Genomic DNA, 49,556 nt, shown 5'->3' with positions numbered 1-49,556 from the left:
CTTCAGGAGGAGATCAAGACCGACGAGCTTCTCACCAAGCTCGCAGTGGCAGGCGTCAACAAGAAGGCGGCCTGATCGGCGCGGCTTGTCTTTGTGCCCAAGCTCTCGATCCCCATCGCCGGCGGGCAGATCCTGAAAGCGGCCTCGGCTCTTCGAGCCGAGTGAGGATCACGCTCTTTTTGCATCCTCTGAAACAGGAATATTCGCTGGCAAACGGCCGGCCTGGCTCCCAGTCACGACCCAGGCCGAGCCACTCCAATTTTCAGGAACAAAGCCGGACCTATGAGGTTCGAACCGCGCGAGGCCGTTGTGCCCAGCGCCCCCGACTCCGGCTTCGCTGCGGGGCGGTCCGGTCAGCCTGCTCTTCGGAGTCGGTAGCCGGGCCGTCAGAGGGGACGCGTCGTCCGCATGCCAATGCCTTCTAGAGCAAAGCGCGTTCAAGCGTGAACGCTAATTTGCTCTAACTCATTGTTCTGACGCGTCTTTGCGATTCTAGGTGACTCCGTCTAATCGCAAAACGCTATAGGCGGCGCGCTGCCGATCCAACCGAAAGGTGCGAAGCAATGCTCAAGAAACTGATGTGCGCAGCCACCGTCTGCGTGCTGTTCCCCACGATCGCCCTTGCAGCGACAAGTGCGCAAGACTTTGTGAGCAAGGCGGCTGTTTCGAACATGTTCGAAATCGAATCCAGCAAGCTGGCATTGAAAAACGCGAGCAATGCCGATGTGAAAGCGTTCGCGCAGCAGATGATCGACGATCATACCAAGGCAGGTGATGAACTTAAGTCCACGCTTGCGGCCGCCGGCAACATCCAAATGCCACAGGCACTGGACGCCGCCCATAAAACAAGCCTGGACAGCCTGGCGGGCAAGTCCGGCGCGGCTTTCGATGACGCTTATGTCGCCGACCAGAAGAAGGCGCATGACGAAGCCGTCGCCCTGTTCACGGAGTACTCGACCAGCGGTGACAATCCTCAACTGAAGGGCTTTGCGGGCAAGACATTGCCGGTCCTCAAGATGCATCAACAGCACGCTCAGAAGTTGGGCGCCAGCGCCGATACAACTTCTTCTTCGCGCCAGCCCACCAGCGCGGAACCCACTTTGCAGGAAGGGGCCAACAGCTTCACCGAAGGCCAGGCCCGCGATCGGCTCTCGGCCGCTGGCTACGCTTCCATTCAGGGGCTCGCGAAGGATGACAAGGGTATCTGGCGAGGAAACGCGACCAAGAACGGCAAGTCCGTATCGGTCGGCCTGGACTACAAAGGAAATATCGTCGCGCAATAATTCAGAATTAAGTGAATCTATTCACGTAAAATGGAGCGATCGAGATGAAAAGAACGATTAGTGGCTTGTTCGATACACGAGAGCAGGCTTCGATGGCTGTCAAAGAGCTTCGGGCTGCTCGCATTCCGGAGGCCGATATCGGGTTGGTGTCCAACAATGTCGATGGCGTTGACCCGGACGGAGATGCCGCGACGGACGCCACCACGGACGCCGGAGCGGGGGCTGGAGTTGGAGCGGCCGTCGGCGGCATTGGTGGCCTTCTGACAGGTCTTGGCGTGATGGCCATTCCCGGGGTTGGGCCGGTCGTTGCAGCTGGCTGGCTCGCCGCGACGGTCGCGGGCGCGGCTACGGGAGCCGTTGTCGGTGGCGTGGCCGGCGGGCTCGTGGGGGCTCTGACCGATCGGGGCGTCGAGAAGGATGAGGCTCAAGTCTACGCCGAGGGCATACGTAGAGGCGGCAGCCTGGTGACCGCTACGGTTGACGATGACAATGCCGAGACTGCCAGGGCTATTTTGCAGCGCGGTTCCGTGGATGTCCGCACGCGCGAGCAAACTTATCGGAATGAGGGCTGGTCGGGCTTCGTCGAGGACGCGCCCATCTATACGAGCGATCAAGTTCGGGCGGAGCGAGACAGATATTCGCGCTCAGATGGCTTGTAAGAATCCGTTGCCTTCGACGATGTGATGCCGGATGCCACTCCCGTTCGGGAGTGGCACGGCCGTCATCGATCAGAAGTCCATGCCGGCGCCGGGGGGCATGGCAGGAGCTGCTTCTTTCTTCGGCTTTTCGGCCACCATGGCTTCGGTGGTCACGAGCAGGCCGGCAACCGAGGCCGCATCCTGCAGGGCTGTACGGACGACCTTGGCAGGATCGATCACGCCCTGCTCGAAGAGATTGCCGTATTCGCCGGTCTGGGCGTTCCAGCCATGGGCGTATTCGGCGCTTTCCCGCAGCTTGCCGACGACGAGCGAGCCTTCCCAGCCGGCATTTTCGGCGATCTGGCGTATCGGCGCCTCGATTGCGCGGCGAATGATGTCGATGCCGTATTTCTGGTCGGCATTGTCGGCCGTCAGAGCGTCCAGGGCTTTGGATGCCCGCAGCAGGGCTACGCCGCCGCCCGGAAGAATGCCTTCTTCGACTGCAGCGCGCGTCGCGTGCATGGCGTCATCGACCCTGTCCTTGCGCTCCTTGACCTCGACTTCGGTCGCCCCGCCAACGCGGATCACCGCGACCCCGCCCGCGAGCTTCGCCAGCCGCTCCTGCAGCTTCTCGCGATCATAGTCGGAGGTCGTCTCCTCGATCTGCGCCCTGATCTGGGCCACGCGCCCGTCAATGTCGTTCCTGCCGCCCGCACCGTCAACGATGGTGGTGTTTTCCTTCTCGATCACCACCTTCTTGGCCCGGCCGAGCATATCGAGCGTCACGTTCTCCAGCTTGATGCCAAGATCCTCGCTGATCACCGTACCACCGGTAAGGATGGCAATGTCCTCGAGCATGGCCTTGCGCCGGTCGCCGAAGCCCGGTGCCTTGACGGCCGCAACCTTCAGGCCGCCGCGCAGCTTGTTCACCACCAGCGTCGCCAAAGCCTCCCCTTCCACGTCTTCCGCGATGATGGCGAGGGGCTTGCCCGACTGCACGACCGCCTCCAGGATCGGCAGCAAGGCCTGGAGGTTGCCCAGCTTCTTCTCGTGGATGAGGATGTAGGGATCCTCGAGTTCGACGCGCATCTTCTCCTGGTTGGTCACGAAGTACGGCGAAAGGTAGCCGCGGTCGAATTGCATGCCCTCGACGACTTCGAGCTCGGTCTCGGCCGTCTTGGCCTCCTCGACGGTGATCACGCCTTCATTGCCGACCTTCTGCATGGCCTCCGCCAGGAAACGCCCGATCTCGGTGTCGCCATTGGCCGAAATCGTGCCGACCTGGGCGATCTCGTCGTTCTTGGTAATTTTCTGTGCGTTGGCCTTCAGTTCGGTGACGACCGCCTCAACGGCCTTGTCGATGCCGCGCTTGAGGTCCATGGGATTGATACCCGAGGCCACCGCCTTGGCGCCTTCCTTTACGATAGCTTGAGCGAGAACGGTCGCCGTGGTGGTGCCGTCGCCGGCCAAGTCGTTGGTCTTGGAGGCAACCTCGCGCACCATCTGGGCGCCCATGTTCTCGAACTTGTCCGAGAGCTCGATCTCCTTGGCGACGGTGACGCCGTCCTTGGTGATGCGGGGCGCGCCGAACGACTTCTCGATCACGACGTTGCGGCCCTTCGGGCCCAGCGTGACCTTGACGGCATTGGCGAGAATGTCGACGCCGCGCAGCATCTTGTCACGCGCGTCGGTGGAGAATTTGACTTCCTTGGCAGCCATTGGATCTCTCCTGCAATAGGCAGCTATCTAGACTGTAATGGGGATGAAGAAGCCGTCAGGCGGCCTTCTTCACGGCACTGGCGTTTTCGACCACGCCCAGCACGTCGCTTTCTTTCATGATGAGGAGATCTTCACCATTGATCTTGATCTCGGTGCCTGACCATTTGCCGAACAAAATGCGGTCCCCGACCTTCACGTCGAGTTCGACCAGCTTACCGGCCTCATCCCGCGCACCAGGACCGACCGCGACGACCTCACCCTGCTGCGGCTTCTCCTTGGCCGTATCGGGAATGATGATACCGCCCGCCGTCCTTTCGTCGGCTTCGATGCGGCGGACCAGGACGCGATCATGCAATGGACGGAACGTCATATCGTTCTCCTTCAAGGACAAACAATTTTGAGTGTTCCACCGCTCCGATCCTGGGACCGGAGCGGGGCGCGCGACCCAAGCGGCGTCGCGCGCGAAATGAGGTGGTTGAGGGCTTTTTCGATTTCAAGAGCGTCGATGGAAATTTTTAGCAGTCCGGGGCATTGAGTGATAATCCATTGAATGCGTTGATGTTTTTTGTCCTTTTCGTGCATGCCGGTCGAGCCGGGGCTCAGGCGGGACTGTCTGAGGGCGCTCGCATGCATGCCCATTCAAAATCATTCGGTGGCCTCTTGAAATGCCGGAGGCGTGACCTAACTCGTATTTGCCGGGCGCCTCAAGGGGACCGGCATTCCCGCTCTGCGGCCAGGTGCGCGGCGGGAAAACCAAACTTGTATCCATGTTGCTTCAACAGGAGGATGTGGCTATGAGAACCACTCTTGACTTTACACCGCTGTTCCGCTCGAGCATCGGTTTTGACCGGATGCTGAATGCCCTGGAGGCGACGAGCCGTATTGAAACGGCCGGCAATTGGCCGCCCTACGACATCATCAAGACAGGCGACGACGACTACCGCATTGACATGGCGGTAGCGGGCTTTTCTCAAGACGAACTGAGCATTACCCAGGAGCGCAACGTCTTGATGGTGTCCGGTCAGAAGACAGGCGAAGATACAGCGCAATATATGCACCGGGGCATTGCCGGACGCGCCTTTACGCAACGCTTTGAGCTTGCCGACCACATCAAGGTCGTGGGCGCGAACCTCGACAGGGGCCTGCTGACGATCGATCTCAGGCGTGATCTTCCCGAAGAGATGAAACCGCGCCGGATCGAGATCGCGGGGGGCGATGCTCAAGCCAAGACCGGCATGCGGGCGATCGAAAGCGAGAAGCACGCGGCCTGATAGCCGAATGGCCACGCAAGGCAAAGCGCCGGACGGAAAGATCCGGCGCAGCCGAGAGCATTTGTCAACCGATTGAGCATGAAGGAGACAGATGATGAGTGTGCGCGATCTAATTCCTTGGGGGCGCAACAGCGCCGGCCAGCTTCCCAGCTTCTTTCGAGAGGGGGACCGCGATCCCTTCCTGTCGCTGCACCGCGAGATGAATCGGCTGTTCGACGATGCCTTCCGATCGTTCGACACCAGACTGCCGAATGTCGGCAGGATCGGCTCTTCCGGTGCCAACTGGCCTAGCGTCGAAATCTCGGACAATGAAAAGGAGATCACGGTGACCGCCGAGGTGCCGGGGCTGGCGGAGAGGGATATCGAAGTATTCCTCAGCGAGGGGGTGCTGACGGTGAAGGGCGAAAAGCGCTCGGAGACTGAGGACAAGGAAAAGCAATTTTCCGAACGCTTTTATGGTCGCTTCGAGCGTCGTATTCCGGTCGGCTTCGAAGTGGAAGAAGAGAAGATCAGTGCCCGTTTCAAAAATGGCGTGCTGACTGTCACGCTTCCCAAGACCGAAAAGGCGAAAGCCCAGGTTAGGCGGATCGAAGTAAAAAGCTGACCTTCATGGCGGCGGTTGCATGTACATATGCGGCCGCCTCGCCGGGCATATTAGGCAATAAGGTTCCTGAAGCTTGATTCCAATTTGTGATGAGCAAAGTTTCATTTGAAAAACCGGCCCGATTTATGCCTCGGACGAACCTGTTACATCAGGTCTCCAGCGTAGCAGAGGCTTCATATTATCTCTTGCATCGTTGGCCGCCGCAAAGAGGTCCAGCGTATTTCGCCGCGCGCGAGGCATGTTACCTGGCTGCCCTCGGGCGGATGAACCCGGATGAATGCCGCCGAATTTTTGCTCGGGCGTTGGACGAAGCGGGAATGCCGGTTCTGGATGAATCCACTGAAGCCGCCGGCGTCGCGCTGACGGAGGATAGGACATCAACGCCCGTGACCTTTACGAGGTCCGGGGCGTGGGAGAATAAAAACCTTCGCTCGTCCAAGGAACGGCTGCGCAGAGCCCGAGACGCCCACGGTCCGGACCGGGCATCGCTGCGAGACCCGCGGTTTGCGCTTACAAGGTTCGGTCCGACCCATGAGTTTGTTGTTGGGGGGCAAAGCGCCTGACGTGCTCCGAAAGCAAGATAAGGAGGTCGAGATGGTGAATATCGGTGATGTTGTCCGTATCAAGCTCGGTATAGTGACATCGCTGTCGGTGATGTTCGACATCGATGCGACCTTTGAAGTCGTCGCATTGCATTTCGGTCCCGGCAATGATCCGGAAGGAAACGTCGATCTCATGAGGCCCGACGGCAAGATCGAACCATGGTTTCCGGCTTCACGGCTCGAAAAGGCTCCTGTGCGCCGGCCCACCCACTAGCGGGCCGAACGCAGGATCAGGTCGAACGGCGTCGGAATCCGTGTCGTCCCACAGGGCGCCAGCCGTGCGGGATGATATTCCGGGGAGGAGCGCGTGTTTTATTCCATGCCGACCTCGGTTGCTACGAGGCCTTTGGAAAGCCGAGCGCGCGGGCCGGACCGTCCGCTCTTCTTGCGGTGTTCCAGCGGGAAAGCGTGCAAGGTCCGGGCATGCGGAACGACTCCGAGGCCGTTGTAAAAATACCGTCCAAGCCCTTGAAACGGCCTTGGTTTGTACCATTTCTTTGCGCGTCGGGCGCCCGATGGGGCTCGATGCGGACGCCGACTGCGTCTGGCGTCCTGCTTGTAACCATGTTGCTTTGATGAGGATGTGGCTATGAGAACCTACGACTTCACCCCTTTTGCCCGTTCGGCAATTGGCTTTGACCGTCTCTTCGAACTTCTGAACGCAGGTTCGAAGGAAACAGCCGAAGGCTATCCCCCCTACGACATCATACGCACGAGCGAAGACGGTTTCCGCATAAGCTTGGCGGTCGCCGGATTCAAATCCAGCGATATAAGCATTACTGCCCAGCAAAATCTCTTGACCGTCACCGGCCGCAAGGCGGATGCGAAGAACGAGATGGACTACATATATCATGGCATTTCGGCCGCGCCGTTCGAACGCCGCTTCAATCTGGCCGACTATATCGAGGTCGAGAGCGCCAGTTTCGAGAACGGCCTTTTGCAGATCAATCTTATTCGGCGCCTCCCCGAGGCGATGAAGCCCCGCCGCATCGAAATTCGCACCGCAGAAGCTGCCGACCATCATAAACCAGCAAAGGCCGCTTGATTCCAATGGCTTGGGGAGCGCAATCGGCGTTCCCCGAGATCGGAGAGGGTCTTGTCATGGAAAAGCGATCAACACGAAACGAGTTCGATATTTCCCGGCTTCTTCGTCCCGCTCAGGCTTTCGATCACCCAAGGGATGTCGTTGCCGACCCGGATCTGACATTGAATGAGAAGCGGGCGATCCTGGCCTCCTGGGCATCGGATGCCTGCGCGTTGGAGGCAACTCCCAGCCTTCGGGAAATCAGGAGGGGGCGCGTCGTTCCCTTCGATGACATCATGGATGCGTTGCGTGCCCTGGATGGCGACCGGATGAACAGCATGTCGCGCTATGATCGGGCGACACGTCGTCGCCGTGCGACGAATGGGCGGCACTCGACGGATGAGGGCAGTCCATCCCTGCAGTGAAACTCCGGCGTTCCGGCGGGGAGCCGAGTGTTGGCCAATCTGCGAGCCTGCATCGGACATTTCTGGCTCCTTCCGGAATTCGCCATCCAGAACCAGCCATTGCGCCTCGGCGGGATTGGACCGGCCATATCCGCGAGATGTGCCCTGCAGGGATCGCTTGCGGGCGGCAGCCCCAGCGCGCCTGAAATCATGACGCCGCTGCAACGCGATTTCGAAAGCCCTGGCTTGCCAAGGGAGGGCTTTGCCATCCGACAAGATGAAGCCGACCACTCGAAAACAAGCGGGAACATGGGCGGGCGGCGCTAGTTGGGTCACTGGATACAAGGAAGGGGACATCATGACCAAGCTCCCGCCCACTCCTCCGGAGAACCAGAGCCACAAGGGCACCGGTGATCCCAAGACGCCGGTCCGAGACCAGGCGCCCCATGGCAAGCAGCGGCCCGAAAATCCTCAGCAGCAGGGCCAGCAAGCCAATATCAAGCAAAACACGAAAAATCAGGGTTATCAGCAGGACCGGTGAGACAGGAGACGGATATGTCTACCTCGGCCAAGACACCGAGAAGCATTCGCCATGGCGGCCCCGGTGCTTCCCATGAAAATGCAAAGGACCGTCCGCAGGTCGAAAAACCTGCCGCAGATACGGGGCAGCGCCGGCGCAGTGCCGTATCCGGCGGAGGCGGCGAAAGAGACAGTCATCACACCCATGATCCCGAGAAGAAGGGTGGTGGCACTCACCCCGCCCGCTGAGAGGTCGACGATGGCCAAGAATGTAAGCAAGCGCCAGCCCTTGCAGGGCAGAAAGACCCATGAGCAACAGCTTCGAACTCTGGAGCGAAAGCCGGACGTCCCCGATCGCCGTCAGGAGGAAGCGTCGCTGAGCCGGCCGGCGGATAGCATTCTTCCTCTCCCCAAGCGGGAGGCGCGTCAGGCGGAATTTCCGGTGAGCCGCGGCGGCCTCAATCAGGAGAGCCGGGACCATAACAAACACAACCGTCCGGGGCAGGAGGGGCATCGGCCTCAACGGCATTCGCCCGCCGAACAAAAGGACCGCGACGGCCAATAGCCTCTCGCGGGCCGCATTGGAATGAGAGGGCAAACCGCAAGGAGAATTGCTGTGGCGCATGCGAGCAAGAAACATATGGGCTCTGGTACCGCTGGCAAGGGCGCCGGAACCGGCGGGACGTCCGATCTTGCGAAAGACAAGATCGAGGAAAACATGGTTCTGTCCAATCGCGACAAGTCTCAGCACTCCAAGGACAGAGGCATGGACAGCAAGAGGAACCAGACGGACCAATTGCAGGACCATGCAGCCAACCGGCTGTCCGAAGAGAAAAAGCCGAGACAGAAATCCTGAGCCTCCGGCGACCCAGTCAGGAGAAGGGTCTCTGGCGCATGCTGCCCCTGATGCTTAGTGCGGTTCATTTAAGAAAGAAGCGCTCCGGATTGTCATAGCCGCGCTCGACCCGGCTATCCGGAAACCGCCCGCGCAATACGGAGATCCAGGTTGGCTTGCCGGGTCAAGCCCGGCAATGACAAAGGTCGGGCCGACCTGAAGACGCTAAGTGAACTGCATTGCCCCTTGATGCTGCCCCTCTTGGCGGGGCCAGTCACACTATGGTTCTCCGATCGTCCTCTACACCCCGGAAGGATAGGTCTCGGGCAGTTCGCCATTCCATTCGGAACTGCGCTCCAGCGGCTCGACCGCGCGGGTCTCGTCGAAATGCAGCACGGCATCGAATTGTGCCGAGAGATCGGCTCGGAAATAATGGCTGGCCCGTTCGGTCTCAGGCCGATAGATCACGCCTATCGCCCGCTCGAGCAGCCGCCGGGGCAGGCTTGCGCCGTTCCCCCGCAGATCGAGCTGGAAGCGATCGAAAGAAACACCGTGCAGCAAGGCCTCGTAGCTGTCTGCCAGGCCCGGCCGGACACTCTTGCGCTCGGCTGGTCCACCCCAGTCGGAGGCAGCCGTCACGGTGCCGCGATAGGTCGTGAAGCCCACGAGAAAGGCTTTATGCCCGTGCTTTTCGCGAATGAGCTGTCCCAGATTGATCTCGCCATGGCTGCTTCTATCCGTCGCCCGGGCATCTCCCAGATGCGAGTTGTGAGCCCAGACGACGATTTTGGGGAACTGCACCCGCCGGGTGAGATGAGCGGCCAGGGCCTCGAACGTTTCGGCCATGTGGCGATCCCGCAAATTCCAGGTCGACTCGGGAGCAAGAAACATGGCGCGATAATAGGCTTCGGCGTTCTTGACCAGATGGGCATTTTGCTGCGCCGCAAAAAGTTCGTCGTCGAGCAGACCGGCCTGGACCTCGGCGGGCGCGGGGCGTCGCTTCAGCATGTCGACCAATTGCGCCAAGACGTCCTCCTGACAGGATTTTTCGATCGCGGTGCCGGCGACGAAACCATAGACTTGCGGGTCGGGGCCGAAATGGTCGAAACAGGAATAACGGTGCCGTGCGACCTCGGCCGCGGCCGGATCGACCTGATCCAGGTAATGCAGTACCGCCTTCATGGAATCATGCAGGGCGTAGAGGTCGAGACCGTAGAAGCCTGCCTTGGGCTTCGTCCCTTCCGATGTCCGGTTATGCCGACGCAGCCACTCGATGAAGTCGACGACAACCTTATTGCGCCACATCCAGGTCGGAAAGCGACGAAAGTCGGCGAGCGCCTCCTCCGCGTCGAGATCGCAGCCCGGCCCTTGAACGTAGCGGTTGACCCGGTAAGCGTCAGGCCAATCGGCCTCGACGGCCACGCCGACAAAGCCCTTCTCTTCGATCAGGCGCTGCGTAATCCGTGCACGTTCTTCATAGAACTCGTGCGTGCCGTGCGAGGCTTCGCCGAGAAGGACGAAGGGAGCCTCGTCTATCTGCTCGAGAAGGTGATCATAATCCTGCGGTCCGCCGGACAACTGCAGGATATGCTTGTTTAATGCGCCCACGACCGCGTCGGCCGGATCATCCCCGGATGAGGTTCGCGCTCCCGCCCTGGCAAGAAGATCTCGAACTTCCTCATCGCTGGTCTGGGAGAAATCACCGTACCAACTCCCGACGCTGACGAATGGCTGCGGCGTCGTTGCGCAAAGAACCTCGTCGGCCTCGTCCCTCATCGCTTCGCAGGTTTCCGGGCTGCCGACAGGTACGGCTGCGACGATATGAGCGGGCCGGCTTTGCCGCAGCGCCTTTATGGCCGCGCGCATCGTCGAGCCGGTGGCAAGCCCGTCATCGACCAGGATGACATTTCGGCCGCGCAGCCGCAAAGGTGAGCGGCCGCCGCGATAGAGCCGCTCGCGGCGGTCGAGCTCTCTTTGCTCCTTGGCTGCGACCTCATCGATGACAGATGCCGGCACGGCAAGTCTGGTGACGATCTCGTCATTCAAAACGCGTACATTCGCGGGGGCGATCGCACCCATGGCAAGCTCTTCATAGCCGGGCACGCCGAGTTTGCGCACAACGAAGACGTCGAGCGGCGCCTTCAAAGTTTTGGCGACCTGATAGGCAACCGGCACGCCGCCTCGAGGCAGCGCAAGGACCGTGACATCCTTGCGCCCCGCATGATGTCGGAGCTTTCCGGCCAGGGCACGCCCTGCCTGCCCACGATCTGAAAAGGTGGTGGCCATCATCTCAAATCCAATGCTGCTGAGCTTTATCCGCCGCCTGCCGCGAGGCGCTCACTCAGGGATGACGGGCCTTCGAGTATCCCTTTTCCGGCTGCGGCCGAGGCGCGGAAGCTCTCCTTGCTATCCGGTCTGACTATGTGCGCCACCGGCACGGGAGATGCCGCAAAGGGCCTCGCCGGCGGCTCCATCGCCGGTCGTGACGGCGACATCGCCCAGCGAAAGGATACCCAACCAGCTGTTTATTGTGATCGACGACCGGCAGGCGCCGTACCTGAATGTCGCCCATATTGCGGGTCACTTCCTCGATTTCCTGATCGGCGAAACAGTATTTTACGTCCTTGGTCATCACCTCTCGGACGCTCGTATCAGGCCCCTTGCCGTGGGCTACGGCACGCACCGCAATGTCTCGATCGGTGATCATCCCAACCAGCCGGTTGTTCTCACCGACGGGCAAAACGCCGGCATCGAGTTTGGCCATCAGCTGGGCGGCTTGGGCGATTGTTTCGCCGGCATTAGCCACGCGCACATCGCGCGTCATTGCATCGCTTACCTGCATGGCAGCCTCCTTTGCTGGATTCGAAAGCGGCGGCACGACCGATCAGGTTCCCTCATGGTCGCCTTTCCATAGAACCGCCCCTTCCCAACGAGCCAATGCTGCAACTGTTCCGCGTGGAGGTCCTTCCCTGAACGGAGCCTCGCGAGAGCCGGCGCCATCGCTCCCGTCGCCTTCGATCCGCATCTCGGCGTCTTAATGCACCCGACAGGGGGAACGCGGGGTGTGATCATTCGTTTGGTGGCACGGAAAACAGGGCCCCGCTCCCATGCAGTCAAATCAGCCGCGCCCTGCAGTGCTTGTGATCGAGGACGAAGTTTTCGCGCGTATTGTGATTGCCGATTTTCTCGCGGACCGGCATCTCGAGGTGCTCGAGGCCGAAAATGCGGACAAGGCCCTCCAGATCCTGGAACAGAGACAGGATGTGAAGGTGATTTTTACGGACATAAATATGCCCGGGAAACTGAATGGTATCGAGCTTGCTCGAATAGTGCGCACCCGTTGGCCTCGGGTTCACGTTCTCGTGACGACCGGAGCTCCTCAGAAAGAGAGAATTCCTGCCGGGAGTCATTTCGTGTCCAAGCCCTATGATCAGGCTCAACTGGCGGATCGGATCCATTTACTTGCCAAAGCGGACTGAATCCTCCACGGGCAATATGCGAGATTCGCGCTGGCCGGCGTAGCTCCTTATATACTATCCGCCGATGCCGAAACGCAGTGCCAGGGCCGAAGGTGCCATACGGCATTCTCATGCCCCAAACACCCGGGATGACGGCGGCGCCGACGCGACCCTGTTGTTTTCTCTCGAATTGACATCACCTTCGTTCGTAGCGGCGCAAAAGCGTCGGCCGACTCGAAGGCGGAGACGGAGCAGATCACAAGCTCCCGATTATCCGAAAACCATCCTTGAGCGTTCCGGCAGGACGATGAACGCCAACCCAGGAGGACGACTGCAATGGCCAACAGCACACGAATTCAGCCAGCATTCCTGTTCGATCTCGACGGCACGCTTGTCGACAGCGTTTATCAGCACGTGCTGGCTTGGAAGGAGGCCCTCGATGCCGAGGGTATCAAGCTCTCTGTCTGGCGCATTCATCGCAAGATCGGCATGAGCGGGGGTCTATTCACCAACCAGCTCCTGCGTGAGACCGGACTGGATATCAGTGAAGAGCGAGTCGAACGCTTGCGTAAAAATCATGCGGCCGCCTACCGTCGCTATGGCAGCAGCATCCATCCGCTGCCAGGCGCCCGTGAACTGCTCGATTGGTTGACACAGGCCGGCATTCCCTGGGCCATCGCCACCAGCGGACGCATGGAGACCGCGGCTGTCAATCTCGCAGCGCTCGGCGTCGATCCTGATCGTTCCCCGGTGGTGACGCGGGATCAGGTCAAATACGCCAAGCCTGACCCCGACCTCTTTCTGGCGGCGGCTGAGCGGCTGGGAGTGGCGATCGAAACCGCCATTGTGGTTGGGGACAGCATCTGGGACATGCTGGCTGCAGTGCGCTGCAAGGCGCTGGGTGTCGGGCTGCTCAGTGGCGGCTACGGGACCGATGAACTTCAGGATGCGGGAGCAATCCGCGTCTACGATGATCCGCTCGATCTTCTGCAGCATATCGATGAAGTAGGGGGGCGGCGATAACGGGCAGCCAAGTGATCACCGCCCTCCTGTTCCGGCTCCGGAACAGGGACGAGCCTTGCTGGTTCGGTCGCCACAACGGTAGCAGGAGATGGTCATGGCCGGAACCGTCGGCGACTTCATCGTGGATCGCCTGTATGCGTGGGGCGTGCGCCGGATTTTCGGCTATCCCGGCGATGGCATCAACGGCGTGTTTGGCGCTCTGAATCGCTCCGATGGCAAGATCGAGTTCATCCAGGCAAGGCACGAGGAAATGGCGGCCTTCATGGCTGCAGCCCATGCCAAATTTACGGGCGAACTCGGCGTGTGCATCGCGACCTCCGGCCCGGGTGCCTCGCATTTGCTGACCGGATTGTATGATGCCAACCTCGACCATGTCCCGGTTCTCGCCCTTGTCGGCCAGCAATCTCGTGACGCCTTGGGCGGGCATTATCAGCAGGAACTGGATCTGACGAGCATGTTCAAGGACGTGGCCGGTGCCTTCGTTCAGCAGGCTTCGTCCGTTCCGCAGGTCCGCCATCTGATGGATCGCGCCATCCGCATTGCGCTCGGCGAGCGCAAGGTGACGGCCGTGATCATTCCCAACGACCTGCAGCGTCTTGAATACGAGGATCCTCCTCGCAAGCACGGCACGCTGCATTCAGGCGTAGGATATGCCGGCCCGAGGGTGATGCCGGAGGACGAAGATCTGCAAAAGGCGGCCGATGTTCTCAACGCCGGCTCGAAAGTAGCGATCCTTGTCGGAGCCGGGGCTCTCGGGGCGGAAGAGGAAGTCTCGGCCATCGCCGGGCTTTTGCAGGCGGGCATTGCCAAGGCTCTCCTGGGCAAGGCTGTCGTTCCCGACGATCAGCCTCATGTCACGGGCGCGATCGGCCTGTTGGGGACCGGACCGAGCTACCGCATGATGAACAGCTGCGACACCCTCCTCGTTATCGGCTCCGGCTTTCCCTATGCCGAGTTCCTTCCCGAGGAGGGACAGGCGAGGGGGGTACAGATCGACATCTCGCCTGCGATGCTTTCGCTGCGCTATCCCATGGAGGTCAACCTCGTCGGAGATGCCAGGCACACGCTCCGGGCGCTGTTGCCGTTGATCCAGGAAAAGGCCGACGCGGACTGGCGGCGTTCCATCGAAGAGGACGTGGCGGAGTGGTGGAATATACTGGAGGAGAGGGCCATGCGGCCTGCCAATCCGGTCAATCCGCAACGGGTGGTGTGGGAATTGTCCTCACGCCTGCCCGAGCGGGCTATCATCACGAGCGATTCAGGCTCATGCGCCAATTGGTTTGCGCGCGATCTGAAACTGAGATCCGGCATGATGGCTTCTCTCTCGGGCGGATTGGCCTCGATGGGTGCGGCGGTTCCCTATGCGATCGCCGCAAAGCTCGCTCATCCGGACCGGCCTATCATTGCCCTGGTCGGCGATGGCGCAATGCAGATGAACAATATGGGGGAGTTGATCACCATTGCCAAATATTGGCGGACATGGGCGAATCCCTGCCTGGTCACCTGCGTTTTCAACAATCAGGATCTGAATCAGGTAACCTGGGAGCAGCGCGTGATGGAGGGCGATCCAAAATTCGACGCCTCCCAACAAATTCCTGACGTGCCCTATCACCGTTTCGCAGAGCTGATCGGACTTAAAGGTCTATTGGTCGACAGGCCCGAGGATCTCGGACAGGCTTGGCAGGCGGCCCTTTCGAGCGACAGGCCCACTGTTTTGGAAGTCAAGACCGATCCCGAAGTATTCCCGCTGCCGCCACATATTACATTTGAGCAGGCGGTGCATTTTTCCGAGATGCTGCTCAAGGGTGATCCGCGAAGCGGCAATATTCTAACCAATACGGCGAGGCAATTATATTCAACTCTACTCGGTGGGCGCCACAAGCGCAGTTGACGCCTAAATCAACGCCTGGGGAAGTCCAGCCCGCCCATACAATCAGGCCGATGAACATTCGACATGGCAGACGAGGACTTTGCCATGCCCCCTGCTTCGCGTCGAGCCTGGCCCATAGACGAACCGCGCCGCCGCCAAGCGACCGAAAAAACCATCCGCAGGCTCAGCGGTACTGGCTTGGCTGCGATTTATGACGGCGAAGTGACAAAGAGTGGCAGGGATGCCCTAGAGATCGTTCGCGACTGGGGCATGAATTTCAAGGCGCATCGATCGGCCGGACTAGCGAGAGTGTCGGCTTAAATCTGGATGCGTGGTATAGTTTTAGGATTTCGTGCCAAAGACATTGGCGGCTCAAATAGCTACTATCAGTTCGATCGATTATCTGCTTGCAAGGCTATCCTCAGCCCAAATTTTTGCGCGGTGTTGTTGATGAAAGCGCACGGATATGCACTTCAGGAATAATTCCCGACAGCCAACACCATGCTGCTGCCAGGGCCCCTGTCGAAGGAGCCCTTCTACAGGAAAGAAATGCATTCGGCACTCGACCAGATCCGAATCCATCGATCTTAAGCTTTGTGCTAGTCCTGGTATTGTTCGAGATAGATCTATTATTTCGATGCATGTGTTGCGTATTATGAAATCTATTTTAGAAGAAAGTAAAAGTAACTATAAGTTAAATTAATTCTATAGAAGTTGACCTGATTTAATATATAGACCAAATTTTGACGAAATGGAGGGGTGTATATAGATATTTATTCGGAATTTTTATACTATACTAGCTGATATACTGAGCGCGATTTGGAGAATGATATGTTGAATGCATCAACAGTACCAGGCTCCCACGGAGATACGCTGGGGTGCTAGAGGAACCTGTCGAGGTCACGGCTTCCGAACCGCTTTTTGGTTCGTCAAGCGTTTGGTTCATTCTCGGCTGTCTGAGGACGCCCGTATGGGTGTTCGACATCGACGATAGCTGCGTTCTCTGGGCCAATGCGGCCGCCATCGACGTATGGCAGGCTGCGACCCTGCGTGAACTTCGGGCGCGGGACATGAAGAGCGACATGTCGGCCTCGGTGGCCAAGCGCCTGCGCCAATATCAAGAGGATTTCGAGCGGACGAACATTTCCTTTACGGAGCTTTGGACAATCTATCCGGGCGGCCGTCCAACGACGTTGCATGTTCGGTATAGCGGCGTGAGATTGCGTAACGGACGCATGGCGATGCTGTGCGAAGCTCTAGGGGAGCCTTCGGAGACACCGGAGACTTTGCGTAGTGCCGAAGCTCTGCTGCACACGCAGATGATGATTTCTTTATATACCGAAGACGGATTGCTGCTCTATGAGAATCCGGCTGCACGCCATACGCGAGAGCCCAACGACCGATCATTGTCGGCGCGCTATGCAGACCAGAATGACTTTGTGCAGTTGAGCAAAACTCTGTCCCGCGAGGGTGAATCTCGGAGGATCGTACGCATACGTACGACCCACGGCGTCCGTTGGCACGAGGTGACGGCGCGCAGGTGCCGGGACGCCGTTACCGGATCACCTGCTTGTCTGGTGAGCGAGGTCGATCTCACCGATCTCAAGGAAACCGAGGAGAGGGCACGATTCCTCGCCTATCACGACGTGCTAACCGGCCTGCCCAATCGGACCTCGGCCATGAGGGATTTCCCCATGCGACTGGAGGCTGCTCTCCTGGCTGCCGAGCGCGTCGCGATAATGTTCCTCGACCTGGATTACTTCAAGACGATCAACGATTCTCTCGGGCATTCGGTGGGTGATGAAGTCCTGATCGAGGTGGCCGATCGGCTCAAAAAGGTCGTCGGCCGCAGCGGGGCTGTGGCGCGCCTGGGAGGAGACGAATTCTTGATCATGGCGCGAAGCGGCAAGCGTTCCGATCGATTTGAACGAACTGCACAAGCCCTTCTGTCGGCTTTCGCCAAGCCGCTGAAGATATCCGGGCGAACATTGACGATCTCTCCGAGCATCGGCATCAGCGTCTTCCCGGACGATGGAAGCAGCATCGACGCGCTGATGCGTCACTCGGATCTTGCCTTGTACAAAGCCAAGGAAGATGGACGCAATTGCTTTCGCTACTTCACCAAATCCCTCCAGGAGAGGGCGCAGGTCAGGATCGACTTGGAATCGGACATTCGGCGCGCGCTGCACAACCAGGAGTTCGAACTGTTCTTTCAGCCGCGTGTTTCGACGAAGACGCTGCAGATCGTCGGTGCGGAGGCCCTCATTCGTTGGCGGCATCCCCGCAGGGGGTTGATCATGCCCTCCGAGTTCATCCCTCTGTGCGAGGAGACGAACATGATCAACCAGCTTGGCGACTGGGTATTGGAGGTAGCGATCGAACGCCAGGTGTCCTGGCGGCGCAAGGGATATCCCTTGTCCATTTCGGCGAATTTGTCTCCTCGCCAGTTGCGCAGCCGTGACGTGATTGCCAAGCTTGCGGCGGTGATGGAGCGCACGGGCTGCGCGCCGGGCGATATCGAACTTGAAATTACCGAATCCACCATCATGGAGAGCGGCCAAGGCCCCGACGGCATCATTTCTCAACTGAAGAATCTGGGCGTGAGGCTGGCCATCGACGACTTTGGGACCGGCTACTCGAATCTGGCCTATCTGCAAAATTTCCCGATAAGCTGCCTTAAAATAGACCGGTCGTTCATTGCCGAGCTCACCCGCAACGACGCCATTGCTGAATTCATTATTTCCATGTGCAGGCTGATGGATATTCATGTCGTAGCCGAAGGCGTCGAGACTTTGGAGCAATTGAATTGGCTGAGAGCGAGAGGTTGCCAGGAGTTTCAGGGGCACTACTTTGGAAGCGCGGTGCCGGCGGCCGAGTTCGAGCGGCTACTCGAGCTGCAGCATGCGCTGCCGAAGGAGACGGCAATCCCAGTGGCTGATTGTCAGCCGGTGAAAGCCGGGCGCTCCTAGGGAGGGTGCCAATCCGTTCAGCGTCGGTCGTTTCGACCCGAATGACCAGCGCCGGCAAGCCGGCAGCCCGATAGCACGAGCGGCGGTACCATCCTGCTGAAAACTCCCGCTTCCCGGCGAAAGCGGGAGCGAACACGCCAGGACTCCGAGCGCCGGACCGTTGCGGCAATTTGTATGAGTCTCGGCCGCTATCCGCAGTCCTTTCGTTCCATCTTGTGCCGGCCACCCCGCGACTTGAATTTGACTAGCCGCCAGCGGGGCACGGCTGAATGGAAGAGTGCAGTGCGGCGAACAGATCATTGCAGTCATTACACGGCAATTTGGCCGTCGCCACGGCCAAACTACAGCCGGTTGCCTGTCGCGCTTGCAACGCGCGACATGGATATAGCTGCCAATTTGATTTGTCCTGATTGAATTAAACTCGGGAGTTCAAAGAAGAAGAACTTCTTACCTGCCGAGTCGAGAGGTGCACGAACGGTGCCGTGATTTCAGAAATTCTTACAAATTTAAATTAAGTGATAATATTAAAAATGTGGAAATCTCGAATTAGGGCCACATTGGTATTTTTTTACTTCCATTGGAGTCGTGTCATGCAAATAAACCCGCTGCATACTGCTGGTGCCGACGACCCGTACATGCTGCTGTCATTCAAGGAAGCCGCCAGTGAAATCCGAAATACGGACGGAACGGTTATCTTCCAATTTCCCCGTATCATAAGCCCTCGGAATTGGAGCCAGGTCGCGATTGACATCGTCGCCAGGCGATATCTGCGCAAGGGAGATGTGCCGGCCTGCTTGCGCACGGTGCCCGAGGACGGCGTTCCATCTTGGCTCTGGCGATCGATGCCGGATGAAGAGGCGTTGCGGCTTCTGCCGGAAAGTGAGCGGTATGGGAGCGAAACGGATCTGCGCAAGGTCTTCGATCGAATAGCGGGTGCGACGACCTATTGGGGATGGAAATATCATTATTTCACGACCGAAACGGATGCCCGTTCTTTTTTCGACGAATATCGATTTCTGCTGGCTTCCCAAAAGATAGCGCCCAACACACCCCAATGGTTCAATACAGGCCTGCATTGGGCCTATGGCATAGAGGGCTCTTCCCAGGGCCATTTCTTCTATGACGAGGACGCGCAGCAGGTCATCTCGTCGGCAAATGCCTATGAGCGGCCCCAAACGCATTCCTGCTTCATTCAATCCGTGGCGGACGATCTCGTGAGCGAGGGAGGCATCCTGCAGCACATTGCCGATGAAGCGCGCATCGCAAAGCTCGGATCGGGAACGGGGGCGAACTATTCCGACATCCGTGGTGCGGACGAAGATTTGGCCGCGGGGGGCAAGGCTTGCGGGCTGATAGCCGTCTTGCGCGCCAGCGATCGTGCGGCGGGCCTGGTCACCGCCAACGGATCGACGCGCCAATCCTCAAAGATGGTGATTGTCGACATCGACCACCCCGACATCGAGGAATTCATCAACTGGAAGGTGAAGGAGGAGCAAAAGGTGGCTTTCCTCGTGGCCGGATCGAGATCGTCGGCCAGGCATCTGAATGCCATCGTCAAGGCTTGTCGAGATGGGGAGGGCGCTGCCAATTGCGATCCTCTGCGCAACACCGAACTCAACAGGCAGATCCATCTCGCCCGTGAAGCTCAGATCCCGGAAAACTATATAGACAGGGTCATCGAACTCGTGCGGCAGGGGTGCCCGCCGGACGATCTTCCGATCTACGATACGGATTGGAACGGTGAAGCCTATTTCACTGTGGCTGGGCAGAACGCCAACAACGCGGTGCGCGTCTCAAACGAGTTCCTCCGCTCGATCGAGCAGGGATCGTCGTGGACGCTGCGGGCACGCAAAGATCGCCAGGCCATGAAGTCGGTCCCGGCCCGTAAATTGTGGGAGCAGATCGCCTATTCGGCCTGGGCGGCAGGCGATCCGGGCGTGCACTTCTCGACGACCATCGACGAGTGGCACACCTGCCCGGTGGCGGGGCCTATCCGGGGATCGAATTCCTGCTCCGAATTCCTGTTCCTGGATGACACCGGAACGACCCTTGCTGCGATCAATCTGATGCAGTTTCGCGGGGCCGATGGACGACTGGATCTCGATGGCTTCGAGCATACATGCCGCTTGGCGACGCTGATGCTCGAGATTACCGTAGCCATGGCCCAATATCCCTCCCGCAACATCGCCTTGCGCACTTATCAGTATAGACCGATCGGGCTTGGTTTCGCCAATCTCGGTGGACTGCTCATGGCATCGGCCATTCCCTATGACTCCGACGAAGGCAGGGCCCTTGGCGGAGCGATGACGGCGATTATGGCGGGTGTGTGCTATGCCACTTCCGCGCAGATCGCCGCGGAAAAGGGGGCATTTGCCGGCTTCGCAGCCAATCGCGATCCGATGTTGCGGGTTATACGCAATCATCGGCGCGCAGCTCACGGCCAGACGGGCGACTATGAGGGCTTGTCCATCCCGCCCGTGCCCTTGAATCACGCTACGCTGGTGCGGAAGGTTCCGGATGGGGGCCGTCTGCTCGAACATGCCATCAGGGCTTGGGACCGGGCCTTGGCGCTGGGAGAGCAGTTCGGCTACCGCAATGCCCAGGCGACGGTACTTGCGCCGACCGGCACGACAGGGCTGGTCATGGATTGCGATACGAACGGCATCGAGCCTGACTTCGCTCTGGTCAAGTTGAAGAAACTCACCGGTGGCGGCTATCTCAAAATCATCAATCGGGCGGTCCCCGTGGCGCTGCGATCGCTGGGTTATGATGAAACTCAGATCTGCGATATCGAGGCCTATGCAACGGGGCGCCAATCGCTGGAGGGCGCGCCGGATATCAATCGCCTCACGCTGAAGGCAAAGGGGTTCACCGACGAGCGGCTCGATGCCGTCGAAAGGGCTTTGGCCGGCGCTTTCGATATTCGCTCTGCGTTCACACTGTGGACGATCGGGCGGGATTTTCTGCTCCAGACGTTGAAGATCCCCGCCGCCCGCCTCGCGGACCCGGCTTTCGACCTGCTGACCTATCTGGACTATGACGAGGCTGCGATAGAGCGGGCCAATATTCATGTTTGCGGCACCATGACACTGGAGGGGGCACCCCACCTCAAGCCGGAACATTTGCCGGTGTTCGATTGCGCCAACCAATGCGGGCGTTATGGCAAGCGCCATCTTTCGGTCGACGGTCATCTGCGGATGATGGCCGCTGCACAGCCGTTCATCTCCGGAGCGATATCGAAGACGGTCAATATGCCCCGCACGGCGACAGTCGAGGACTGCAAGACCGCTCTGGTCAAATCCTGGCATCTGTCCTTGAAGGCAAACGCGCTCTACAGGGACGGCTCCAAATTGTCGCAGCCCCTCAACGCTCAGACTTCCTCGGTCCGCCGAGACGAAAGGCCAGCCGAGGAGACATCCGACCGCCATCCTTCAATCCAACTCACGGCCGCGAACGCTCACCTGTTGTCTCCAGCGGGCGTCCCCTCGACCCTTCAGGCAGGATGGCAGCCGCAGTTTCCCAAAAAGCTGTCGGATTTTCCGGTCGTGGAACTGCACAAGCCGACGACATTCAAGGAAAAAGCGCCACATCATTCGCTGAACGTGACCTGGGATACGAGCCGGCTCCAAATCTCGCTGCCTCTAACGGGACCGTCGCAAATGGCCTCGTTCATCAACCGACAAACATCTGGAGCCAAGGGTGCCTAGGTTGATGCACCGGCTGGAACCGCGCCTTCGTCCGGCAAGGCGTCCGCGATTGCCCAGTCACGCAGCTTTCGCAGCTTGTGCCGGGGCGATCGCTATTCGGCGCGTATGACTCAGGCAGCGGGCCTCTGGCGTGCAAATCCAGCGGCCCGCTTCGATGCCGACCGACGGACTGGCCCCCCCCGGGGGGCCGGTCCGGCCCGAGATCGTGTCGTCCACGAAGCTCCTGCGTGCATCGAAAAGACAATAGAGGGCGCGCGACGAAAGTCGGCTGAGCGCAACCGCGTCCCGATTGAATTGCGCATGCTTCGAGACCACTCGACAACGAGGTCAAACCTCGCTCGACTTTACGGGGATTGATCGAGTGCGTGTGGAGGTGCCTGGCCCTGGAAGAGATAGTTCTGGCGGTAGACGAGCAAGTACCACCCGGCAATCAGGACGATTGCCAGGACGAAGATTGTCACCAGCCAATTCCGGGGAGCCATGAGCCAAACTTTCGCAAGACGAGGGCCGGGTACTCCTAACTTCCGGAGGCAGAGAATGTTCGAGAGCGGGTGACGCAGTCGCTGCGGGCATTATCGCCCTGTCTTGAGGGATCTCGTGCCGAATATGGTCGCCCATGACAGCCGCTGCTTGCGCAGAAGCATGATGGCATCGATCACCACTACGATCACGAGGACGAGCCCGATCATCGAACTTTGCCATTCGGAGGGGACTTCGAAGAGATTGAAGGCATTCGTCATCAGGCTGATGAAGCCCACACCCAGCATGGCCCCGATCAGCGAGCCCTTCCCGCCGGCGATGCTGCCCCCACCCACGAGGCAGGCGATGATGATGTTCATCTCCAGTCCGACGCCGAGATAGCGATTGGCCATGCCGATGCGCGCGGTGACCAACACGCCGGCCAGCGACGCCATCAAGCCGGAAAAGACGAAGACGCCGATGCGCAGGCGGTTGGCGTTGATGCCGATCATGGCGGCCGCTTCGGGATTGCCGCCAAGAAAATAGAGCCGGCGCCCGAGCACGGTGCGGCGCAGGATGAACTCGCCGGCAATGACCAGGGCCAGCGCGAAGATGAACATGCCATAGATCCCGAAGACCTGGCCGTTGCCGAGCAAAGTGAAGGCAGCCGGAAATTCGGTGAAACCGCCGAGACCGGTGCCGATCAGCATGACCTCGACCAGCCCGCGGACCATATACATCATGCCAAGCGTGGCGATGAGGTGGTTGATCCGGAAGACCGCGACGAGGATGCCGTTGGCGAGTCCGATTACGCTGCCGACTGCCAGTCCGCAGACGATTGCTCCGGCCATGCCGTAGCCGGCCGACAGCACATAGGCGGTGACGATGCCGGACAGACCCATGATTGCGCCGACAGACAGATCGAACAGGCCGGTGACGAAAAGCACCATCATGCCGATGGCGATGATCATGTTCGGTGCCAGGCTGGTCTGCAGCGAGTCGAGATTGTTGGCGTTGAGGAAGGCTGGTGCGCCGAAAGCCAATAGGAACACGAGTGCGGCCACGACGCCGAGCGTGACCGCCTCCTGCTCCAGTCGCCAGCGCTTCAGGAAGGGCATCGTCTTGGGGGTGGCGGAACCGGCTGCCATGGCTGTTTCCTTCAGACGCGACGACGGTTGAGGAGCGTGTCGATCGCGACAGTGGCGATCAGCAAGGCTCCCACGACGAATTGCTGGAAGACGGGTTCGATGTCGTACATCGCCATGCCGTTGATGATCACCGCGAGCAGGACAAGGCCGAGCACCGATGCGGCGGCATTGCCGCGTCCGCCATAGAGGCTGGCGCCGCCGAGGACGGCGGCGGTGATCATGCTGAATTCGAGTCCGACCCCCATGTTGGAGTCGGCATGGGTGATGCGCGAGGCGGTGTAGATGCCGGCGATACCGGCCATCAGGCTCGATGCCACGAAGGCGAGTACCTTGATGCGACCCGTGCGGATGCCGTAGATCGTGGCCGATTGCAGGTTTTCGCCGATGTAGCACATCTGCCGGAACAGCACGCTGCGCCATTGAAAGAGCAGGGTGGCGATCACCAGGACGACCATGGCGATGATGGTGATATTGACGCCGAGAAAGGCCTGCCTGGCCAGGCTGCGAAATTCACGCGGGAAGATGTTGCCGCGCAACGTCGTGGTCATCACGCCGACGATGCCGCGCACGATCAGCATGGTGCCGATGGTCAGCATCAGTGAATTGATGTGGAAACGCACGACCAGGACACCGTTGAGAAACCCGACCATCACGGCAGCGCCCAGGGCGAGCGCGATGGCGAGCGGCAGCGAGAGGCCCTGGAGCAGGAGATAACCCGAAAGGACGCCGGAAAGGGCGTAGACCGCGCCAACGGAAAGATCGATCTCGCGCAGCACCATGACATAGGTAAAGGCAAGGACAACAAAGGCCTCGATCGAGACGGCGAAGGCGAGCGAATAGAGATTGCTCGCGGTCAGGAAATTCTCCCGCGTGACGGCGAGAAAGGCGCAGAGCGCGATGGTGATCACCAGGAGAGGGATGGTTCCGAGGCGGGCGCGTCGGCGGGCAGGGGCCGCGGGCGCGGCGGCGGTAAGCGGAGCTGTGTCTTGCTGGCTCATCCGATCCTCACTTGTTGCCGGCGGCCAGGGCCATGACCTGCTCCTGCGTCATCGCGGCGCCGGTGAGCCATCCCGCGACTTTGCGGGCGCGCATCACCAGGATGCGGTCTGCGAGAAGCAGGATCTCGGGCAGTTCGGATGAGAAGACCAGCAGGCTGCGCCCTTCGTCGGCGAGACCCGTCAGCGCCCGATACACATCCACCTTGGCGCCGACATCGATGCCGCGTGTGGGCTCGTTGACGATCATGACGGTGGGATCGCAGGAGAGGCACGCACTCAGCATCACCTTCTGCTGATTACCGCCGGAGAGTTCGCGAGGCGGCACGTTGGTGCCGGCGACGCGGATGGAGAAACGTTTGATTGCTTCGCCGGCTTTTGCCATCAGGCTTTTTTCATTCAGAAAGCCGAGACGCGCGAACCGACGCAGTACCGGTGCCGAAACATTGTCGGCAACGCTGCGCTGCATGAAGAGCCCGGCATCCTTGCGGTTGGCGTTGAGATAGGAGACTCCCGCTGCCATCATGCGGCGCGGTTCCGGCGAAGCGACGGCCTTGCCGGAAATTTCCATCTGTCCTGCTTCGAGGGGGTCGAGGCCGAAGAGGGAGCGTGAAAGCTCGGCCGTGCCGGAGCCTTCGAGCCCGTAAACGCCGACGATCTCGCCGCGGCGCAGCGACAGGGAGACGTCCTCGAAACCGTCCTGCCGCCTTGCCCCCTCGACCTTGAAGACGACAGGTTCTTCGTTTGCCCTGGCCGGGCGGTCGCGATGATGCACTTGCGCCAGCTTGCGGCCCACCATACGGCCGACGAGATCGCTTTCCTGCAGCCCCTGATTGTCGAGGGTCTCCACCACGGTACCGTCGCGCAGGACGGTGATGCGGTCGGAAATGCGCATGACGTCGCCGAGCCGGTGGGAGACGAACAGGATCGTCTGTCCCTTGGCCCGGAGCCTGGCGAGCAGTTTCAGGAGGATGTCGGAATCATGGGCGTTGAGGCCGGAGGTCGGCTCGTCGAGGATGATGATCTTGCGCTCGACGTTCACGGCCCGCAGGATCTCGATGATCTGGCGCTGGCTCGGAGTGAGCTCGAGCACGCGGGTGCGCGGATCGAGGTCGAGCTCGAACATCGCCAGGAGTTCGGCCGTGCGCCGGTTCATTCCGGCAACATCAACGAGCCCGCCGCGCAGCGGCGGACAATCGACGAAGACGTTCTCGGCCACCGTCATGTTCTCGAAGACGGCGAGTTCCTGGTGCACCATGGCAATGCCGTGCCTGGAGGCATTCGAGGGCAGGAACTCGGTGACGGTCTCGCCGTCGATGACCACCGTGCCGGTCGTCGGGACGACGTCGCCCTTGATGATCTTGAGCGTGGTGCTCTTGCCGGCCCCGTTCTCGCCGAGGAGCGTGTGGATCTCGCCGCGCCGCACGGAGAAGCTGATGCCGCCGAGGGCCTTCACCGCGCCGAACGACTTGGTGACATCCTTCAGCGAAAGGACGATGTCGGCCATGGCTGGCATTCCTGTCTGGATGATCCGAAGCGGTCTTCGCGAAGGATCCCGCCGGCAGAGGCGGCCTCTGCAGGCGAGGGAGCGAGATTGGCGAAGGGCGGCCTATTTGAACTTCGGCATGTTGGCGGCCAGGAAGTACTGGATGTTGTCCTTATCGATCACCTGCGTTCCCATGTAGATATATTGCGGGAAGGGGATGACGCCGGCTGCCTTGTTGTCGCTGGAGATTGGCACGGTGGCGAGGCCGACCTTCTCGTCGTTGTAGGCTTCGAGCAACTGGATCGCCATATAGGCCTGCAACGCCGTCTTATTGACGATGGTGGCATCGATGTCGCCGCTCTGGACGCATTCCAGCACCGGCGCCTCGCGATCGTGCACGATGACGGCGAGGGGCTTGATGTCCTTGTCGAGCTCCTCGGCCGCCAGGCAGATACCGGTCCCGGACGAGGAATCCAGCCCGATGACGCCGGTCATGTCCTTATAGGTGTTGAACATGGTCTTGGCGGCGTCGATCGCGGTCTCCGTCGTCGCCTTGTCGTCGACGCGTCCGAGCAGTTCCCATTGCGAATTGGCTTTGAGGTAGTCCATCAGGCCCTTGAACTTGGCGTCCGTGTTGGAGGCGCCCCAATTGCCGGAGACCACCAGCTTGCCGGTTTTGCCGGCCCGCTTGATCAGTTCCTTGGCCGTGTCCACGCCCGCCTCGTAATTGTCGAGGCCGACGAAGGTCAGTGCGCCGCTGTCGGGCGTTACCGCCTCGATCACCACCACGGGGATGCCCTGGCTCATGGCGCGCTTGATCGCCGGCACGGCGCCCGGCTCCCACAGCGTGGTCACGATGCCGTCCGGCTTCTTGGCAATGGCTTGCTCCACCGCCTCAGCATGGGCCACGGGATCCCAGCTCTGCGGGCCGAGCGTGACGATGTTCACGCCGAATTTCTTGGCGGCGTAGTCCATGCCAAGTAGAGAATCGAGAAGATAGGGGTGCCCCTGCAGCTGGGAGGCGTAGTAATATGTCCTCTTCTGTTCCTGAGCGGCGCTCTGGCCACTGAAAGTGGCGGCTGACAAGGCAAAGGCTGCCACGGCCAGGCAGGAATATAGTCTTTTCACGAGCTTTCTCCCTCACAAGTTCTTGTCGCTTCCCACTTCGCGGGGAAGTTCGATTGGCCGAAACGCTAGCATCGGCACCGTCGGGTGTCTAGATAGAAATTTCCTTGCAGATCATACAGAAAGAAAGTTACTTTCTCGAATGAGGGCCCGGAATGATGCTAAGCAGAGCGCCCGACGAACGGTTTTTGGGAGTGGCTCGTGCAAGGACCGCAAACAGAGATTACGCGACGCATCAACGCCCTGCGCGGCGGGCTCAATCCGACCCTAAGGCGCATCGCCGATTTCGTGCTCGACAAAACGGCCGATGCCAAGGCCATGAGCATCAAGGAGCTGGCTGAAGAAGCCGGCGTCTCCCAGTCCTCGGTGAGCCGTTTCGTGCGCCTGGTCGGCGCTGACTCCTACCAGGAATTCCGCATCATGCTGGCTGAAGGGCTGACGCGCAAAGCCGCGCGGGGCAGGGCGGCCGAGCACGAGGTCTATGAGGGCATCGCGCCGGGGGACGATGCCGCGGCGATCATCGCCAAGGTCTCGCGCCGCCAGGCCGAGATCATCACCGGTGCCACGATGACGCTGGATCCCGCCGAATTGCGGAAGGCCGCGCTTCTGGTTTCGGCGCATCACACCATCGTGTTCTTCGCAGTCGGTTCCTCGCTCCTTGCCGCCGAGAATGGCGTCATGCGCTTCCTGCGCATCGGCAAGGCCTGCATCTTCAACCGCGATGCCAATATCCAGATGTTCTCGGTGGCCGGTCTCGCCGGACGTGCCGTCGCCATCGGCATCAGCGACAGCGGCCGCACCAAGACGACGGTGGAGGCGCTGCGCGAGGCGAAGGCTCTGGGCATGCCCACCATCGCCATCACCTCCGCCGGCGCCTCGCCTCTCGCCAAGCAGGCGGATGCCGTGCTGACCTTGCCAGGCGCCGCACCCGAACCGACGGGAGGCGAAGGCATGTATGAATCGATGGTCTCCAAGATGGCGCAGCTCACCGCCATGGACGCGCTCTATGCGCTGGTGGCCCTCCAGGATCACGAAAACGCCCTCGAGCGCCTCGATTACACCGACGGCGTCATCGCGAGAAGCCGATTGAAATAAGCGAGTATCCTATGCGCCGTACCGCCTTTTCCCAGAATGCCGTGCCTTCCGGACTGCCGGCCCTCAACCGGAGCTGGCCCTTTGCCGGCGGCGGCATCCGCGATATCGGCGTGGGCGGGCGCTATGTCGAGGAGCGGCAGGAGCCGGCCGGGCCGGACGAGGTGGTCGCCCGCATTGACGCCGTCTGCATCTGCTCGTCGGACATCAAGATCATCCGCATGGGCAAGGCTCATCCGCTGTTCGCCGAACGGAATCTTGCCGACAGTCCTGCCGTGCTTGGCCACGAGATGGCGCTGACGATCGTCGACGCCGGAGCCAATTGGCGCGATCGCTTCCGCCCCGGGGACAGGCTCGGCCTGCAGCCGGCTATCATGGTCGAGGGCAAGCGCCGCACCGTCGGCATGGATCTGCCCGGGGCCTTTGCCGACCATATTCGCCTGGATGCGCGCGTGCTGGCAGGCGAGGGACCTTATGTCTTTCCGGTGCCGGCCGATGTCAGCGCCGCAACCATTGCCATGCTGGAGCCCTATGCCTGCGTGGAGGCAGCCTATCGTCCCAATTGCCGCACGAGTCTGAAACCCGGCGGCCGTCTACTGGTGGTGGAGACCGGGCCGGGGACACGCTTCGATCTGCCGGCGCCGGCAGGCGAGGTTGTCCTGGTCGGTGCCGGCGAGGCCGCGCGTGCCTGGGTGGAGGGTGCGGCGACGGTCGCGAGCCATGCGAGCCTGGAGGCTTTCACGGCATCGGAAGCCTGGCAGGCGAGCTATGACGACATCATCCTTGCCGGCCCGCTCGATGCGGGGGCGACGGCCCAGGTGGCGGGCCGTCTCGCCAAGGGTGGCCTGATGGTCCTGGTCGGTGCAGAACTTGCGCGCGAGAATGTCATCCTCGATGCAGCGCGTATCCATTATCATGAGCTCTCCTTTCTCGGTGCGCCGGGTCCCTCGCTGTCCGAAGCTTTCCTGCCGGCGCGCACGCGCTTCGAGCTGCGGGCAGGCGGTACCACTCTGGTGCTGGGTGCGGGCGGCGCCATGGGCCGCATTCACACCCACCGTGCCCTGGAGCTGAAGGACGGGCCGGCGACCATCATCGCCACCTCGCGCAAGGGCGCGCGCCTGAAGGCGCTGGAGGATGATTTCGCGCCACTTGCCCGTCAGCATGGCAAGACGCTGGTGGTGATCGACGACGGCGAGGTCGAAGCCTGCGTCGGCCGCCTGGCCCCCGAAGGCTGCGACGACGTGGTGGTGGTTGCGCCGGAGGTCGCGGTGATCGAGCGCGGCGCCCGGCTGATGCGACCGGACGGCATGCTCGTTCTGTTTGCTGGCATGCCCTTTGGCCAGTCCTGCGCCTTGCCGCTCGGCCTGGTCTCCAGCGGCAATGCGCGCATCACCGGCTCCACCGGCTGCACGGTCGCCGATCAGCTCGCCGTCCTCGATCGCGTGGTCGAAGGCTCGCTCGAACTCTCGGGAAATCTTGAAGCGGTGGCAGGGCTCGGCGCCTTGCCGGATGCGCTGGAGGCGGTCAATGCCGGCAAGGTCTCGGGCAAGATCGCCATCTATCCCGCCTTGCTCGATCTGCCGGTGACGCCGGTGCGCGACCTGCGACAGGACGGCCAGCCGGTCCGCTGGTCGCTGGAAGACGAGCGGCGCCTTCTCCATGGCGCGGCTTCTTACGCCTCGCAGGAGTGACCCGACACGAGCATCCGTCGGCCCGCAACGGGCCCGAGGCACGAAGAATGGCGGGATGAACCCGCCGACGCCAATTCAGGGAGGAACGCCATGGCAAAGGCCGTGATCGGTATCGATATCGGTACGACCGGCACCAAGACCGGCATCTATGACGAGACCGGCAGGCTGCTCGGCTCGGCTTTCGAGGAGTCGGTGCTGATCTATCCCAAGGCCGGCTGGGTCGAACAGCGGCCCGACGATATCGAAGGGTCGGTCCATCGAACCATCCGCGCGGCGATGGAAACGGGCGGCGTGAACCCTTCCGATGTCGCGGCGATCGCCCTCGACGGCCAGATGGGCGGCGTGTGCACGATCGATGCCGACTGGAACGCCCCCACGCACTACGATTCCTGGCTCGACAATCGCTGCGCCGCCTATCTGCCCCGGCTCAAGGAACGCGGCATGGAGATCCTGAAGGCTTCCGGCTGCACGCCCTCCTACAATCACGGGCCCAAGATCCTCTACTGGAAGCACGAATTTCCCGAGATCTGGTCGCGCGTGCGCGCCTTCGTCCAGCCGGCCGCCTATGTTGCCGGCCGCCTTGCGGGGCTCAAGGGGGAAGATGCCTTCATCGACCGTACCTATCTCAACTTCTCCACCTTTGCAGACACGGCCCGTTGCCGCTGGAACGAGGACCTGCTCGCCGACTTCGGCCTGGATACCGGCAAGCTTCCGCGCATCGTCGAACCCTGGGAGATTGTCGGCAGGCTGACGCATGCGGCCGCCGAGGCCACCGGTCTCCGGCAGGGAACGCCGATTGCCGCCGGATGCGGCGACCAGGCAGCCAATGTCCTGGGCGGCGGCATCGTCGACCCCGGCATGATCTACGACGCCGCCGGCACGGCTTCTGTCTTCTCGATCGTGCTCGACACCTTCGCGACCGATACCGCCTATCAGGCGCTGATGACCTGTCCGCATGTGGTGCCAGGCCTCTACTATGCCATGGCTTACGTCGCCGGCGGCGGTCTCAACCTGCGCTGGTTCCGTGATGCGGTCTGTCATGCCGAGAAGGCCGGTTGGGAAAGGGAGGGGCGCAATCCCTATGACGAGCTTGGGCGCCTTGCCGAGGCCGCGCCGCCGGGCGCGGACAAGCTGATCTTCCTGCCGCATCTGGGCGGGCGCAACACACCCAACAACACCGACATGCGGGGAGCCTTCATCGGCCTGACCTGGCGCCACGAGAAATCCCACATGGTTCGGGCGATCATGGAGAGCATCGGGTATGAATATCTCCTCTATCTGCGCTCGGTGAAGACACTCGCTCCCGATCTCGTCCCAACCCGTATCACGGGCATCGGCGGCGGAGCCCGCAGCCAGACTTTCCGCCAAATCAAGGCGGACATATTGGGACTCGACTATGGCCAGCTCGACCGCGACGAGTTCGGCACGCTCGGCAGTGCCATCGTTGCCGGAAAAGCGGTGGGCCTGTTCGAGGACATCGCGGCAACGGCGCGCAGCTTCGTGAAGACGGTGGGCGAGCCTGTGGAAGCCGACGGCGCGAACACGGCCTTCTATCGCGATTATGCCGCCTATTACGCGGACATGCTGGAGGAGTCGGCAGGTTTCTTCGCCAGGCTCTCGGCCCTGGGCAGACCCCTTCCCGCATGAGCCGGAAGCGAAATGCCGGCGGCCGGGAAGAAGGATCGAAAAACGGCCGGGGAGGGAGGTCGCCTGCGGTTCGCTCGCGAGCATGTCGAACTCAAATGTCTTCGTTCAGGAAGGACTGGAGGCGGGGCACAATGAAATCAAGGAATACGCGCACACGCTGAGGAAGGCGGGCGCCACCGAGAAAGACAGCGTGAATCTCTTCCTCATCGCCCGCAACCGTGTCGGCAAGCACCTCGACGAGGTTGCCCGAAGCGAGATCGGCTCGTGCGTGGTAATTGCCCAGCCGCGCAAGTCCGACACCGGCAAGTGCCATACGCCGAACGGTTTCGCCATTATTGGCGAGCAAGGAGCCGTTGACGGCACGATCGACGATGCGTCCGCTCTCCTTGAGCGGCCAAACCGGCGCGGCCCGGCGGAAATTGAAGCCGAGGCAATTGTGCCGCGCCAGATCCTCGGCGGTTCTCGGCGTTCCATTCCGCTCGAGATAGGCCGGGGAGGCGACGATCTTGCGGCGGGCGACACCGATGCGGCGGGCCATCATGCCAGAGTCAGGAAGCCGCCCGACACGAAACGCGACATCGGTGCGGTCGAGATAGAGATCGACGATCTCGTCGGAGAGGGAGAGGTCGACCACGATATTCGGATAGGCCTGCCAGAAGGCGGGCAATTGCGGTTCGACGGCAAGCACGCCGAAGGCGACCGAGGTATTCACGCGCACGGTGCCGCCCGTGCTCGACGCCCCTTGAGACAGCTCGCGCTCGACCTCGTCGAGTTCGCCGAGCAGCGCCAGGCTGCGTTCATAGTATATCTGCCCTTCCGCGGTAAGCGAGAGCCGCCGGGTCGAGCGCTCGAGCAGCCGCACGCCGAGCCGGGCCTCGATCCGTGCCACGAGCTTGCTGACGGTTGAGGGCGTCATGCGCAGGAGCCGCGCCGCTTCCGAGAAATTGCCTGCCTCGACGACGCGCAGGAACACCTGCATCTCACCGGCGCGATTATCCATGCGGCGACCCCGTCTATGATTTCGTTTCACAGATAATGTGGCACGTCGACGGATTATCAAGCCGTCTGGTGTGCCTTATCTCACTGCCATGTCAAAGAATTCAGCTCTCGATCTGGTCCGCAAGCCAGGTTGCCTCACGCTCGGCATTGAGTTGCCGCTCGACAACGACTGGTCATCAGCCGGCGAAGCTCGGCGAGTGGCGGCGGGACGTCCGCGCGGCGTTCCCGATCTTTCCGCCCAGACGCATCTCGTCCGCCGGGCCGATGCGCTCGGCTTCGCGGCTGTATGGATGCGCGATGTGCCGGTGTTCGATGCCGTCAACATGGGCGATGCGGGTTCGGTCTACGATGTCTTCACGCTGCTTGGTTATTTCGCCGGCGTGACGCGCAACGTGGCGCTCGGCACGGCAGCCGTGGTGCTGCCGATTCGCCACCCGCTCATGACGGCGAAAGCAGCGGCGTCGGTGGATGCGCTTTCGGGGGGCGGCTGATCCTGGGTGTCGCCTCCGGCGACCGGCCGGTGGAATATCCGTTGCTCGGCCTCGATTTCGAGGCGCGCGGCGAAACCTTCCGAGAAGCGGTCAGCTATCTCAGGGCGGCCTGGCAGCCCGGCGGACTGCCGGTGAACGGTGAGCGCATATCCAACCTCGACCTCCTGCCACGCCCAGCCCAGCAGACCATTCCCATGGTGGTGGCCGGACAGGCGCGCCAGGACGATGAGTGGCTCGCCGCCACTATGGACGGGCGCTTCGTCTATCCCGGCAGCATCGAGAAGATCGCGGCGCAGGCTGCACGCTGGCGCCAGGCCACATCCGGTCATGGCGCCTTCATCAGCGCCTTCCATCTCGACCTTCTGGAGGATGCCGATGCCCCGGCGGAGCCGATCCGTTTCGGTGCGCGCGTGGGCCGCAAGGGCCTCATCGCGCATCTCGATGCGCTGGCCACCGCCGGCGTCGATCACATCGCCATCAATCTGCGGCAGTCGGCGCGTTCGCCGGCCGAGATCATCGAAGAACTGGCGTCGGATGTCATGCCGGCGCTCGTCACCAAATCCGAGGCGCAAGCCGCCTGAACAACAAGGATTGACATCATGGATATCGTGAAGGCGCATGGAGCGCAGATCCCGGCGCTTGGCTTCGGCGTGTTCCGCATGTCGGACGCCGAGGTCGAGGCGGTCGTGCCCGCTGCGCTCGAGGCGGGCTTCCGTCATTTCGACACCGCGCAAATCTACGGCAATGAGGCGGCTTTGGGTCATGCGTTCGCCGCCGCGGGCGCGCGCCGGGACGATCTGTTCCTCACCACCAAGGTATGGGTCGACAATTACAGCCAGGACAAGTTCGCCGCTTCGGTAGACGAGAGCCTCGACAAGCTGAAGGTCGACCAGGTCGATCTGCTTTTGCTGCACTGGCCGGGCAACAAGGTGGCGATCGCAGACCAGGTGGCGATGCTGAACGCGGTCCAGGCCGCCGGCAAGACGCGCTTCATTGGCGTCAGCAACCAGAACGTTGCTCAGATGAAGGAATCGATCGCGCTGAGCAAGGCGCCGATCGTCACCAATCAGGTCGAGGCCCATCCCTATCTCGACCAGACGGCCGTTGCGGTTGCGGCCAAGGCGGCTGGCGTCGCCATCACCGCCTATTTCGGCATGGCCGACGGTGCGGTGCCGCGCGATCCAGTGCTGCAGACGATCGGTGCCCGCTACGGCAAGAGCGCCGCGCAGGTCGGGCTGCGCTGGCTGATCCAGCAAGGCCACATCGCGCTGTCCAAGACCGCCAGGCCGGAGCGCGTCGCCGAGAATTTTGGGGTCTTCGATTTTGCGCTGAGCGACGCGGACATGGCGGCGATTGCCAAACTCGCGCGGCCAGACGGCCGGCTGGTAAGCCCGCCCGGCCTTGCTCCGGCCTGGGACTGAGGAGGACTGTGCGATGAACGGATCTGTCTCCCATGCTCGGCCCGGTGACGATGCCGGGCGGTTCAACTGGCCGCTGCTGGCGCTGGCCGTCGGCGCCTTCGGTATCGGCACCACGGAGTTCACCCCGATGGGGCTGCTTCCCGTCATCGCGCAGGGAGTGGACGTGTCCATCCCCTCAGCCGGCCTCCTGATCAGCGCCTACGCCATCGGTGTCATGGTCGGCGCACCCGTGATGACGCTTCTGTTCAGCCGCTTCGGCAAGCGCACGGCGCTGATGCTGCTGATGGCGATCTTCACGGTCGGCAATCTGCTCTCGGCCCTGGCGCCAGGCTACACGACGCTGCTGCTGGCCCGCCTCGTCACCAGCCTCAACCATGGCGCCTTCTTCGGCCTCGGCTCCATCGTGGCGGCAAGCGTGGTGCCGAGGGAGAAGCAGGCGAGTGCAGTCGCCACCATGTTCATGGGGCTCACCATCGCGAATATCGGCGGCGTTCCCGCGGCCACCTGGATCGGTCAGCAGATCGGCTGGCGGATGGCCTTCGCGGGCACGGCCGTTCTCGGCGTCATCGCGATCGCCTCGCTCTGGCTGGCGTTGCCGAGAGGAGAAACGGGCAAGGTCCCTGATCTGCGGCGCGAACTCGGCGTGCTGACGCACCCGACGGTGCTGCTCGCCATGGCGACGACGGTAATGGGCGCCGGCGCGATGTTTACGCTCTACACCTATGTTGCCCCGGTTCTCGCGGACCTGACGGGAGCCTCCGACACCTTCGTGACGATAGGCCTGGTGCTGATCGGTGTCGGCTTCACCATCGGCAACGGTCTTGGCGGCCGGCTTGCCGACTGGTCGCTCGACGGCGCGACGAAGATCTTTCTGGCAGCATTGGCCGTGATCATGATGGCGCTGCCCCTGGTCCTCGCCAGTCATGTCGGTGCGGCGATCGGCCTGCTCCTGTGGGGCGCTGCGACCTTCGCCATCGTGCCGCCCGTCCAGATGCGCGTGATGCAGGCGGCAGCGCAGGCGCCCGGCCTCGCATCGTCGATCAATGTGGGCGCCTTCAATCTCGGCAACGCGCTGGGCGCCGCCGTCGGCGGCGGCGTCATCAGCCTCGGCCTCGGCTACGCCGCTGTGCCGGTGGCGGGCGGTGTGCTGGCTGCCGCGGGCCTGCTGCTCGTCATGCTCGGCCGGACACGCGCCTCGCTGCAGTCGTGTGAAGCCTGACATCCCAGGGAAAACACATATGAGCACCAGATCATTCCGTATGGGCGGACAATGCGTCGAGGTCGACGACGGCGACCTCGTTGCGACCAATGCCTACGCACTGGACGGGCGCTCACTGACCGACGAAATCACCAAGGGCGCGCTCGCGGGCAGCACCGCGACGGTCGCGGGCGGCTCGTTCGCCTTCTTCACGACGCCGGGTCTGCCCCGCTTCATCCAGACATCGTTGCAGCGCAGGCCTCGGCGAGGCGGAAGCGCTGCGTCGCGACCGCCTAACCAGTGGTTTGGGGGCTTTACAAGGGGAGCTTGCCCCAGGATCGTTTTATCTGCAGGTGTAGCCGCCATCGATTGGAAGCGAGACGCCGGTGATCATCGATGCCGCATCGCTCAGCAGGAACACGATGGGAGCGGCAATCTCGTCCTCCGTTGCCCAGCGGCCCAGCGGCATGTTCTTCAGGAAGGGCTCGGCGACGTGGGGCTGGCTCCAATGTCCGGATGATATCGGCGTCATGACCACGGTCGGATTCACACTGTTGACGCGAATATTGTATTTGCCGAGCTCGAGCGCCGAGACCCGCGTGATGTTGTCGAGCGCGGCCTTGGACGACCCATAGGAGATGTGACCGTCGAGAGCCACCAGGGCCGCCTGGCTGGAGACATTGACGATCGCGCCGCCTTTGCCAAGCCGGACCATCGACTGGGTGGCATATTTGGTGACGATCAGAGCCCCGCGGGCGTTGATGCTGATCACCTTGTCGAAAATGGCGATGTCGGTGTCCATCGGGGTGGCGATCTCCCCGCCAAAGCCGCCGCAATTGACGACCCCCCATAGATCGAGCCCTTCCAGCGCGCCGCGGATCTCCTCTTCCGATGCAAGATCGAACGCCAGGGTGCGGCAGCCTGTTTCCTTGGCGATCGCATCCAGCGCAGTTTGCGAACGGCCGCTCGCGATGACCTTGGCATTGGCCTTGACGAGATGGCGCACGGTGGCCCCCCCGATCCCGCCGCTACCGCCCGTGACCAGAATGGTGCGCCCGTTAAAGTCCGTCATTCACATGTCTCCTTCTGCAGATCTTTTTCGTGTCGAGTGCCTTCGCGCTGCGTCGATGGCGGCGCGAAACAGCTTGGTCAGTGCACGTGCGAGACGCGCAGGCCGGCTGCGTTGAACACGTGGCAGGACGCTATGGGGAAGGACACGGCGATCCTGTCGCCCGCATGGGCGCGACGGCCCGCATTGTCGCGGATGACCAAGGCTTCGTCATTGCAACGCAGGTGAATGAACGTGTCGCTGCCCAGCATTTCGACCATATGGGCCTGGCCGACATAGTCGGTGGGGCCTCCCTCGAGGGAGTAGGACACATGCTCCGGCCTGATTCCCAAGGTTACCCGGTCGCCGGGCTTCAAGCCTGCGGTCGAGGGGGCGACCACATGGGCCCCGATCTCCAGCGCAATCGATGTCTGTCCGTCGGCAAGGGCTTCGACTCTGCCTTTCAGCAGGTTCATGGCGGGCGAGCCGATGAAACCGGCAACGAAGAGATTGGCAGGCCGCTCATAGAGTTCCAGCGGCGGGCCGACCTGTTCGATGCGGCCGGCATTCATCACCACGATGCGGTCGGCCAGCGTCATGGCTTCGACCTGGTCATGGGTGACGTAGATCATGGTCGATGCGAGTTCGGCCTTGAGGCGGGCGATTTCGAGCCGCATGCCGACACGCAAAGCCGCATCGAGGTTGGACAGGGGTTCATCCAGAAGGAAGAGCTTGGGCTTGCGGGTAATAGCGCGCCCTATTGCCACGCGCTGGCGCTGGCCGCCTGACAGTTCGCGCGGCCTGCGGCGAAGATAGGTGGACAGGCGCAGTTTGTCCGCTACCTTCCCGACCCGCTCCGCGATCTCGCTACGCGGTGTGCGGGCAATTTCCAGCCCGAAGCCGATGTTGCGCCTGACATCCATGTGCGGGTAGAGCGCATAGGATTGGAAGACCATCGCCACGCCGCGCTCCGTCGGCTCGGCCGTACTCATATCGGCGCCATCGATGAGGATCCGGCCCGATGAAATCGGCTCGAGGCCGGCGATGATCCGCAGCAGCGTGGACTTCCCGCAACCCGAAGGGCCGACGAGCACGCAAAATTCCCCGTCGGGGATGGTCAGCGAGAGCTCCGGTATGACCGAATAACTTCCGAACCGCTTTGTAATGTTGTCGATCGATAGCGTGGCCATGTCTCAGCCTTTCACCGCACCAGCCAGCAGGCCCCGAACGAAGGCTCTCTGCACCAGCACGTAGAGGAAGATCAGGGGGAGCGCGATCAAGGTGAGGATCGCGAACAAGGCGCCCGGATTGGCCATGTAGAGTCCTGAATACTGCATCGGAACAATGGTGAGCGTTTTCATCTCGGCCTTGGTCAAGACGATCAGCGCCAGGAAGAACTCGTTCCAGGTCACGATGAACTGCCAGATCGTCACGAAGACCAGGGCGGGGCGCACCAATGGCAATGCGACGTGCCAATAGGTCTGCCAGGGGGTGCACCCATCGACGCGTGCTGCTTCGAAGAGCTCCTGCGGCGAGTCCTCCATGAAGGCCTTGAGGATCACCATGGCAAAGGGCACGCCAAGCGCGGCATAGGGCATGATCAAGCCGATATAGGTGTTGATCCAGCCGAAATTCTTCAGAAGGATTGCAAGCGGCAGCACCAGCGAGGCGAGCGGCACCATCAGCGTGGTCAAAAGGGCCGTATAGATGAAAAGAGTCCCCCTCAGGCGCAGCACGGCACAGGCGAAGGCAAAGAGCGAGGAAACCGCCACGACGATCGCCACGGTCGCGACCGTGACGATAAGGCTGTTCAGGAAGATCCTGCTGAGAGGATTGTCCCGGATCACGGTCACGAAATTGTCGAAGGTGACGGGCCAGGTGACGAGAGAAGCGTCGAAGGCCTGGGCCGGGGTCCGCAAACCGATGGAGAGCATGTAGATCTGCGGAACCATCCAGAGCGCAAGCACGATGAACAGCACGAGGTGGATGGTAAGGGAGCGGATCTGGCTTCGCGTGAGGCTGGTCACGGTCGATCCTTCGATGCAGGCGTGAGGCGGGTGCCGAGGAGGACGATCTGGACCAGCGAAAGCGCCAAGGCGAGGAGCAGGACGATAACCGAGAGAGCCGCCCCGCCTCCGCTGTCGTTGAGGACGAAGCTCTGCTTGAAAATGTAGGTACCGAATACTTCGCTGGCATGGTTGGGGCCGCCGCCCGTCATCAGATGGACGATCGGGAAGGTTTGCAGCGTGCCGATGATGCCGAGCAACAACAGCGACTTGGTCGCCGGAGCCAGCATCGGTATCACGACATTCACGGCAAGGCGCCAGCCGGTGGCGCCGTCGATACGGGCGGCATCGAGGACTTCGCTCGGCATGTTCGCGATGCCCGCGATGTACATCAGCATCGAAAAGCCGGTCCACTGCCAGATATTCACGATGATGAGGGCGTATATCGCCGTCTTGGCGTCACCAATGGGCGAAGTCGACATCACGATGCCGACATGCTTCAGATATTCCTGGGCAATGCCGTAATAGGGCGCGTAGATCTGGACCCAGACCAGGCTGACGACGGAAACCGAGGTCACCACGGGCAGGAAGAACATCGTGCGGAAAAAGCCGCGCAAACGATGCGTATGCCGTTCGATGAAATAGGCGAGCAAGCCGCCGATCAGCATCTGTACCGGGATGGTGATCAAGGCCCAAAGCGCCATGTTGCGGACCACGACCCAAAATGTCGGGTCGCGGAATACGGCGATGTAGTTTGCCGACAGGCTCAGCGAAGCTGCGCCGGTTGCGTCCTTGACATAAACGCTTTGGCCCAGAACCCAGAGGATCGGATAGGCGATGAAGACCACGAACAACGCCACCGCCGGGATCACGAAACTGTAGAGGCGCAATAGTCTCGCCGAAGCCGAAGGCTTCGTCGTCGCGATCATATATTCCGCCATCCCGGTTCTCGCTGCCATGTCTTCCTCTCCGGGGAGGACCGGGAGCGCCGCACCCAGCCCCAGGCTTTTCGTTTGCAGGGTTACTTGCCGAGAGCCTTGTCGGTCGCAGCCTGCACGGAGGCCAATGCCGCCTCTGGCTGGACGCTGCCATCCGCGACGCCCGCAAGGGCGTTATCCAACGCCTCGGCAACGGCAGGCGAGGCAAAACGCTGGTTCTCGGCCTTCGGCAGATCGGCCATGAACCGGGCCGACATTTGCTTGACGTGATCGGTGATGTCGCCCTTGGGTTCATGCCCCTCGAAGGCCGGAAGATCGTTGAGGTCGTTCAACGCCTCCTGCAGGCCGACCCCATTGGTCAGCTCTGAGAGGAAGGTCCAGGCCTCCGGGTTCTTCGCGCCGTTCTTCGTCAGGCCATAGCCGATGTCGATGCCGCCGATCGGCGGGCTCGCGGCTCCGCCGTCCTTGGCAGGGGGAAGATAGAAAAAGTCGAAGCCATCCATGTTCTGGACATATTCGGAAAGCGGCGGTGGAAATTTGCTTTCCTGCATCCACCACGAGCCCAGCGCCATCATCCCGACGCGGCCCTGCGCGAACAGCTGGGCACCCGTGGGATAGGCATGCGCGCCAAGGGCGCCCTGCTGGAAGATCCCATCGTCGAACAGGCCTTTCCAGGCCTTCATCGCCGAGACCAGTTCAGGGGCCGACCAGGGGACCTGGCCGGCCTGAGCCTTGTCGACGATGCCCGGTGAAAATTGATTGGCGAGCATCAGGAACACGTTCTCGTTCTGCCAGCCGTCGGCGGCGCCCTGGAACATCGGGATGTAGCCGCCATCGGTAAGGGCCTTGGAAGCTGCCTTCAGGTCGGCATATGTCTTGGGAACGGAGATCTTGAGTTTTTCGAAGAGTTTTCTGTTGTACCAAATGCAGAGAACCTGAGATTCCTGCGGCACGATATAGTTGTTGTTGTCTCCGGCCGGGTTGCCCATCTGCATTTGCTTGCGATTGACGGCAAACACCTTGTCCTTCCAGTCCTTGCCCCATGTCTTCGCGGCGAGCTCGTCGATCGGGACCAAGCTGTCTCGGTATTGTTGCGTCAGCGAGCCCGGCTGCAGGCCGATGACGTCAGGCAGGCTGTTCGAGGCCGCTGCTGCCTTCAGTGCCGTTATGTATTCTGGCGAATAATTATAGTAGGTGTAGGTTACCTTGACGCCCGGATGCGCCTTCTCGAAGGCATCGATGGACTTTTGCATGGTGCTCTGGATGAACCAGGACCACACCGTGACTTCCTTTTGCTGCGCAAATGCCGACATAGTCGACAAGGCAAACACAAGCATGCTTGTACCAAGAAATGCTCTGCGTCGCATAACGTTCCCTCCTCCTGGTTTTTTTATGTTTGGACGTGCGCACGTTGCCGAAACTGCGCGAGATCTCCCTCGCTATATGCGGGTTGAAACAAGGCCGCGACGACCTTGTGGTCGAGAGACCGGCATACTGCCGACGATGTTTCGCCAAGACGGCGGCCCATGGAGCCAGTCGAAGCCGACGTCGCCTGCGCTCGCACTGAGATCGCGGTCTTCGTCGCAGGGAAGAACGATTTCTGAGCGCCCGTAGCAGCCGGGGGCGGTGTTTGCCGGTTTCTGATCGCGTCTGGCTGACACCGGGTGGTCCTCGTTAAGGCCGCTGCTTTGGCTCCCTCGTCATAAAAGCAAAATTCCAAATTCTGTCAATCTCTATCTAATTAGCGCAGCGAAATTGAGGGAGTTGCCACGCCAAAGCTTTCGACGCGCCGCCGCATCTTCGTTTTTGGGGGATTGATGCCGAAATTGAATAAGTTGAAAGGCGATCTTGTTCCTTCAGGGCCGGCTCGGCTTGGATGCCGTCTCCAGTGTCGAATCCTTGTTTCTGACCGTTTCTGCAAAATTTTGAACAAAAGAGAAGAAAATGTGCGCGGCCGATGATACAGAATCCATCATTCCTGGCGGAAGGGTGGCGTGGTTGCCGCCGCCACGGTTGATTGGTTGACCGATAATGGTAGAAATTGAAGGAACAAGCGCCATCATCCTGTCTTGCTCGATCATGGATTGCGGGGGGGACGATCTGGTAGTGGCAGCTGGCAGTGCGCAGACCCGCGCGCTTGCCGGAAAGCTGCGGCGGCAACCAAGGTAGAACCATGGAAACAACGACCAAACGGGTAGACATGGTTCCTGCAAAGCGCAGGGCGATCATTCTGGAGCATCTGCGCGCGAATGGCGCAGCCAGCGTCCAGGAACTGGCGGATGCAACAGGCGGGTCTCAATCCACTGCGCGGCGCGACCTCGAATACCTGATGGAGAAGGGCTATCTGGAGAGAACCCATGGCGGCGCTCATCTGGTTCAGCCCGCGCGGGCGACCTTCGAGCGAGAGAATTCGCTTAACGCCCAGCTGCAACGCGCCGAGAAGCTGGCAATCGGGCGGGAGGCCGCGTCTCGATTAAGTGCTGGGCACAGCGTCATTTTGGACAGTTCCTCGACAGTGATGGAGGCTGTGCGGGCTGCTGCCGAGCGGGACCTTCCTCTTACGATCGTGACGAATAGCCTCGAAATCGCGGATTTCGCCGCGGACATCAGGTCCTGGCGGACAATCATGCCTGGTGGAAGCATTCGCGCCGGCTATAGGCATCTTGCTGGAGAACCCGGCGAGAGCTTTATTCGCACGCTGCACGCCGATCTTTGTCTCATGGGGGCATCGGCCGTTACCGGCACCCTCTTGACCGAGGCGTCACTGGAGGTGGCCTCGCTGAAGCGGGCCATGATCGCATCGGCGGGACGCAAGATCCTGCTGGTGGACAGCTCCAAATTCAGGTCGCCGAGCTTCTGCACCCTCTGCGAAGTTTCGGAGATCGACGAGATCATCACCGACGACGCGGTGGCCGACGAAGCCCTGGCGCCTCTGCGTGCAGCCGAGAGGCCTGTGACGCTGGTACCGGTGCAACGCTCGGAAGGCAGGCCCTTTCGTCACACCGATGGGCGGGGGAGCGAAGCGGTTGGGTCGCAAACGCTTCGGTAGAGAGGGCGTGGGAGAAGCTTCCTTCTATTTTCCGGAAAATCGCCTCGCGTTCAGGGGAGGATGGTCCCTTACCTGCGGTTTGAACCCGAGCGGTGGAAAGCCGCCACGTAGTCCGTGTCTGCCCTGCAAGCTCTATGACCCGCCGGTATCGGATCCCGAATGCGAAATCTGGCCTCGTCACGCGACGGGCCAGATCTCCTGGAGCTTTTCGCCAGCCAGAATTCGCCGACGAGCCTCGGCCTCGTTTCGCCCCAGTGCGTCGGCAGCGTCGGCCACCTCGCGTAGACGTTCCCTGGGGATGGCCACGACCCCGTCGATGTCGCCGAAGATCACGTCGCCGGGCCTGACGGTGACGCGTCCGATCCTCACGGGGACTTGGGACTGTTTCGGCTCCTTCTTTCCGGTGACACCGACGGGGCTGGCCGCCGTGCCGAACAGGGGGTAGCCGAGTGCTCTCACCTGGGCGAGATCGCGGACCGTGCCGTTGACGATCGTGGCGGCGGCGCCGTGAGCCTTGGCTCCCGAACTCATCAGTTCCCCTGAGCAGGAGCCCCCGGCGCAGGACGCCTCGCAGACCAGGATGCCCCCTTCCGGAACATTGTCGATGGCCTTGTGATAAACGTCCTGCGGCTCGCCCTTGCGGTGGGAGGGCTCGAACTGCACCGTCACCGCGGGACCGCACACCACTTCGCCCGCCTGCAGACTGCCAAGCAGGGAAATGCCTTCGAGGTGGCCCCACAGGCCTAGATGTTCCATCGAATCGTGCACGTCGCCGGAGTACCACTTGCGCAGGCGGGCGATCGAATCCCAGTCGGTGTCAGAATAGTCGAAGTCAGGCATCGTTTTCTTCTTTGCGGTTGGCGTTTTCTATGGCGACGCGGAGATAAGCGGCGCTGTTGTCGATCTGGGCGCGCAGCAGCGCCGTGGCGCCGGCTTCGTCGCGGTTGCAGATCATGGTGTAAATGTCTTCGTGTTCCGCATAGGCCGCCTCCAGCGACTTGGTCGGCACACGGCTGGAAACCGCGATGGCATCCGTGATGAGGCCGTAGAGATTGTCGTAGAACAGCGACAGGATCTTGTTTCCGGCCGAATGGACGAGAGCGAGGTGAAAGGCCGCGTCCTGCACCGTGAAGCCGGTGAAATCGCCTGCATCACGGGCGCGGCGCATGCCGTCGAGTGCCGCCGTCACTTCCTCGTTCACGGGAGTTTCCCGGGCCGTCAGGATGCCCAGCACCTCCGTCTCGATCATGCGGCGCGCGACCATCAACTGCAGGAGATAGTCGGGATCGCTGGACAGAAGCTGGCGGACGGTGACGGCCAGCGTTCCCATGAATTCGCCGACGTCGGCCCGCACCACGCTGGTGCGTCCGCCATGCCGGCGCCGCACCAGGCCCTTGGTCTCGAGGATCTGCATCGCTTCGCGCACCGAACGCGTCGATACGCCGAATTCGCGGGCGATGTCGCCTTCCGAGGGAAGATGTTCGCCGATCGGCAGTTCGCCGGAGAGGATCTGCGCCTCGAAGGCAGCGGCGACCGAAGAGTGCAGCTTGTCGCGACTTTTATTGTTGTTCGTGGACATCCAGGCCTTCTTCATTGGGCGAGATATCGCTCGCACGTCAAGCGGGGAGCGATCCGGCGCTTATCCGTCTGCGGCCTCAGGCAACAGCGGCTGCGGCGATCGAGAAGCGCAGGCTTCGTCGCCTGGCCGAAATTGATTCTGCGTCCTGCAAACCTGCCTCCCTGTCCGGCTGCGCTACATGCCGGTGCGCCGCCTTGCCGCGGGCGGCTTTCTGGAAGCCGCGCGCTTAAGTTGATTGACAATAACTCATGACATAAGTCATATGTCAAGAGTGGACGGCCCAAGCAGCCGCCCCGAAAACAACCGCGCCGGGTCTGCGATCCCGGACGCCGGAGAGCGAGCAGCCAGCATTTGGACCAAACAGTCCGGAAAGCGCGCCGCGAAGAGAGGGAGGAAGGATCGATGATTGGACGGCTCTTGCGCCGCGCCGTGGCCACGCTTGGATTGGCGTGCCTGCTCACGGCTCCGGCTGCATTTTCCCACGCACAGACCACGGCCGATCTCGTGAAGAAAGGCAAGGTCACCATCGGTGTGCTGACGGGCATCCCGCCCTACGACACCGTCGATTCCTCGGGAAATACCGACGGGTTCCTGGTGGACCTTGCCCGCGAGGTCGCCAAGAATCTCGGGACCACGCTCGAAATCGTTCCCGTCAACAACGCTTCCCGCGCTGCCGCACTGGAATCGGGGCGGGTCGACCTGCTGATCGCCCATATGACGGCCACCCCCGAACGGGCCAAGACATTCCTTATGACCAATCCCTATGGTGCCTACGAAATGCGTTTCGTGGCGGCCAAGGACATGCCCCTCAAGTCACTCGACGACCTCAAGGGCAAACGTATCTCCGTGCCCAAGGGCAGCACGCAGGATGCCGCCGTCAGCGGTTACAACATCGAAGGCGCCGAGGTGGTGCGCTTCGACGACGACGCACTCGCCATGCAGGCCCTGATCTCCGGGCAGGTCGACGCGACCGCTGCGGTGGCGACCGTCGCCAACGACGTGATCGCCAAGCGAAACCTCACCAATCTCGAGGTCAAGGCGGAGGTGCCGATCTTCACGCTCTACTGGTCCATGGCCGTGCGCAAGGATGCCGGCGAACTGCATCAGTGGCTGAACAACTTCATCTACTACGAAGAGATCACCGGCCGTCTCAACGGGCTGCACAAGAAATGGGTCGGCGTCCCCATCCCCGGCGGCAAGTTGCCGACCTTCTGACCTTCTCCGGGATGCATCCAGGCGTGCCGGGGGATTGACCCGGCACCGCCAGGGAGAGCCTGCAATGGCCTATGAGATGAATTTCGCGCCGGTGTTCGCCCGGGCGCCCGATCTCGTGCACGGAACGATCAACACGATCGTCTTGTCGGCGGAATCGATCGCCATCGGGCTTGCCATCGGACTTGGCGTTGCGCTGACGCGGGTGAATGGGCCGCGGTGGGGCGCTGCCGCCGCTGCCACCTATGTCGAAGCCTTCCGCAACACGCCGTTGCTGGTCCAGCTCTTCCTGCTGTTCTTCGGCATGCCCTATGTCGGCTTTCGCCTCAGTGCCGATCATGCCGCCATCGTGGCGATCTCGCTCAATCTCGGCGCCTATTCGGCGGAAATCTTCCGCGCCGGCCTTCTCGCAATCCCCCGCACGCAGATCGAGGCCGGCTTCGCCCTTGGCCTCTCGCGCCTGCAGGTGATGCGCTACATCATCATCATACCGGCCCTTCGAGTGATCTACCCGGCTCTCACCGGCCAGCTCACTCTCACGCTGCTTGGCACGTCGATCGCCTCCTCGATATCCGCGACAGAACTTACGCTCGCCGGCTCGAAGATCGAATCCCAATCCTTCCGCAGCCTCGAGACCTTCCTGGTGGTCGCGGCAATCTACATCTGCATCACCTTCTGCTTTCGCCTGGTCTACTGGCTGATCGGCTTGTGGCTCTTCCGGCGTCGCGATCCGCAGACGGGCCTCGCCGGCGCGGTGCTCAAGCTCGAGACGAGGGAGGGCGGCGCATGATCCAGACCTTCGGATGGCCCAGCGTCGTCTTCCTCCTCCATGGCCTGACATGGACGGCCGGCCTGTCGGTCCTGACCTTTGTATGTGGCGGCGTCTTCGGCCTCGTCTTTGCTCTCGGCCGCGCACTCGGGCCGCGGTGGCTCAAGGCGATCGTCGCCGTCTATATCCAGCTCGTACAGGCAACCCCGCTCCTGATCGTGGTATTCCTCGTCTTTTACGGGCTGAGCTTCCTCGGTCTCTATTTTCCGCCCTTCGCGGCGGCGGCCATCTCGCTTACCATGTATGCCACGGCCTATCTCGCAGATATCTGGCGCGGCTGCATCGAGGCCATTCCACGCACCCAGTGGGAGGCAGCCGACTCGCTGGCGCTGACGCCGGTGCAGAAGCTTCGCTACGTCATCCTGCCCCAGGCGATGCGCATCGCGCTCGGGCCGACGGCCGGCTTCATGGTGCAGGTCGTCAAGAACACCTCGGTGACGGCCCTGATCGGCTTCGTGGAACTGACCCGGGCAGGCCAGCTCCTCAACAACATGACCTTCCAGCCCTTCCACGTCTTCCTGACCGTGGCGGTCATGTATTTCGCCGTCTGCTACCCGCTGTCCTGGTGGAGCGAAGCCTTGAAGGAGAGGAAGCATGCTGGCGCTACGCATTGAGAATCTTCGCAAGTCCTATGGCGCCCTGACCGTCCTGAAAGGCATCGACCTTACCGTGGCCAATGGCGACGTGGTCGCCGTCATTGGCCGCTCCGGCTCCGGCAAGAGCACGATGCTGCGGTGCATCAACGGGCTCGAACAGTTCCAGGAGGGCGCCATCGAGGTCGCCGGCCACAAGGTCGATCGCTCCGGCGCCAATCTGCGCGCGCTGCGGCGGGAGGTCGGCATGGTCTTCCAGAGCTACAACCTCTTTCCGCATCTCAATGTCGCCGAGAACATCACACTGGCCCCCCGGGTGGTGAAAGGCCTGCCGCGCGAACAGTGTGCCGCGCTGGTGCACGAGGTCCTCGCCCGCGTCGGCCTCGCCGACAAGGCCGGCGCCTATCCGGACCAGCTGTCCGGCGGCCAGCAGCAGCGTGTCGCCATCGCCCGCTCGCTCGCGATGAAACCCAAGGTGATGCTGTTCGACGAGGTGACTTCGGCACTCGACCCCGAACTCACCGGCGAAGTGCTCAAGACCATCTCCGAACTCGCCAGGGCCGGCATGACCATGCTGCTGGTGACCCATGAGATGGGCTTTGCCCGCCGCGTCGCGAACCGCACCGTCTTCATGCATCAGGGCACCGTCTGGGAAGAGGGACGGTCGGAAGACATCTTCGCCAATCCACGCACACCCGAGCTCCGCGGCTTCATCGCTCCGGACCTCAAGTGATTTCCAGCCTTTGCAAATCAGGAGAAGACCTTTGGCACCGCCCGAAAATACCGATCTAGCCGCCAAGATGAAGCGCGGGGAGCCCGTGTTCGGCGCCACCATGTATACCGGTTCGACCACGGCCGTCGAAGTCGCCGCCAATTGGGGGCTCGATTTCGCCTTCATCGATGCCGAGCACACGCCGGTCAATGTGGACGGTCAGATGGAAAAGCTCGTGCTCGCCGCGCTGCTTTCCGGCATCGCGCCGCTGGTGCGCGTGCGTGGCACCAATGAATGGGACATCCGCAAGTCGCTGGAGTTCGGCGCCACCGGCGTGATCGTGCCGCAGGTGAACAACGCCGACCAGGCATGCGCCATCGTGAAGGCGGCCAAGTTCCCGCCGATCGGGCGGCGCGGAGGCGATGCGTCATGCCGCGCCGCCGGCTTCGCCGGGCCGGGCTTCCAATGGTCGAAATATATGGAGCACGAGAACGCGACGCGCCTCGTGATACCGATGGCCGAGAGCTACGAGTTCTTCGACAACATGGATGAGATCCTCGAGGTCGAGGGCATCGACGTCATCAATTTCGGGCCGGCCGACTACTCCATCTCCCGCCAGATCTCGATCGATTATTCCATGTCGCATCCGGAGGTGGAGGAAAAACTCGCGGAACTGGTCGAGAGATGCCATGCCCGCGGCATCAAGGTCATGGCACCCTGCATTCCGCCCGTCGCCGAGAATGTGATCGCCCTCCGGAAGAAGGGCGTCGATATGATCATCATGGGCAACGACGTGATGTTCCTCAATGCAGGCTGCCGCGGCGCCCGCGAGGCGATCGACACTGCCGCCAAGACGGCCTGAAGCCACAGACATCCGGAGTATGAGATCATGAGCGATCCTTTCAGCGTGGACGGCCGTGTCGTTGTCGTCACCGGCGGCCTTGGCCAGCTCGGCACCCAATTCAGCAGATCCCTGGCGCAAGCCGGCGCCAGGGTGGCGATTTTCAGCCGCCGCCCCTTCGCGAGTGACAAGCTGGCGGAAAAGTTTCCCGGCTTGACCGACCGTATCCGCGTCTACGAGGCGAGTGTCCGCGACAAGGCGGCTCTTCAGGAAGCGACAGACCGGCTGATCGCCGATTGGGGAGTGCCGCATGTCCTCGTCAACAATGCCGGCATCGACTCTAAGCCGGATGGCTCCGCCGAGCAGAACGCGCCTTTCGAGGACTATCCGCAGAAATACTGGGACGAGATCATCGATACCAATCTCACCGGCGTGATGCTGACGAGCCAGGTCGTCGGCAGCCGCATGGCAGGCGAACGCCGCGGCTCGATCATCAATGTGGGCTCGATCTACGGTATCGTCTCGCCCAACCAGGCTCTCTACGCCTATCGTGAGAAGCGGGACGGCGTGCCCTTCGTCAAGGCGGTGTCCTATGCTGCCTCGAAATCGGGCCTGGTCAATCTCACACGCTACCTCGCCACCTACTGGGCGCCTAAAAAGGTGCGCGTCAACCTGATCTCCTTCGGCGGCGTCAAGACCGCGAGCTTCGACAAGGAATTCATCGATGCCTTCCTCGAACGTGTACCGATGGGACGCCAGGCCGAGATCGACGAATATAATGGCGTCATCCGCTTCCTCGCCTCGGACGCCTCGTCCTACATGACAGGGTCCAACGTCGTGGTCGACGGCGGCTTCACCGCCTGGTGAGCGCGGCCGGGCTGAAGAACAGGAGTGGCCTCACCACAGGAGCGATGCTTCTTCCAGCACGCGCAGGAGATATTTGCCGTAAGCGCTGTTTTCGACCTTTCTGGCGAGATGGCGCAGTTGATCGGCGTCGATCCAGCCGCTGGAAAAGGCGATCTCCTCCGGGCAGGCCAGCCGCACGCCCTGGCGGTGCTCGAGCACGCGCAC

Annotated in this window: 46 protein-coding genes and 2 pseudogenes; 31 read left to right on the top strand and 17 right to left on the bottom strand. The window is 61.5% G+C overall.

From position 1 onward, the window contains the following. Positions 1-563: 563 nt before the first annotated feature. Both J8I29_RS29040 and J8I29_RS29035 read left to right on the top strand, forming a co-directional pair. Positions 564-1,283 carry a DUF4142 domain-containing protein gene (locus J8I29_RS29040; protein WP_245197484.1) on the top strand — a complete coding sequence of 240 codons (720 nt, stop codon included), beginning with the start codon at positions 564-566 and terminating at the stop codon, positions 1,281-1,283. A gap of 92 nt (positions 1,284-1,375) precedes the next feature. Next, positions 1,376-1,942: a hypothetical protein gene (locus J8I29_RS29035; protein WP_245197483.1), complete on the top strand. Its 567-nt coding sequence runs from the start codon at positions 1,376-1,378 to the stop codon at positions 1,940-1,942. A gap of 69 nt (positions 1,943-2,011) precedes the next feature. Here the strand turns inward: J8I29_RS29035 and groL are convergent, their stop codons facing one another. Beyond that, entirely contained in the window at positions 2,012-3,640 is a 1,629-nt protein-coding gene (gene groL / locus J8I29_RS29030; RefSeq protein WP_105860058.1) for a chaperonin GroEL, read from the bottom strand. A gap of 55 nt (positions 3,641-3,695) precedes the next feature. Then, on the bottom strand, positions 3,696-4,010 hold the full coding sequence (gene groES, locus J8I29_RS29025; protein WP_105860059.1) for a co-chaperone GroES: 315 nt from the start codon (positions 4,008-4,010) through the stop codon (positions 3,696-3,698). A 424-nt stretch (positions 4,011-4,434) separates the two neighbouring features. On the opposite strand from groES, the gene J8I29_RS29020 reads away from it, so the two are divergent. From J8I29_RS29020 to J8I29_RS28975, 10 genes are all read left to right on the top strand, one after another. Then, positions 4,435-4,911, top strand: a complete 477-nt coding sequence (locus tag J8I29_RS29020; RefSeq protein ID WP_105860621.1) for an Hsp20 family protein — start codon at positions 4,435-4,437, stop codon at positions 4,909-4,911. Between the two features lie 94 nt (positions 4,912-5,005). After that, positions 5,006-5,515 carry an Hsp20/alpha crystallin family protein gene (locus J8I29_RS29015; protein WP_105860622.1) on the top strand — a complete coding sequence of 170 codons (510 nt, stop codon included), beginning with the start codon at positions 5,006-5,008 and terminating at the stop codon, positions 5,513-5,515. Between the two features lie 594 nt (positions 5,516-6,109). After that, complete coding sequence (locus J8I29_RS29005; protein WP_209434320.1) at positions 6,110-6,331, top strand: hypothetical protein; 222 nt, start codon at positions 6,110-6,112, stop codon at positions 6,329-6,331. A 375-nt stretch (positions 6,332-6,706) separates the two neighbouring features. After that, positions 6,707-7,162: an Hsp20 family protein gene (locus J8I29_RS29000; protein WP_209434319.1), complete on the top strand. Its 456-nt coding sequence runs from the start codon at positions 6,707-6,709 to the stop codon at positions 7,160-7,162. Between the two features lie 56 nt (positions 7,163-7,218). Further along, positions 7,219-7,566, top strand: a complete 348-nt coding sequence (locus J8I29_RS28995) for a hypothetical protein (protein WP_209434318.1) — start codon at positions 7,219-7,221, stop codon at positions 7,564-7,566. 30 nt (positions 7,567-7,596) lie between these two features. Continuing rightward, on the top strand, positions 7,597-7,872 hold the full coding sequence (locus J8I29_RS28990) for a hypothetical protein (protein WP_209434317.1): 276 nt from the start codon (positions 7,597-7,599) through the stop codon (positions 7,870-7,872). 31 nt (positions 7,873-7,903) lie between these two features. After that, positions 7,904-8,086, top strand: a complete 183-nt coding sequence (locus J8I29_RS28985) for a hypothetical protein (protein ID WP_209434316.1) — start codon at positions 7,904-7,906, stop codon at positions 8,084-8,086. A 14-nt stretch (positions 8,087-8,100) separates the two neighbouring features. Continuing rightward, on the top strand, positions 8,101-8,313 hold the full coding sequence (locus J8I29_RS30215) for a hypothetical protein (RefSeq protein ID WP_245197482.1): 213 nt from the start codon (positions 8,101-8,103) through the stop codon (positions 8,311-8,313). Between the two features lie 10 nt (positions 8,314-8,323). Then, positions 8,324-8,629 (top strand): hypothetical protein, encoded by a 306-nt coding sequence (locus J8I29_RS28980; RefSeq protein WP_245197481.1) that lies wholly within the window; start codon positions 8,324-8,326, stop codon positions 8,627-8,629. Positions 8,630-8,680: 51 nt separating this feature from the next. After that, complete coding sequence (locus J8I29_RS28975; RefSeq protein WP_181160943.1) at positions 8,681-8,920, top strand: hypothetical protein; 240 nt, start codon at positions 8,681-8,683, stop codon at positions 8,918-8,920. 279 nt (positions 8,921-9,199) lie between these two features. Here the strand turns inward: J8I29_RS28975 and J8I29_RS28970 are convergent, their stop codons facing one another. Then, positions 9,200-11,188, bottom strand: coding sequence for an erythromycin esterase family protein (locus J8I29_RS28970; RefSeq protein WP_209434315.1), 1,989 nt, complete (start codon positions 11,186-11,188; stop codon positions 9,200-9,202). A 117-nt stretch (positions 11,189-11,305) separates the two neighbouring features. After that, positions 11,306-11,741, bottom strand: a pseudogene (locus J8I29_RS28965) (CBS domain-containing protein). A gap of 265 nt (positions 11,742-12,006) precedes the next feature. On the opposite strand from J8I29_RS28965, the gene J8I29_RS28960 reads away from it, so the two are divergent. The 5 genes and pseudogenes from J8I29_RS28960 to J8I29_RS28940 form a co-directional block, all read left to right on the top strand. Further along, positions 12,007-12,378: a response regulator gene (locus tag J8I29_RS28960; protein WP_209434314.1), complete on the top strand. Its 372-nt coding sequence runs from the start codon at positions 12,007-12,009 to the stop codon at positions 12,376-12,378. Positions 12,379-12,693: 315 nt separating this feature from the next. Continuing rightward, complete coding sequence (locus J8I29_RS28955) at positions 12,694-13,380, top strand: HAD family hydrolase (protein WP_105860069.1); 687 nt, start codon at positions 12,694-12,696, stop codon at positions 13,378-13,380. Between the two features lie 94 nt (positions 13,381-13,474). Continuing rightward, positions 13,475-15,271 (top strand): thiamine pyrophosphate-requiring protein, encoded by a 1,797-nt coding sequence (locus J8I29_RS28950; RefSeq protein ID WP_209434313.1) that lies wholly within the window; start codon positions 13,475-13,477, stop codon positions 15,269-15,271. A gap of 953 nt (positions 15,272-16,224) precedes the next feature. Continuing rightward, on the top strand, positions 16,225-18,219 hold the full coding sequence (locus tag J8I29_RS30210; protein ID WP_209434312.1) for an EAL domain-containing protein: 1,995 nt from the start codon (positions 16,225-16,227) through the stop codon (positions 18,217-18,219). 590 nt (positions 18,220-18,809) lie between these two features. Next, positions 18,810-21,590: pseudogene (locus tag J8I29_RS28940) on the top strand (vitamin B12-dependent ribonucleotide reductase); the annotation flags it as partial. A 908-nt stretch (positions 21,591-22,498) separates the two neighbouring features. Here the strand turns inward: J8I29_RS28940 and J8I29_RS28935 are convergent. The 4 genes from J8I29_RS28935 to J8I29_RS28920 form a co-directional block, all read right to left on the bottom strand. Beyond that, entirely contained in the window at positions 22,499-23,533 is a 1,035-nt protein-coding gene (locus tag J8I29_RS28935) for an ABC transporter permease (RefSeq protein ID WP_209434310.1), read from the bottom strand. A gap of 11 nt (positions 23,534-23,544) precedes the next feature. Beyond that, positions 23,545-24,531, bottom strand: a complete 987-nt coding sequence (locus J8I29_RS28930; RefSeq protein ID WP_209434309.1) for an ABC transporter permease — start codon at positions 24,529-24,531, stop codon at positions 23,545-23,547. Between the two features lie 7 nt (positions 24,532-24,538). Next, complete coding sequence (locus tag J8I29_RS28925) at positions 24,539-26,035, bottom strand: sugar ABC transporter ATP-binding protein (RefSeq protein ID WP_209434308.1); 1,497 nt, start codon at positions 26,033-26,035, stop codon at positions 24,539-24,541. A 102-nt stretch (positions 26,036-26,137) separates the two neighbouring features. After that, positions 26,138-27,142 (bottom strand): substrate-binding domain-containing protein, encoded by a 1,005-nt coding sequence (locus J8I29_RS28920; protein WP_146126797.1) that lies wholly within the window; start codon positions 27,140-27,142, stop codon positions 26,138-26,140. A gap of 198 nt (positions 27,143-27,340) precedes the next feature. Here J8I29_RS28920 and J8I29_RS30500 point away from each other — a divergent pair, with 198 nt between their 5' ends. The 3 genes from J8I29_RS30500 to J8I29_RS28905 all read left to right on the top strand — a co-directional run bounded on the left by J8I29_RS30500 (position 27,341) and on the right by J8I29_RS28905 (position 31,569). Beyond that, positions 27,341-28,234, top strand: a complete 894-nt coding sequence (locus J8I29_RS30500) for a MurR/RpiR family transcriptional regulator (protein ID WP_209434307.1) — start codon at positions 27,341-27,343, stop codon at positions 28,232-28,234. A gap of 11 nt (positions 28,235-28,245) precedes the next feature. Then, complete coding sequence (locus J8I29_RS28910) at positions 28,246-29,922, top strand: alcohol dehydrogenase catalytic domain-containing protein (protein ID WP_209434306.1); 1,677 nt, start codon at positions 28,246-28,248, stop codon at positions 29,920-29,922. Between the two features lie 90 nt (positions 29,923-30,012). Further along, positions 30,013-31,569, top strand: a complete 1,557-nt coding sequence (locus J8I29_RS28905; RefSeq protein ID WP_209434305.1) for an FGGY family carbohydrate kinase — start codon at positions 30,013-30,015, stop codon at positions 31,567-31,569. A gap of 91 nt (positions 31,570-31,660) precedes the next feature. Here the strand turns inward: J8I29_RS28905 and J8I29_RS28900 are convergent, their stop codons facing one another. Beyond that, a complete protein-coding gene (locus J8I29_RS28900) occupies positions 31,661-32,569 on the bottom strand; it encodes a LysR family transcriptional regulator (protein ID WP_105860079.1) in 909 nt (302 codons plus the stop codon). An 88-nt stretch (positions 32,570-32,657) separates the two neighbouring features. Here J8I29_RS28900 and J8I29_RS30205 point away from each other — a divergent pair, with 88 nt between their 5' ends. The 4 genes from J8I29_RS30205 to J8I29_RS28885 are packed head-to-tail and all read left to right on the top strand — an operon-like array spanning position 32,658 to position 35,699. Next, positions 32,658-33,059, top strand: coding sequence for an LLM class flavin-dependent oxidoreductase (locus tag J8I29_RS30205; protein WP_245197478.1), 402 nt, complete (start codon positions 32,658-32,660; stop codon positions 33,057-33,059). Between the two features lie 29 nt (positions 33,060-33,088). After that, complete coding sequence (locus tag J8I29_RS30200) at positions 33,089-33,640, top strand: LLM class flavin-dependent oxidoreductase (protein ID WP_348536201.1); 552 nt, start codon at positions 33,089-33,091, stop codon at positions 33,638-33,640. A gap of 18 nt (positions 33,641-33,658) precedes the next feature. Next, positions 33,659-34,480, top strand: a complete 822-nt coding sequence (locus J8I29_RS28890; protein WP_209434304.1) for an aldo/keto reductase — start codon at positions 33,659-33,661, stop codon at positions 34,478-34,480. A 13-nt stretch (positions 34,481-34,493) separates the two neighbouring features. Next, entirely contained in the window at positions 34,494-35,699 is a 1,206-nt protein-coding gene (locus J8I29_RS28885) for an MFS transporter (RefSeq protein WP_209434303.1), read from the top strand. Positions 35,700-36,021: 322 nt separating this feature from the next. Here the strand turns inward: J8I29_RS28885 and J8I29_RS28880 are convergent, their stop codons facing one another. From J8I29_RS28880 to J8I29_RS28855, 6 genes are all read right to left on the bottom strand, one after another. Continuing rightward, positions 36,022-36,750 (bottom strand): SDR family oxidoreductase, encoded by a 729-nt coding sequence (locus J8I29_RS28880; RefSeq protein ID WP_105860084.1) that lies wholly within the window; start codon positions 36,748-36,750, stop codon positions 36,022-36,024. Positions 36,751-36,827: 77 nt separating this feature from the next. Then, on the bottom strand, positions 36,828-37,916 hold the full coding sequence (ugpC, locus tag J8I29_RS28875; protein WP_209434302.1) for a sn-glycerol-3-phosphate ABC transporter ATP-binding protein UgpC: 1,089 nt from the start codon (positions 37,914-37,916) through the stop codon (positions 36,828-36,830). Between the two features lie 3 nt (positions 37,917-37,919). Then, positions 37,920-38,753, bottom strand: coding sequence for a carbohydrate ABC transporter permease (locus J8I29_RS28870; protein ID WP_209434301.1), 834 nt, complete (start codon positions 38,751-38,753; stop codon positions 37,920-37,922). After that, positions 38,750-39,691 carry a sugar ABC transporter permease gene (locus J8I29_RS28865; protein ID WP_245197477.1) on the bottom strand — a complete coding sequence of 314 codons (942 nt, stop codon included), beginning with the start codon at positions 39,689-39,691 and terminating at the stop codon, positions 38,750-38,752. Before J8I29_RS28865 ends, J8I29_RS28870 begins: the two co-directional genes overlap by 4 nt. 62 nt (positions 39,692-39,753) lie before the next feature. After that, complete coding sequence (locus tag J8I29_RS28860; RefSeq protein WP_209434300.1) at positions 39,754-41,037, bottom strand: extracellular solute-binding protein; 1,284 nt, start codon at positions 41,035-41,037, stop codon at positions 39,754-39,756. Between the two features lie 489 nt (positions 41,038-41,526). Continuing rightward, positions 41,527-41,751 carry a hypothetical protein gene (locus J8I29_RS28855; RefSeq protein WP_209434299.1) on the bottom strand — a complete coding sequence of 75 codons (225 nt, stop codon included), beginning with the start codon at positions 41,749-41,751 and terminating at the stop codon, positions 41,527-41,529. A gap of 92 nt (positions 41,752-41,843) precedes the next feature. On the opposite strand from J8I29_RS28855, the gene J8I29_RS28850 reads away from it, so the two are divergent. Further along, complete coding sequence (locus J8I29_RS28850) at positions 41,844-42,719, top strand: DeoR/GlpR family DNA-binding transcription regulator (RefSeq protein ID WP_209434298.1); 876 nt, start codon at positions 41,844-41,846, stop codon at positions 42,717-42,719. A 177-nt stretch (positions 42,720-42,896) separates the two neighbouring features. Here J8I29_RS28850 and J8I29_RS28845 read toward each other — a convergent pair whose 3' ends face one another. Beyond that, on the bottom strand, positions 42,897-43,559 hold the full coding sequence (locus J8I29_RS28845) for an RraA family protein (protein WP_209434297.1): 663 nt from the start codon (positions 43,557-43,559) through the stop codon (positions 42,897-42,899). Then, entirely contained in the window at positions 43,552-44,298 is a 747-nt protein-coding gene (locus tag J8I29_RS28840) for a FadR/GntR family transcriptional regulator (RefSeq protein ID WP_181160945.1), read from the bottom strand. Before J8I29_RS28840 ends, J8I29_RS28845 begins: the two co-directional genes overlap by 8 nt. Positions 44,299-44,700: 402 nt before the next feature. On the opposite strand from J8I29_RS28840, the gene J8I29_RS28835 reads away from it, so the two are divergent. The 6 genes from J8I29_RS28835 to J8I29_RS28810 all read left to right on the top strand — a co-directional run bounded on the left by J8I29_RS28835 (position 44,701) and on the right by J8I29_RS28810 (position 49,352). Continuing rightward, on the top strand, positions 44,701-45,513 hold the full coding sequence (locus J8I29_RS28835; protein WP_105860091.1) for a transporter substrate-binding domain-containing protein: 813 nt from the start codon (positions 44,701-44,703) through the stop codon (positions 45,511-45,513). A gap of 64 nt (positions 45,514-45,577) precedes the next feature. Beyond that, entirely contained in the window at positions 45,578-46,300 is a 723-nt protein-coding gene (locus J8I29_RS28830; protein WP_209434296.1) for an amino acid ABC transporter permease, read from the top strand. Continuing rightward, positions 46,297-46,953, top strand: coding sequence for an amino acid ABC transporter permease (locus tag J8I29_RS28825; RefSeq protein ID WP_209434295.1), 657 nt, complete (start codon positions 46,297-46,299; stop codon positions 46,951-46,953). Before J8I29_RS28830 ends, J8I29_RS28825 begins: the two co-directional genes overlap by 4 nt. Further along, positions 46,934-47,665: an amino acid ABC transporter ATP-binding protein gene (locus J8I29_RS28820; RefSeq protein ID WP_209434294.1), complete on the top strand. Its 732-nt coding sequence runs from the start codon at positions 46,934-46,936 to the stop codon at positions 47,663-47,665. The genes J8I29_RS28825 and J8I29_RS28820 overlap by 20 nt, the downstream gene beginning before the upstream one ends. A 31-nt stretch (positions 47,666-47,696) precedes the next feature. Continuing rightward, positions 47,697-48,506: an aldolase/citrate lyase family protein gene (locus tag J8I29_RS28815; protein ID WP_209434293.1), complete on the top strand. Its 810-nt coding sequence runs from the start codon at positions 47,697-47,699 to the stop codon at positions 48,504-48,506. Between the two features lie 27 nt (positions 48,507-48,533). Continuing rightward, positions 48,534-49,352, top strand: a complete 819-nt coding sequence (locus J8I29_RS28810; protein ID WP_105860096.1) for an SDR family oxidoreductase — start codon at positions 48,534-48,536, stop codon at positions 49,350-49,352. The last annotated feature ends 204 nt before the right edge of the window (positions 49,353-49,556 follow it).

Source organism: Labrys sp. LIt4 (assembly GCF_017813775.1).
Taxonomy (GTDB): domain Bacteria; phylum Pseudomonadota; class Alphaproteobacteria; order Rhizobiales; family Labraceae; genus Labrys; species Labrys okinawensis_A.
This window is presented reverse-complemented; position numbering and strand designations above follow the sequence as displayed.

What these genes read in the sequence shown, in the direction of transcription:
- J8I29_RS28910 (WP_209434306.1), top strand. Translation starts at nt 28,246, where the DNA reads ATGCGCCGTACCGCCTTTTCCCAGAATGCCGTGCCTTCCGGACTGCCG.
- J8I29_RS28930 (WP_209434309.1), bottom strand. Translation starts at nt 24,531, where the DNA reads ATGAGCCAGCAAGACACAGCTCCGCTTACCGCCGCCGCGCCCGCGGCC.
- J8I29_RS28840 (WP_181160945.1), bottom strand. Translation starts at nt 44,298, where the DNA reads ATGTCCACGAACAACAATAAAAGTCGCGACAAGCTGCACTCTTCGGTC.
- J8I29_RS28970 (WP_209434315.1), bottom strand. Translation starts at nt 11,188, where the DNA reads ATGATGGCCACCACCTTTTCAGATCGTGGGCAGGCAGGGCGTGCCCTG.
- J8I29_RS28835 (WP_105860091.1), top strand. Translation starts at nt 44,701, where the DNA reads ATGATTGGACGGCTCTTGCGCCGCGCCGTGGCCACGCTTGGATTGGCG.
- J8I29_RS28845 (WP_209434297.1), bottom strand. Translation starts at nt 43,559, where the DNA reads ATGCCTGACTTCGACTATTCTGACACCGACTGGGATTCGATCGCCCGC.
- J8I29_RS28955 (WP_105860069.1), top strand. Translation starts at nt 12,694, where the DNA reads ATGGCCAACAGCACACGAATTCAGCCAGCATTCCTGTTCGATCTCGAC.
- J8I29_RS28985 (WP_209434316.1), top strand. Translation starts at nt 7,904, where the DNA reads ATGACCAAGCTCCCGCCCACTCCTCCGGAGAACCAGAGCCACAAGGGC.
- J8I29_RS28855 (WP_209434299.1), bottom strand. Translation starts at nt 41,751, where the DNA reads ATGATCGAGCAAGACAGGATGATGGCGCTTGTTCCTTCAATTTCTACC.
- J8I29_RS28880 (WP_105860084.1), bottom strand. Translation starts at nt 36,750, where the DNA reads ATGACGGACTTTAACGGGCGCACCATTCTGGTCACGGGCGGTAGCGGC.
- J8I29_RS30215 (WP_245197482.1), top strand. Translation starts at nt 8,101, where the DNA reads ATGTCTACCTCGGCCAAGACACCGAGAAGCATTCGCCATGGCGGCCCC.
- J8I29_RS28865 (WP_245197477.1), bottom strand. Translation starts at nt 39,691, where the DNA reads ATGGCAGCGAGAACCGGGATGGCGGAATATATGATCGCGACGACGAAG.
- J8I29_RS28860 (WP_209434300.1), bottom strand. Translation starts at nt 41,037, where the DNA reads ATGCGACGCAGAGCATTTCTTGGTACAAGCATGCTTGTGTTTGCCTTG.
- groL (WP_105860058.1), bottom strand. Translation starts at nt 3,640, where the DNA reads ATGGCTGCCAAGGAAGTCAAATTCTCCACCGACGCGCGTGACAAGATG.
- J8I29_RS28820 (WP_209434294.1), top strand. Translation starts at nt 46,934, where the DNA reads ATGCTGGCGCTACGCATTGAGAATCTTCGCAAGTCCTATGGCGCCCTG.
- J8I29_RS28810 (WP_105860096.1), top strand. Translation starts at nt 48,534, where the DNA reads ATGAGCGATCCTTTCAGCGTGGACGGCCGTGTCGTTGTCGTCACCGGC.
- J8I29_RS28890 (WP_209434304.1), top strand. Translation starts at nt 33,659, where the DNA reads ATGGATATCGTGAAGGCGCATGGAGCGCAGATCCCGGCGCTTGGCTTC.
- J8I29_RS28885 (WP_209434303.1), top strand. Translation starts at nt 34,494, where the DNA reads ATGAACGGATCTGTCTCCCATGCTCGGCCCGGTGACGATGCCGGGCGG.
- J8I29_RS28925 (WP_209434308.1), bottom strand. Translation starts at nt 26,035, where the DNA reads ATGGCCGACATCGTCCTTTCGCTGAAGGATGTCACCAAGTCGTTCGGC.
- J8I29_RS28935 (WP_209434310.1), bottom strand. Translation starts at nt 23,533, where the DNA reads ATGGCAGCCGGTTCCGCCACCCCCAAGACGATGCCCTTCCTGAAGCGC.
- J8I29_RS28900 (WP_105860079.1), bottom strand. Translation starts at nt 32,569, where the DNA reads ATGGATAATCGCGCCGGTGAGATGCAGGTGTTCCTGCGCGTCGTCGAG.
- J8I29_RS28980 (WP_245197481.1), top strand. Translation starts at nt 8,324, where the DNA reads ATGGCCAAGAATGTAAGCAAGCGCCAGCCCTTGCAGGGCAGAAAGACC.
- J8I29_RS29000 (WP_209434319.1), top strand. Translation starts at nt 6,707, where the DNA reads ATGAGAACCTACGACTTCACCCCTTTTGCCCGTTCGGCAATTGGCTTT.
- J8I29_RS29040 (WP_245197484.1), top strand. Translation starts at nt 564, where the DNA reads ATGCTCAAGAAACTGATGTGCGCAGCCACCGTCTGCGTGCTGTTCCCC.
- J8I29_RS28995 (WP_209434318.1), top strand. Translation starts at nt 7,219, where the DNA reads ATGGAAAAGCGATCAACACGAAACGAGTTCGATATTTCCCGGCTTCTT.
- groES (WP_105860059.1), bottom strand. Translation starts at nt 4,010, where the DNA reads ATGACGTTCCGTCCATTGCATGATCGCGTCCTGGTCCGCCGCATCGAA.
- J8I29_RS29005 (WP_209434320.1), top strand. Translation starts at nt 6,110, where the DNA reads ATGGTGAATATCGGTGATGTTGTCCGTATCAAGCTCGGTATAGTGACA.
- J8I29_RS28830 (WP_209434296.1), top strand. Translation starts at nt 45,578, where the DNA reads ATGGCCTATGAGATGAATTTCGCGCCGGTGTTCGCCCGGGCGCCCGAT.
- J8I29_RS28850 (WP_209434298.1), top strand. Translation starts at nt 41,844, where the DNA reads ATGGAAACAACGACCAAACGGGTAGACATGGTTCCTGCAAAGCGCAGG.
- J8I29_RS29020 (WP_105860621.1), top strand. Translation starts at nt 4,435, where the DNA reads ATGAGAACCACTCTTGACTTTACACCGCTGTTCCGCTCGAGCATCGGT.
- ugpC (WP_209434302.1), bottom strand. Translation starts at nt 37,916, where the DNA reads ATGGCCACGCTATCGATCGACAACATTACAAAGCGGTTCGGAAGTTAT.
- J8I29_RS28950 (WP_209434313.1), top strand. Translation starts at nt 13,475, where the DNA reads ATGGCCGGAACCGTCGGCGACTTCATCGTGGATCGCCTGTATGCGTGG.
- J8I29_RS29015 (WP_105860622.1), top strand. Translation starts at nt 5,006, where the DNA reads ATGAGTGTGCGCGATCTAATTCCTTGGGGGCGCAACAGCGCCGGCCAG.
- J8I29_RS30205 (WP_245197478.1), top strand. Translation starts at nt 32,658, where the DNA reads ATGTCAAAGAATTCAGCTCTCGATCTGGTCCGCAAGCCAGGTTGCCTC.
- J8I29_RS28825 (WP_209434295.1), top strand. Translation starts at nt 46,297, where the DNA reads ATGATCCAGACCTTCGGATGGCCCAGCGTCGTCTTCCTCCTCCATGGC.
- J8I29_RS28905 (WP_209434305.1), top strand. Translation starts at nt 30,013, where the DNA reads ATGGCAAAGGCCGTGATCGGTATCGATATCGGTACGACCGGCACCAAG.
- J8I29_RS29035 (WP_245197483.1), top strand. Translation starts at nt 1,376, where the DNA reads ATGGCTGTCAAAGAGCTTCGGGCTGCTCGCATTCCGGAGGCCGATATC.
- J8I29_RS28960 (WP_209434314.1), top strand. Translation starts at nt 12,007, where the DNA reads ATGCAGTCAAATCAGCCGCGCCCTGCAGTGCTTGTGATCGAGGACGAA.